Here is a 54934-nt window from a genome sequence, read left to right on the forward strand (position 1 = left end):
CTCAGAGCACGCCTTTCGGACGCCAGGCTAGCAACGAAATTCGCGTCAAATTGTGTTCTCGACGTGCGGAATGTAAGTCACGCTGCCCAACGGCAAGCCGGTGTGGTACCAGCCGGTCGCCGGGGGCGCTGGTTATGTGTTGCCGTTCCGGCCCAGTGCGCCGGACCTGGGCATGCAGTTCCTGCAGGATCTGCCGCACGACTGGAATACCACGCACACGGCGTGGAACGGTGGCCGCTACGATCAATGGGTGCCGAGCAAGGGAGCGACGACGATGGCGTACCTGACACGCCAGGACATCCCGTTCCACTACCAGCTCGCCGACGCATTCACGATCTGCGACGCCTATCATTGTTCCGGGATGACGCCGACGGATCCGAACCGCTATTACATGTGGACCGGCGGGCTCGGCAATGACGGCAGCGGCGGTGGGCCCGTGATCGACAACGCGGAGGCTGGCTACGGCTGGTCGACCTATCCGGAAGTGCTGGAGCGCGCGGGCATCTCGTGGAAGATCTATCAGGACATCGGCACCGGGCTGGACGCCAAGAACTTCTGGGGCTGGACGGACAACGCCTACATCGGCAACTACGGCGATAACGCGCTGCGCTATTTCAACCAGTACCGCAACGCGCAGCCGGGCAGCCCGCTCTATGAAAAGGCTCGTACCGGCACCAACGTCTCGGCAGGCGAGGGCTATTTCGACATCCTGAAGCGCGACGTGCAAAACAACACGTTGCCGCAGGTGTCGTGGATCGTGGCGCCGGAGGCTTACACGGAGCATCCGAACTGGCCGTCCAACTATGGGGCTTGGTACATCGATCAGGTGCTGCAGGTCCTGACGTCGAATCCCGAGGTATGGAGCAAGACCGCGCTCTTGGTCACGTACGACGAGAACGACGGCTTCTTCGATCACGTGGTGCCGCCGTTCGCGCCGGCGTCGAATGCGAACGGCTTGTCGACGGTAGACACGACCGGGGAGATTTACCCGGGGGACGCCAAGAATCTGGCCGGGCCCTATGGTGTCGGGCCGCGTGTGCCGATGATCGTCGTGTCGCCGTGGTCGAAGGGTGGGTGGGTGTGCTCGGAAGTCTTCGATCACACCTCGATCATTCGTTTCATCGAAAAGCGCTTTGGGCGCCATCACGATCTGGCGGAGCCGAACATCACGCGCTGGCGTCGCGCGATTTGCGGGGATCTGACGGCTGCTTTCGATTTTGCCAATCCGAACGACACCATCCCTGCATTGCGGGGCACAAGCGCCTATGCGCCGCGCGACCAGCTACGTCATCCCGACTATGTGCCGCTGCCCCCGGCAGTCCAGGCGGTGCCGAAGCAGGAGCCGGGCATGCGGCCGGCGCGCGCGCTCCCCTATGAGTTATTCGTTCGCGGGCGGCCGGACGAGTCGCTTGGCAAGTTCCAGCTCGCGTTCATCAACACGGGCCGTGCCGGCGCAACGTTCCTGGTCTATGCGGCAAATAGTCTCGAAGCGCCGCGCGCCTACACGGTTGAAGCGGGCAAGCGCCTCGCGGATCGGCTGCTGCCCAGCCCCGGCGGCGTTTATGACTTCACGGTGCACGGGCCCAACGGCTTCGTGCGTCGCTTCGCGGGCCGACTGCCCCTTGCAGGCGCATTGATCAAGGGCGAGCGTCCTATGCCGGAGGTAACGGAGGGATACGACGTGGCCAACGGTAACATCCGGCTGCGTCTGAAAAACCCGGGCGACGTGCGCTGTGAGTTCACCGTGGTCAACGCCTATGACCCGCAGGCCACCATCAAGCAAGCGGTGCCCGCAGGCGACAACTTTGACCTGTACATCGATCTGCGGCGGTTCTACGGCTGGTACGACTTGTCCGTATCGGTCAGTTCAGACGTGGATTTCAGAAGGCGACTGGCTGGGCATGTCGAAACCGGCCGCAGCAGCATGAGCGATCCGGCGCTTGGGGTGTGACACGAAGCGCCATGGCGTTTGATGCGTGGCTGAGGTGGGGGGCGATGGTAGCGCCAGCGCCCCCCCTTGGGTTCGATGACGATGACTGGCCGGGCAGTTTGCGCATTCCCGGCGGTGTTCAGATCGTCGCTGTCGATGCACAAGCCGCCCGTACATCTTTTACCGGATGTTTTTCTTGCACGTGTTGATGTGACGCTGCTTCAGTTTCGCCGGCGACATTTTTGGCATGTCGTACGCAATGTTCGTAGCCTCGGTGGTGGTCGTGAGATAGATCAGGTCGCCCCCGCCGAGCTCGCTCACTCTCTTCAATACATCGTCCCTGGGCACCCCCATGTCGCGTAGTTGCGCGGCCATGAACAGAAGGTCGGCGACGCACTGGCAGACTGACATTTTTTCCGCCTTGCTTGCCTCGCTTTGCCGCTGCTGCATTTGCGCATGGGCTTCGGTAGCGGCAAGCAGGGCGAAGGCTGCAATCACTCCGGCTAGTACAGCTTGGTGTTGCATGCTGTTTTCCCCCCCCTTCTTATGAGGGGTCTGGTCTTGTCAGCCGGATTCCCCCTTGTGACTGTTATCTTTTCTCATGTGCAGGAAGCGATCTGTTTGGAACCGAACATTGGGTGCAGCGGTTTACGCGGAAGCCGAAAAGGCCCGGGAGCACGATCGACGGCGGTCGCTCGCAAGGGTCAGAATCCTCAAGGGGAGATTCGGCTTCCCGCCGACAAAATGACAAGGGATGCCGGCCCGGTCGTCATGGAGATTCGAGTAACCCTAGCGAGCGCAGGCGCGATAGGTGGTAGCCCCGCAAAGCCAACCATTCATCCGCGCCGGAGGAGCCGCGAGTGCGCTGCTTTGACCCAGAGCAGTCTGAGTGTGCCGTAGCGCCGTGCGCCCTTGGTTTTCGAGCGTAGATTTCGCCTGCCGGTGGGGAACGAGTCCGCTTATAGCAGCCTGGGTATGTCATAGACATTGGTGGTTACGTTGCCAACCTCGTCCTCGAACACCTCAAGTGCCTTGTTAACTAGATCAGGGAGTTTCTCGGCCTTATCCATTGCCACCGCGAATAACTTCTGCTGTCGCAGAGGCGTCATCGCTTTCACGGAGTTCAGACACACCAGTCCTGCATGCAATGGCTGCCGCGCGTGGTGACCACCTGGTGGTCCACCGAGCGGCCCGCGAAAATCCGCGGCGTTATGCGTGACGAGCGTGTAATCGTGATCGACCGCGTACCGGATTAACTCATGGTCCTTCATTCCACGCAGGTGGCGATCGCGAACACAGGTCGTGTCCCAGTGGCCTCTTCGAACCGCTTGCTGAACGAGATTTGGCCATAGGCACTCGTCGATCAGGAACCGGTACCTTGCCGTCACCCGTTGTGCCCTCGCGCCGGCCCGCTGGAGGCTTCGGCTGCAAGTCGCAAGTCAGGATGTGCCTCAGTCAAACGCCGCGGCCGTCCGGGGCGCGGATGCGCTTTGAGATAGATCTCCGCGTCCTCGATCAGTCGCTCCGTCAGGAACGGATAGGCGCCTTTCAGTTCCGCGACTGTCATACCGTCACCGCGCGCTGCAAGGATGTTTGCCACCGGGACGCGAGTCCCGGAGAAGCATGGAAGCCCGCCCATGACATCGAGATCTTCGACGACATGGCTCGTTGCTTCATTGGAGCGGACCGAGCGCTCATAGGCTGCGTCCACGAAGGGCGATAGGACTACCGACCAGGATTGCTCTGAAACCTTCCAGTCAAAATCGAGGCTCTTCAGACGTTCGCTGAGGGTCAGAAACTGGTCGAAGTCTGATCGCTTGGCCAGGCGCTCGATGATCGTCGAGATCACTCGAATTCGAGCCGATTTGGTGAGGTCCTCACTTGTCTTGAAGTAGAACGTGGCAAACGGTGCACTGAGAGGTGCCAGGCGCCGGCCAGCACCCCGGACAATCAACACCCTGGGCAGAATGGCCTCGTCAACGAGACGGTTTATGTCCCTGTCTGTCACGTCGGCCATGTACGCGGTTTCCGCCACCGAGATAGAGTTTTCAATGGTCAGCATAAGCCCTCTCCCACAATCGATCCTGCGTATCAGAATATTTCCGAATGGTAGGAAGTAATTATAGGCGGTGTTCAGGGGCCTGAGGAACGGAATTGCATGCCGTTTAGCCTTTGACGCTAGCAAAAGTGCCGCGTAATGTATTTGCGCACCTTGCTCGCATCATGACGTGGGTTGCGTCCGAGGCTAGCGACGAGAAATCTGAAAGTTAGCCTCGGCGCTTCTGCATCTTGGCGTGCCCTGGGGGTGCCTGCTGCAACAACTGGTGACTCTTGTTAGGTGGAAGGAGAATCAAAATGCCTACCTTGTGGCTAACCCAGGGGCGATGGCACGTGATGTGGGCCTGGGGTATCGCGAGGCTCGCCGACTTCTCAATAGTCGGCCACGCAGCCCGTCGCCTTGACGTGCCGCGGGGAGCCTGTTGCAATAGTTGCTTTCAGCTGTCAGGGTAATTGAAATGTCCACCGGTTCCGCCCTCCTCAATGAGGTGGGGACCTTCATCAGTGCACAGCAACGCAATTCGGCGAAACTTGAGGCATTGCATGCCGAGATCGCGTCGGGTATTTCCCGTGGCGAGCCAAAGCCCGCGGCGGAGGTTTTCGCCAGGCTTGTGAGCAAGTACCCTGAAGCGGAGCGGCTCTTTACGAAGCATTTTGTTCTGCCCGACGAGAATGCGAAACGCGAATGAGGTTGTCTGCGTAAGTTCCGCTGAAGCTGGGGCCAGGCGTGCTCAGATTCGGGGCTAGGATTGAGCATCGCAAGTTCGTTTGTGAGAACGCCGGTTTGGACCCAAACCTCGTGGGCGGACACTGCTGTGCCGTTCTGCATCGGCGTCCGCAATTGGTTGGATCCTCGCTTCAGGCGCCCGCATCTAGTCTAGGATTCAGTTGTCAACTGGTGGTTGACGGCTGCCCCTGAGAAGCCGCGCCGGTGCTACCGTATAAATAGATCGATTGAAATGGCTACCAAGAGAACCACGACCACCTGGGTCGATGTCAGAGCAAAACTAGCTGACTTCGACCGTGCGGGCCTGCTGAGCCTGGTGCAAGACAACATGTACGCGGCCAGCACGGACAACCAGGTATTCCTGCACGCCCGCTTCGGGCTCGGCGACGACGTGCTCAAGCCTTACAAGATCATCATCGCTCGTTGGATTTGCCCGGATCCGTCCAAGAATCAGGACATATCGGTTGCCAAGGCGAAGAAGGGGATCTCGGACTACAAGAAGGCAATCGGGCAGCCCGAGGGGCTTGCCGAATTGATGGTGTTCTATTGCGAGCACGGGGCGCGGTTCAGCAGCGAATTCGGTTTGGGCGATGAGGGCTACCTGGACGCGCTGGTGCGTATGTTTGAGAATGCCTTGGTCGCCATTGAAAATCTGCCTGAGGCGCAACGGCAGCCGCTGAGAATGCGCCTTGAAGCTGTAAGCGACCTTTGCCGGGACGTTGGCTACGGCGTGAGCGAGCTCCTTGCGGAATTCGGCGTCAATGGATGAGGGCGATCCCGTAGCGGCGCTTCAGGCTGAAAACGCTCGCCTGATTGCGCTGCTGCAGAAGCACGGCATCGACTGGCGCTTGCCTGCCGTGCCGGTGCAGCCGGTTGCCGAAGCAGAACCCTCACGGCTATCCACCGACGACAAGGTCGCATTGTTTCGCCGCCTGTTCCGCGGACGAACCGATGCTTATCCGATTCGTTGGGAAAGTAAGACCACTGGACGTTCAGGTTACGCGCCGGCCTGCGCCAACGAGTGGCGAACGGGGGTTTGCGACAAACCACGCATCAAGTGTTCGGACTGCGGCAACCGTCTGCTGATCCCGCTATCGGAATCGGTCATTTACGACCACCTGGCTGGCGAGCACACCGTAGGCGTTTATCCGTTGCTGGAGGACGATACTTGCTATTTCCTGGCCGTGGATTTTGACAAGGCCGAATGGCGGGAGGATGCGCGCGCCTTCGTTCAGTCCTGCGACGAGCTGGGTGTACCCGTCGCTCTCGAAATCTCCCGCTCCGGTCAGGGCGCTCACGCCTGGGTGTTCTTCACCCACAAGGTTTCGGCGCGCGATGCCCGTCGTTTGGGTACTGCGGTCATCAGCCACACTTGCGCACGCACGCGGCAACTGAAGCTGGAATCGTATGACCGGCTGTTCCCGAACCAGGACACGATGCCGAAGGGCGGCTTCGGCAACCTGATTGCCTTGCCGTTGCAGAAGAAGCCGCGGGAGAGTGGTTGCAGCGTATTCGTCGATGCAGACTTACATCCCTATGCGGACCAGTGGGCTTTCCTGTCTTCTGTCCGGACGATGGCGCCGCACGACATAGAGCCCACCATCCTGCTGGCCACCGGTGGAGCGCATCCGCTGGATGTGACTTTCATTGACGAGGAGGACTTGGGAACACCGTGGAAATCGGCATCGCCCACGACGAGCAAGCTGACCCTGCCGATGCCGGAGTCCCTCGTCGTGACGCTGGCGAATCTCGTCTACTTTGAGAAGTCGCGGTTGCCGCAGCCGTTGGCGAACCGCCTGATCCGGCTTGCTGCATTCCAGAACCCGGAGTTCTACAAGGCGCAGGCCATGCGGATGTCGGTGTGGGACAAGCCGCGCGTGATCGGCTGCGCGGAGAACTATCCACAGCACATTGCGCTGCCGCGCGGTTGCCTCGACGCTGCGCAAGACCTGCTTCGAGAGAACGGCATCCGCGCCGATCTTCGTGACGAGCGACATGACGGCGAGCCGCTTGAGGTGGAGTTCGCAGGCGTGCTGCGACCGGACCAGGAGACAGCGGTGGCTGCCATGCTGCACCAAGATACCGGCGTTCTGTGCGCGCCGACCGCCTTCGGCAAAACGGTGACGGCCGCCGCGATGATCGCGCGGCGCGGTGTCAATACCCTTGTGCTGGTGCATCGCACCGAGTTGCTCAAGCAGTGGCAGGAGCGTCTTCAGGTCTTCCTCGGTGTCGGCAAGGATGTACTGGGCACTATTGGCGGAGGCAAAGCGAGGCCAACCGGCAGGATCGATATCGCAGTGATGCAATCGCTCTCGCGGCAGCATGAGGTCAATTCGCTAGTCGAGAACTACGGCCACGTTATCGTCGACGAGTGCCACCACGTTGGAGCGGCGTCTATCGACGCTATCCTGCGTAAGGTCAAGGCGAAGTACGTGCTTGGCCTGACCGCTACCCCGATCCGCCGCGATGGCCAGCAGCCCATTATCTTCATGCAATGCGGACCGATCCGGTACACCGCAGCGCGGCCGGCCAGTGCCCCACACGATCTTGAGGTGATACCGAGGTCGCTGAGTATCCCTATCGACCTCCCGCCGGAAGCAGGTATTCAGGATGTGTTCAGGTACCTTGCCCAGACCCAAGCCAGAACGGATGCGATTGCTGCCGAGGCCGAAAGCGCGTTCGCGCAAGGTCGAAAGGTTCTGGTGCTGACCGAACGCACCGAGCATCTCGACGCGATACGGGCGGTGCTCGAGGCGAAGGCGCCAACGCTCTTCGTTTTGCACGGTCGGATGTCGAAGAAGCAACGCGCGGCTGTTGTCGGCGAGTTGGACGCGCTGCCCCCGGATGCTCCGCGCATTCTGTTAGCAACGGGCAAGCTGGTAGGAGAGGGCTTTGACCATCCACCGCTTGACACGCTGGTGCTGGCAATGCCGGTGTCATGGAAGGGAACGCTGCAGCAATACGCTGGCCGATTGCACCGCGAGCATGCTACCAAGACCGACGTGCGCATTTTTGACTTCGTTGATAGCGGGCACACGGCGCTGTTGCGAATGTGGGAAAAGCGTCAGCGGGGATATCGAGCGATGGGCTACCGGATAGCATAGGGGACCAGTCCACGAGAACGACCCGTCCCGGGCGATGCCCCCGCATGCCTTTGCGAGCCCGGGGGGCCTGTGCAAGCGTTCCAGTTTCCGTTATCCCGGGTCTGACAACCTCTCGCCGCCACGGTTGTGGTGCGGCACCGCACCACAACCGTGCCTCCCCCGCGCCATTCCTGCGCGCAACGAGCTTTTCCCCCGCCGACCTGCCCTCCAAATGCCGCCTACGACTGGCACGCTTGTTGCGTCGCAAGATTCAAGTAACTTGAATTTTAAGAAAGGCACATGTAATTTTGCTCGAGTTACTTGAATACCAACCGTTTGTCCACGTGTCGAAGGGGATGAGAGTGCGCAAGAAGAACACCGTAGTTGCCGCAGCCATGTTGCTGGCCTCGGCCGGGTTGGCGGGGATGTCCGCGCCGGCTGCAGCCAAGGACGTCGTCAAGATTGCCTTCGTGGGGCCGCTGACTGGCGGCGTGTCGTCCATTGGCCTGGGCGGGCGCAACTCCGCCGACCTGGCGGTTCGCTTGCGCAATGCTGACCCGAAGTCCAAGTACACCTATGAGCTGGTCACGCAGGACGATGAGTGCCGCCCCAACGTGGGCGTGCAGGTGGCCACCAAGATCGCTGCCGACAAGAGCATCGTGGCGGGCGTGACACACTTCTGCTCGGCCGTGGCGATGGGTACGGTTGGCGTGTACAACCGCTTTGGCATGCCGGCCGTGGTGTGGGGCGCGGTGCTGCCGGATGTCACTTACGGCAATAACTTCAAGGAGATCCATCGCGTCAACGGCACGATGATCAACCAGAGCGAGGTTGCCGCGAAGTTCATGACGGGCCTTGGCTACAAGAAGTGGGCGATCATCCATGACACGACCGATTACGGCAAAGGCCATAACAAGTACTTCAGCGAGTTCCTGAAGAAGGATGGGGGCACCGTGGTGGGTACCTTCGGCGTGACGGCCGACCAGCAGGATTTCACGACGGAGCTGACCAAGATCCGCGAGCTGAAGCCGGACGTTGTCTACTTTGGTGGCCTGACACCGCTGGGCGTGCGCATCCGCACGCAGATGGAGAAGCTGGGCATCAAGGCGCAGTTCGAGGGTACTTCTGGCATCAAGTCCGACGCTTATATCCAGGGCACGGGCAAGGAGCAGGCCGAGGGCTCGCTGGCCTTTATCGAGGGCGCGCCGTGGGAGAAGCTGCCTGGTGGCTTGTTCTTCGCGGGCAAGTATTCCCAGCAGAAGTACAGCGATCCGCCTGAGGCGTATGGTCCGTTTGCGTTTGCCGCGGCCAACCTGATCATGGATGCGGTGGAGAAGGTGGGGCCGGATCGCAAGAAGGTGCGCGATACGCTCAACGCGACCAAGGATGCCGACACCATCATCGGCAAGGTTACGTTCGATGACCATCGCCAGAACATCGTGCCGCTGGTGACCAAGTATGTGGTCGAGGACGGCAAGTGGGTGATCTGGGAGGACAGCACCTACGGCAAGGGCAAGAAGAAGCTCGCCGGCCTGTAGAACACCGAAGCGCTAAACCACTTGAAGCACGATCCCACGGGTCCGCGGCCGCACGGCGCGGCGGCCCGTGGCCGACTGCGCGTGGCGTCTGGCTATTTGCCAGGATGGGGAAGGGGAAGGGGAACTCGATGAGTGTGATTGGCCAATACGTTTTCAACGGTTTGATGCTCGGCATGATCTATGCCATGGTCGCCGTTGGATTTACGCTGTTTTTCGGCGTGCTTGACGTGATCAAGTTCTCGCACGGCGACACGTTGATGGTCGGCGCCTTTGCCGGCCTGGCGGCGTCCACCGGCGTGCTGATGCTGGACATCCAGTCGCCGTGGATCCGCTTGCTGGCGGTGGTGCTGTGCGCGATCTGCGTGACCGGCTTGCTGGGCGCGGCGATCGCTAAATTCCTGATCCTGCCGCTGCGCAAGGCGGCACCGCTCAATACGCTGCTGGCCACGCTGATGCTGGGCACGGTGATGCGCGAATCCGTGCGGCTGTTCTATCCGGATGGCTCCAACCCCAAGCCTTTCCCCGCGCTGCTGCCGACGGCCTCCATTGAGCTGGGCAGCCTGTCGCTGCGTGCCGACAACCTGATCCTGCTGGCCACCGGCATCGCGATCATCGTCGGCGTGCACCTGCTGATTACGCGTACCCGTTTCGGCATGGCGATCCGCGCCGTGGCGCAGGATGGCGAGACGGCGCGGCTGATGGGCATCAACTTCGAGGCGGTGGTGCTGATGACGTTCGCGCTGGGCTCGGGCATGGCCGCGCTGGCGGGCGTGATGAACGGGCTGTACTACAACGAGATCAACTTCAACGTGGGACTGCTGCTTGGCGTGATCGGCTTTGCCGCGGCCATTCTGGGCGGGCTGGGGAACATCTACGGCGCCATCCTCGGCGGCTTCCTGTTTGCCGCGCTGCAGGTGCTTGGCAGCGCCACCTTGCCCGCGTTGATTCCGGATATCCCTAGTGCGTACAAGGACGTCTTCGCTTTTGCCGTCGTGATCGTGCTGATGGCCTGGAAGCCGACCGGCCTGATCGCAGAAAAATCCAGTGAGCGGGTCTGACACCATGAACACCATGAAGCGTCACAAATCAAGCAAGCTTAATCCCGCCGTGGTGCTGGCGCTGGCCGGCATCGCGCTTACCGTCTACATGGGGTTGTTCCTGCATGCGGAGTCGCAACTCAGCGTGGGCATCTTGCTGGCCGTTGCCATCGTGGCCGTCATCGTTGGCCGCAAGCTGGGCGCCAACCGTTCGCTCGAGGAGGCCGGCGCCAGCCGTCCCGGCTTGGCCCGCCTGTGGGCGGTGGGCGGCTCGCTGGCGCTGATCGCTGCGTTTTACGACTCGCACTTCGCGCTGCTGATGATCTGCTCGGTGCTGCTGTACACCACGGCCTGCCTTGGCCTGACGCTGCAGTTCGGTTTCTCGGGGGTGGCCAACTTTGCCGGCGCCGCGTTCTTTGGCATCGGCAGCTATGCCACCGCGGTGATGGCCACGCACACCGGTATCCCGCATTTGCTGATCATCGTGATCTCGGGCGTCATCGCCGCGCTGGTAGGCTCGATGCTGATCACGCCGGTGCTGCGCACGCGCGGCCACTATGCGGCGCTGGTGACCATTGCCTTCGGCATCCTGTTCAAGACCTTCATCGAGGTCAACGACGTGCTGGGCGGGCCGCAGGGCCTGCAGGTGCCGGGCATGACGATCTTTGGCTACGCGCTTAACGACGGCTTTTCCGTGTCTGGTGTCGACGTGTCGTTCTACGTGAGCTACGCCTTGATCAGCCTCGGCATCTGCGCCGGCGTGTTTGCGACGGTGAAGGCGCTGGAGCGTTCGTGGGTGGGACTGAGCATGGACGTGGTGCGCACGGACGAGACGGCTGCCGCCACGTTCGGCCTGCATATCGCGCGCTGGAAGGTGGTGGCCTTCATGCTGGGCAACTTCTTCGCGGGCATCGCGGGCAGCCTGTACGGGATGATCACCGGCTTCGTGGCGCCGAACAACTTCACGTTCTCCGATTCCCTGCTGATGCTGTCGATCGTGATCCTGGGCGGGCTGGGCAATGCGGTGGGCCTGATCCCGGCGGCGATCATCGTGCTGGTGCTGCCGGAGAAGCTGCAGTTCATCCAGGAGTACCGTTTCCTGTTCTATGCGGCGCTGGTGATTGCGATCCTGCTGTTCCGCCCTGACGGGCTGCTGCCGCGCAAGACGCGCTTGTTCTTTGGCCGGGAGACTTCGCGATGAGCGACAAGACCATGATCGAAGTCAGGGACCTGACCATGCGGTTCGGCGGCCTGACGGCGCTGGACAGCCTGAACATGACGATCCGCGAGGGCGAGATCCTCGGGCTGCTGGGCCCTAACGGTTCCGGCAAGACGACCTTCTTCAATGTGCTGACTGGCCTGTACAAGGCGAGCAGCGGCACCATCACCTACAACGGCGAGAACGTCATCGGCAAGACGCCGCAGGACATCTATCGCAGCGGCGTGGCGCGGACCTTCCAGCGCTCGCGCTTGTCGTTGCCGCTCACCGTGTTCGACAACATTGTCATCGGCGACTACCAGCATATGCAGCACGGGCTGGTGTTCAACCTGTTCCGGCGCAAGGCTTTCCGCGCGGAGTACGACGCTTATGTGGAAAAGGTGAAGGCGCTGCTGAATATCTTCAGCCCGCCGCTGGTGGCGCGGCTGTTCGAGCCCGTGGAGACGTTCACCATGATCGACCGCCGCCGCATCGAGGTATGCCGCGCGCTGATGAGCCAGCCGCGCCTGCTGTTGCTCGACGAGCCTTCCGCCGGCATGACCCATGACGAAACGCATGCGCTGATGAGCGACATCCTGGATGTGCGCGGCAAGCTGCCCAACTTGTCGGTGGTGCTGATCGAGCATGAGATGAATGTGATCGAGCGCATTACCGACCGCTGCGTGGTGCTGAACTACGGCAAGAAGATCGCCGAAGGCACCTACACGGAAATCACCGCCGATCCCAATGTGCAGACCGCCTACCTTGGAGAGGAAGCCGCATGAGCACGCTCAATTGCCCCGGCACGCTCAGCGTAAAGGGGCTCACCACCGGGTATGACAAGGTCAACGTGCTGCACGACGTTTCCATCGACGTGGCCCCTGGCAAGATCACTTGCATCCTCGGCGCCAACGGCGCGGGCAAGAGCACGCTGATCCGTGCCATCCTCGGCCTCACGCCGCCGCGCCAGGGCCAGGTCTTGTGGGATGGCAAGGACCTTGCCGGCGAGAAGACGCACAACATCATTGCCACCGGCATTGCCTGCATTCCGGAGGGCCGCAAGATTTTTCCGCGCATGACGGTGGCGGAGAACCTGGCGCTGGGGGCCTACCTGGAGACCGATGCGGCGCGGGTGCGTGAGCGGCTGGCCAAGGTCTACGATATCTTTCCGCGCCTGAAGGAGCGCGCTGCGCAGCTAGCGGGGACGATGTCGGGTGGCGAGCAGGCGATGGTGTCGATTGGCCGGGGCTTGATGGCGGAGCCCAAGCTGCTGGTGATCGATGAGCCGTCGCTCGGGTTGTCGCCGCTGTATGTGAAAGAGAACTTCAAGGTCATCAAGCAGATCAACGCGCTCGGCATCACCGTGCTGCTGGTCGAGCAGAATGCGCGGCAGACGCTGGCGATTTCGCACTACGGCTATGTGTTGTCGCAGGGGCGCGTGGTGGCGCAGGGCACGGCCGAGGCGCTGGCCAGCAACGACGAAGTGCGCTCGGCGTATTTTGGCTGACGGAGAACTGACATGAACGATTTCCTGGCATTGCCTGCGCGCGAGCTGGCGGCGCGCATGGCGCGGCGCGAACTCAGCGTGGAGGCACTGGTACGCGCGTATATCGAGCGCATCGAAGCCGCCGAGGCGGGCATTCTGGCCTGGCAGCATTTCGATGCGGCGCAAGCGTTGGAGCAGGCACGGTGGCTGGATGCCGGGCCTGCGAGGGGCGCGTTGCATGGTTTGCCCATCGGCGTGAAGGACCTGATGGACACCGCCGACATGCCGACCACCTACGGCTCGCCGATCTACGCGGGGCATCGGCCCGGCATGGATGCTGCCTGCGTGGCGATGGCGCGCGCTGCGGGTGCCATGGTGATGGGCAAGACCGTGACCACCGAGTTCGCGACCTTCCAGCCGGGACCGACGCGCAACCCGCGCGCCCCTGCCGATGCGCCGCGCACGCCGGGCGGATCGTCCAGCGGGTCGGCGGCGGCGGTGGCCGCGGGCATGGTGCCCATTGCCTTCGGCACGCAGACCGCCGGGTCCATCATCCGCCCCGCAGCCTATTGCGGCGTGGTGGGCTACAAGCCAACCTACGGCACGCTGCCGTCGGCCGGCATCAAGTCCCTCGCGCCCAGCCTGGATACCGTGGGCGTGCTGGCGCGCTCGGTCGACGATGCGGCGTTCTTTATCGGGGCGTTGGCGCGCTTGCCGCTCACGCCGCAGGAGACCGGGCAGGCGCGGCCATTGCGCGTTGGCATTTGCCGCACGCCGCACTGGGAGCGTGCGGGGGATGACAGCCGGCGCGCGCTCGATGCAGCCGCGCGCTTGCTCGAGGGCCAGGGCGCCGTGTTGAGCGACCTGATGCTACCCGCTGAGTTCGACGAACTGACGCAGGCCCAGATCGACATCATGGCCTACGAAGCCGCCGCCGCCTTCGCGCCGGAAATGCGCGCGCGGCCGGATGGTTTCAGCAGCGGCTTTGCTACGTTGCTGGCGGCAGGCCGGGGCATCGACGGCAGCCGCTTCTTTGCCGCGCAAGCGCTTGCCAGTTCCGCGCGCGGGGCCTTCGAACAGAGGTTCGGCGCCGTCGACATCGTCCTGGCACCAAGCGCGCAGGGCGAGGCCCCCGCCGGCCTGGACGCCACGGGCGATCCCATTTTCAACCGCATGTGGACGCTCCTTGGCAATCCCTGCGTCCATGTGCCCACCGGCACGGGTGCGCATGGCATGCCGGTGGGCGTGACGCTGATCGGCCCGCACCGGGGCGATGCGCGCGTGCTGGCGGCGGCGCATGTCCTTGAGCGCAGCGTGGCTTGATGTGACGCGATGTGACGTGATGTGACAGACCCGAATCCCAGGAGAATCGATTGACTCAACAAGAGCAACTGGCGCAGCACGCGGCAGAACAGGCGCAGGACCATGTCAACAACGGCCGCTTGCAGGCAGCCATCGCAGGGCTGGCTGCTTTCGGCGGACGCGACGATGGCGGCGTCTCGCGTGAAACGCTGACCGATATCGATCTTGCCGCGCGGCGCTACCTGATCGAGCAGGCGCGCGCGCTGGGTTGCGAGGTGAGCACGGACGATTGCGCCAACCTGTTCTTCCGCCGCCCGGGCAAAGCCGATCTTCCGCCCGTGCTGACCGGCAGCCATGCCGACACGCAGCCGGTCGGCGGCAAGCTGGATGGCGCCTACGGCGTGCTGGCCGGCCTGGAAGTCATTGCCGCCCTGAACGACGCCGGTATCGAAACGCTGCGCCCGATCGAAGTGGTGGCATGGACCAACGAGGAAGGCAGCCGATTCGGCCCCGGCGCGATGGGGTCGAGCGCGTTTGTGGATCCGGCCTGCCTGCCGGCGTATCGCGCGTCGGTGGACGGCGCCAACGTCCGCTTTGGCGATGCGCTGGACGCGGCGCTTGCCGCCACGGATGATGTGCCGCGCCGCCCGATGCAACGGCCCATGTCGGCCTGCGTGGAGTTGCACATCGAACAGGGCCCGGTGCTGGAGCGCGCAGCGGTACCGCTGGGCGTGGTCACCGGCATCCAGAGCGTGCGGTGGTACCGCGTGGAATGCACCGGCATGATGGCGCATGCGGGCACCACGCCCATGGACGAGCGTAGCGATGCCATGGCCACCGCGGTCGGCATTGCCCACCCGTTGTACGCCTACGCCTACGCCGCCGCCGAGGCCGCCAGCCAGATGCGCCTGACGCTGGGCCGCTGGCAGGTCGGCCCCAACTCCGTCAACACGATTCCCGGCAAGGTAGAATTCACGATCGATGTGCGCTGCGTGGATGAGGCGGTGCTGGAGCGTTTCGAGGCAAAGCTGGATGCCGTGATCGCGCAGGCTCGGCCGCGCCAGGGCGGTATCACGTACGAATGCTTTTTCCGCCGCCCGCCCACGCACTTCCCCGCAGCCATGCTGAACCTGATCGAGCGGGCTTGTGCGCGGGCCAGCGAGCAGGCATCGCAGGGCAAGCCGCTGCACCTGACGTCCGGCGCGTTCCACGATGCCATGTACCTGGCGCAGCATTGCCCAACGGCCATGATCTTTGTGCCCAGCAAAGGCGGGATCAGCCATAACGCAGCAGAGGAAACCGCGCCGCACGAGCTGTTCCTTGGTGCGCAGGCGCTGGCCTATACGGTGGCCGCGCTCGCAAACCAATAGCCCCCAATGGCCCCAATAGCCCGGGTTCTTCATCTTCAACTTGTCTTGCACGGAACGTGATTTGAAAGCCAAAAGCGCCCTGGCGGTTGACCAGAACGATCCAAAAGATCAAAGCGACCCGAACCTCCAGAACGACAAGAAGACGCCCGCCGCCAGCCTGGGCGTGCGGCTGCGCCATGCGCGCCTGGTGTCCGGCTACACGTTGCTGCAGCTGGCGCAGAAGGCCGGCTGCTCGGAAAGCCTGATCTCCAAGCTGGAGCGCGGCCTCGCCTCCCCGTCGCTCGCCATGCTCCACCGGCTCGCGGTGGCGCTGGACACCAATATCGCCGCGCTGACGAGCGAGGACAACCCAAGCGAAAGCCCGATCAAGCGCCAGGGCGAGCGCCCGGTCATCAAGGCCGGCGGCATCGCGCTGGAGCGCCTGGTGCTGGCCAAGCGCGGCGGCTTGCTGCAGGCCAACATCCACATTGTGTCGCCGGGCGAAGCCAGCGATGGGCAGATCGAGCACGTCGGCGAGGAAGTCGGCTATGTGCTCGAAGGCACGCTTGAGCTGACGCTGGGCGATACGAGCTACACGATTGGCGTGGGCGATGCTTTCACGTTCCCGAGCAGCGTGCCGCACGGCTACCGAAACGTCGGCACGGGCGTGGCGCGGGTGTTGTGGGTCAATTCGCCGGCAACGTTCTGACTGCCTTCGTACAGGTATTTCCTCACGCACACGCCTCAAGCTGGCGAGTCACGTTGACGGCGCCTGCTGAGCCTGCTGTAATAACTGTTGTTAACAGTTAGGAGCGCCAACATGCCAACCAGCGTTGCCCTTGGCAGTCACTTCGAGACCTTCATCCGTGAACAGGTGCAAAGCGGACGCTTCAATAATCTCAGCGAGGTGGTGCGCGCAGGCCTGCGATTGCTTGAGCAGCAGGAACAGCGCAACCAGTTGGAACTGGAAGCGTTGCGGGCGGAGATCGCTGCGGGTAGATCGAGTGGCGCGCCTAAGCCTGCTGAAGAAGTCTTTGCCAGGCTCGAGGCCAAGTATCGGTCCTCTGACAAAAGCAAACATCGCTGATGCGGCTCACGATCACGCCGCTGGCCGAGCAGGATCTGGAAGCCATTGCCGATTACATTGCAGCGGACAACATTGAGCGTGCGCTGACTTTCACCGTGGAGCTGCGCGAGCAATGCCGACGGATCGCCAGCAATGCTCGGGGATATCGCCGCCGCGCCGAGCTGGGTAGTGATATCCGCTCCTGCTCTTACGGCAACTACGTGATCTTTTTCGCGGCCGGCCGTGACGAAGTGACTGTTATCCGTGTCCTGCACGGCGCCCGCGATTTCCCGACAATCTTTGATTCCGGCGAACCAGAGGTGTAGCTTGCCCGGGCCGATCCCGCCCCGCCCCCACCCTTGACACCCCCCAACCCCCCATGTTCCAATCCGCCCACATTCTGATTTGGGTCGACGCCCAAGCCAACCTGCCTTCCCGGGCAAGGTGGATCGCGAAAGCGGATGTGGCTCCTTGCGGAGCAACCAAACGGGCCATGCGTCGACCCTCCTTGCACGGAGGGTTTTTTGTTTTCTGCCTCAGTCACAGTCATTGATCGCGATATCACACGCAGCCGCTTCCAGGGCTGCCTGCTCGGCGGCGCTGTGGGCGACGCACTGGGCGCTCCCGTAGAGTTCCTGTCGCTAGCGGAGATCCGCGAGCGCTTCGGCAAAGACGGCATCACCGGCTACGCCCCCGCCTACGGCGGCATCGGCACCATCACCGATGACACGCAGATGACGCTGTTCACGGCGGAGGGCTTGCTGCGGGCATGGGTGCGCGGCGCAAGCCGGGGCATCGGCAGTGTTCCTTGCGTGGTCTCGCGCGCTTATCTGCGCTGGTTGCTGACGCAGGGGATCCAGCCTGCGTTCCATCGCGACGTGCTGTCGGACAAGCCGGGATGGCTGTACCAGCAGGCGGCGCTGCACAGCCGGCGCGCGCCGGGAAACACTTGTTTGTCGGCGCTGGAGGCCATGCTCAAGCCGGGAGAGCCCGCGCGCAACGACAGCAAGGGCTGCGGCGGCGTGATGCGTGTGGCGCCGGCCGGCCTGTTTGTGTGGCGGCGGCCCGTGCAGCGATCCCCTCAGGATGCCTTTGACCTGGGAGCGGAGCTGGCCGCGCTTACCCATGGACATCCAAGCGGATCGCTGACGGGCGGCGTCCTGGCCGTGTTGATCCGCGAGCTGGCCGACGGTGCGGCGTTGCCCGCTGCTTTGTCGACCGCCAAGGCGTGCCTGTCCGCACAGCCGGATCACGAGGAGACGCTGCTGGCCATCATCCACGCGCAGGCGCTGGCTGTCTCTGGCGTGGCGCATGATGACGCTATTGCGCGGCTGGGTGAGGGGTGGGTGGCGGAGGAGGCGTTGGCGATCTCCGTCTACTGCGCGCTGGTCGCGCGTGATTTCCGTCATGGTGTTGTGCTGGCGGTGAACCATGATGGCGACTCGGATTCGACTGGCGCCATCACGGGCAATCTGCTGGGCACGCTGCTTGGCGTGGAGGCGATCCCGCCGGAGTGGCTGGCGCCTTTGGAGCTGCGTGAAGTGATCACCGAGCTTGCTGACGACCTGAGCGTGTTCCCTGAGTGGGACGTGGGCATCGATTCGGCGGACGGGGAACTGGTTCAGCGGATCTGGACGAAGTATCCTGGGCTTTGAATTATTGGGTGCTTCGGTTTTCTCTTCTCCGATGAAATGGGAGTGGGGCCGGGGGAAAGGGCGGGCGATTGCGCAACGTGATGCGCCTCGCTCTTGCGAATGCCCGCCCTCTCCCCCAACCCCTCTCCCGCACGCGGGAGAGGGGAGCACGACAACGCAGAGCCGACTAGCCCAGCGAGGAATCGACCAACGCCGAAGTCCCATGAACCAACTTTAAATCGCCGATCCCATGAATCATGAAGAAGAACTCAGGGTCGCAAAGCGTAAGGCATTGGCTTTGCTGCTTTTCGCGTTTGCCGTCTTCGTGGCCACCATCCTCCTGCCGCGCGTGCCGCTGACGGATGGCGTGCGGGCGGCGGCGGAGGCGGCGCTGGTTGGCGGGCTGGCGGACTGGTTTGCCGTGGCGGCGCTGTTCCGGCGGATTCCGTTGCCGGGCTTTGCACGCCACACCAACATCATCATCCGCAAGCGGGACGATATTGCGGATGGCCTTGCGGTGTTCGTGAAGGAGAAGTTCCTGGATGTGCAGTCCGTGGTCGCGCTGATCGAGCGGCACAATCCGGCGCTGGTGGTCACCCAGTGGCTGGATTCCGCCGCCAACGCGCGGCAGATCGGCGACATGGTGGTGACGTTCGCAAGCGGCATGCTGGATGTGATGGACGAGCGGAACATCCAGTCGCTGTTGAAGCGGGCGGTGGATACGATGATCGACAAGGTCGATCTGTCGGAGTCCGCGGCGACGATTCTCGATAGCCTGACCAAGAACGATCGGCACCAGGCGCTGCTTGATGAGACCATCGCGCAGTTGATCGCCTTGCTCAACGAGCCTTCCGCGCGCGCCTTTATCTCGGAGCGGATCGTGGAGTGGCTGAAGAGCGATCACCCGATGAAGGAGCGGCTTCTTCCCACCGAGTGGATCGGGAGCAATGGCGCGGACCTGATTTCCGAGGCGCTGAGCCGCGTTCTGACCCAGATTGAAGAGGATGCCAATCATGAACTGCGCAAGCGCTTCGATGCAGCCGTGCAGCGCCTGATCGCGCGGCTGAAGCACGATGCGTCGTTCCACGCCAAGGCCGAGGAACTGAAAGCGCACCTGAAGCAGGATGGGGCGCTGAATGCCTACATCGGCGGGCTTTGGGCCGAGTGGCGCGATTGGCTGAAGCGCGACCTGGCGTGCGAGGATTCCGCCACGCACCGGAAGGTGGTGGCGGCGGGCCAATGGATCGGCGCCGAGCTGGCGCGCAATGAGTCCCTGCGCGCGTCGCTGAACGATCACCTGCGCGAGGCGGCTCGCAACATGGCGCCGGACTTCGCGGAGTTCATCACGCGGCATATCAGCAACACCATCCGCAGCTGGGATGCGCGCGACATGTCGCGGCAGATCGAGCTGAACGTGGGCAAGGACCTGCAGTACATCCGCATGAACGGCACCATCGTGGGCGGGCTGATTGGCGCAGCGCTCTACCTGCTGGCGCAATTTCCCGCCTTCCTGGGGCGTTAGGGAACCCCGGCTCCCGAACGTCATGGTCATGCCGATCGCAGAGCCAAAGCGTGGTTCAATACGCGCAGTACCGATTCCTGCGCTGACCCATCATGACCCTGATCGACATCAAGAACCTCCAGCAAGCCGCCGCCGCATTTGGCGAGGCGCGCGGCTGGGGCAAATATCACAGTCCCAAGAACCTCGCCATGGCCCTCAGCGTGGAAGTGGCCGAGCTGGTCGAGATCTTCCAGTGGAAGACCGAGGGCGAAGCGCGCGAGATCATGTCCACCGACGAGCGCGAGCATGTGGAGCAAGAGCTGGCGGATATCACGATCTACTTGTCACAGTTGCTGAACGCGCTGAATGTGGACCTGGATGCAGCGGTGAAGGCCAAGATGGAAATGAACGCGCTGAAGTATCCGGCGAAGACGGGTGGCGCGGCTTGAGATAGCGAAGCGCCTAAGGCAAGGGCGCCGCCCTTTGGGGCTACGGCGTTTCTTCTGAACGATGGAGGGGGAGGCCAGCGGCTGCTAGCCTCCCCCGCTTCGTTCAGAACGCGTACAGGCGTGCTGGATTTTCCACCAGGACCTGCTGCCTGAACCTAGCCGTGGGAAGCCAGTCCCGGAGGGAACGCGCGAGCGTTCCCTCCGGCAGCGTGCGGTAGGCACTGACATCGTGCGCGGCCTTGCCCGGTTCACGCGCGGTGTGTGGCCAGTCGCTGCCCCACAGCACGTGCCGGGGCGCAGCCCGAAGGAAAGCCGCAGCCCAGGTGCGGGCTGCGTCGTCTCCCTGCATGCCTGCGCAGGCGAGCCGGTACGGTGCGGAAAGCTTGATGTATGCATTGCCGGAGCGCAGCAGCGCCTGCAAGGCGCTCGCGCGCGCGTCGTCATGGGCCAGCGTGGCCGGCACCATGGCGAAATGGTCCAGGCCAGCCTGGTAAGCGTCTCGCTGGTCGAGCCGGAGATTTTTCGCACCATAGGCATAACAAGGCGTCGCGGGCGGCCACTGACTCCGGCCGCGCAAGCCTTCCACGATATATTGGTCGCCTCCCATGGGCAGCCTACCCATCAGGGAGCTCGCAAGAAGAGGGAAGGGGCCACGGGGGCAGGTTTGCAAAAATGACTGCAAATTTATAGAATGCATGCAATGAAAGCATTGCTATGAGGTGAAGTATGCCAGTCATTACCGTTCGCAACGTACCCGACGAAGTGCATCGCGCGCTGCGGGTGCGCGCAGCGATGCATGGACGCAGCACCGAGGCGGAAATCCGTGACATTCTCGAGCAGGCCGTGCATCCAGAGGGGCGCGTCAAGCTGGGTTCGCTACTGGCCGAAATCGGCCGAGAGGTCGGCGGCGTCGATCTCGAGATCGAGCGCGACAAGATCGCGACTGAGCCGCTGAGCTTCGAATGATCCTGCTCGATACCAATGTCGTATCCGAGCCGCTGAGGGCGGTCGGCGATCCGTCGGTGCTAACGTGGATCGATGCGCAGAATATTGAAACGCTCTACCTGGCGGCGATCAGTCTGGCGGAGTTGCGTTTCGGTATCGCCGCGATGCCGGCGGGCAAGCGTAGGGAGATCCTGCAAACGAGCCTGGAACGGCGCGTTTTGCCATTGTTTGCAGGCCGAATCCTGTCATTCGACGCCGCGGCATCGAGTGCCTATGCGGAAATCCGCGCGCGAGCAAGGGCCCAGGGCATGGCGATCGCGACCGCAGACGGGTATATCGCTGCCACGGCTGCCGCCAATGGCCTGACTGTGGCGACGCGGGATACCGCCCCATTTGAGGCGGCTGGCCTTGAGATAATTAATCCCTGGGCCAACGCTTAAGTCCGCAGCAGCCCCCATCCCAATGCTGGCCGGCAATTCCGGCCACTTCCATGCTGGAGCACTCGCACCGCCATGAAGATCCTGATCGCCAGACTGAACCACGAAACCAATACCTTCTCGCCGGTGCCGACGCCGCTGTCGTCGTTCCATCCGCACTATGGGGAGCAGGCGTATCGGGCCAGCAAGAACACGCGCACGGCAATTGGTGCCTTTATCGATCTGGCGGAGGCGGCGGGTGCCGAGTTCGTGGTGCCGGTCTCGGCTGGCGCTAACCCGAGCGGCCGCGTTGCGGCGCAGGCCTATACCGCGCTATGCGATGCCATCGTCGACGCGGCGCCCGGCTGCGACGCGGTGATGCTGGACCTGCACGGCGCCATGGTGGCGGAGAACAGCGACGACGGCGAGGGCGACCTGCTCGAGCGGCTGCGCGCAGTGCTGCCCGACGTGCCGATCGCCATCGCGCTCGACCTGCACGGCAATGTCACGCAGAAGATGATCGAGCATGCCGACATCGCGGTCAGCTTCAAGACCTACCCGCACGTGGACATGTACGAAACCGGCGAGCATGCCGGCCGCCTGCTGATGCGCATGCTCGAGCAAAAGACGCGGCCCGCGCTGGCCTGGCGGCGCCTGCCGATGGTCACGCACACGCTGCGCAGCAATACGGGCGAAGGCGCGATGCAGCGCGCGGTGGCGGCGGCCAGGCAGGCCGAGGCCGATGGCATGCTGGCGGTGTCGGTGCTGGCCGGCTTCGGGCTGGCGGATATCGCGGCGCCCTGCCTGAGCGTGCTGGTGGTGGCCGACGGCGACCAGGCCGCGGCGCAGGCGGCAGCCGACAAGCTTGCCGCGCAGATCTGGGCGGAGCGCGCGGGCTTTGTCTATGAGAGCGAGCCGCTGGCTGAATCGATTGCGCGCGCCGGGCAACTGGCCGCGCAAACCGGCAACGGGCCGGTGCTGCTGCTGGACCATGGCGACAACTGCATGTCGGGCGGCACCTGCGACGATATGCAGGTCCTGCGCGAGGCCTTGCGGCAAGGCTTGGCCGGCATCGCGGTGGGGCCGGTGTGCGACCCGCAGGCCGTGGCTGCGATGATCGAGGCCGGCGTGGATGCCACCGTGACCTTGCCGGTGGGCAACAAGGTGCCGCTGACCCAGCTGGGCATCTACCCCGCGCCGCTGACGCTGACCGGCCGGGTGGCCGCCATCAGCAACGGCGAATACGTGATCAGCGGCCCCACCTACACCGGCGAGCGCATCCGCATGGGCCGCACGGCGCTGCTCGATATCGGCGCGGCGCAGGTGGTGGTGACCGAGACGCCGCAGGAGCACTGGGACCTGGGCATCTTCACGCATATCGGCGTGGATCCGCTGGCGCAGCGCTTCCTGCTGCTGAAGTCGCGCATGTATTGCCGGCCCGTGTTCGTGCCAATCGCGAAAGCGGTGGTGGAGTGCGATGGCGGCGGCGTGACGAGCTCGCGTTATGCGCAGTTCCCGTTTCAGCGATTGGCGCGGCCGGTGTATCCGCTGGAGGCGGACGTTGCCTTGCCCGCGTAGCCAGCTGCCCGACCCGCTCACGCGATATACGAAACCTCGGGCAGCGCGAACGTTTCGCGCACCAGTTCCGCGCGCCGGGTCACTTTCTCGCAGGATAGTTCGAGGTGGTCGCGCAGCAGGTCGGCGGCCTTGCGCGGCGCGCCATCGGCGGCGGCCTGCAGCACGGCGATGTGCTCGGACATGAACGGGTCCGCTTCGGGCATCGGCGTGGAGACGCCCAGCACGTGCTTGCTTAGCGTAAGGATGCAGCGCGTGCGCTGCAGGCTGCTGAGCAATTCCTTGTTGGGGCACTGCGAGAGCAGCTGCACGTGCAGGTCGTGCTCCAGGTTGTCCATGGCGGTGCGGCTGACCTTGGGGTAGACGCGCTGCACCTTGTGCAGGTCGCCGATCATCCGCTCGATCTCGGCCCGGTCGGCGTGGCCGATGGCGGCGCGCAGCGCGGCGGGTTCCACCAATGAGCGCAGTTCGTAGAGATCATGGATGCGCTTGGCGTCCAGCGGCGTGATGACCCAGCGCAGGCGCTCGTCTTTTTCCAGGATGCCCAGGCTTTCCAGGCGCAGCAATACATCGCGCACCACGGTCCGGCCCACGTTGAAGTGGCGGGCCAGTTCGATCTCGTTGACGCGATAGCGGCCGAACACCGACAGGTGCACCAGGTCGCGCTCCACTTCGTCGTAGATCACCTCCCAGCCCAGCGTCTTGCGCGCGACATCCGGCTCGCGGTCCACGCCCAGCATGGCGGGGTCCAGCGGGATGCGCCGGGGCGTGGTGCCCGCGGGCCCGGCCACGAAGCCGCGCCCTTCGAAGCGGCTGACCACGCCATCGGCTTCCAGCTCGCGCAGGGCCTGGCGCACCGGCGAGCGGGTGGAGCGCAGGATCTCGGCCACATGGCCTTCCAGCAATACCGTGCCCTGCTCCAGCGAGCCTTCCACGATGGCCTTGCGCAGCAGCTCGACGATGACGGCGTAGATCGGCGCGTGCCGTTGCGCTTCGTCGGCTTCCTGCATGAGTGCGAAGGGGGCGGTGCGCTTGTCTTGTCGCGCGGCCGTCGATGGACTCGGCACGTTGTCTCCGGATCGGTTGGCGGGTTTGGGTGGTGTTGGGTATTTCGTCAGGTACTTCGTCAGGTACTTCGTCGGGTGCGTCGCTCGTGGCGTCGGCATGGCGCCAAGTATCGGGCGGCGCATGAACGCGTGAACGCATGAACATATGATACACGGGTATCTCCATATATTGACGTTTGTCGGCAATAGTCATATATTTCGATCCATGCCGGCGCAAGGCCGCATCGAGACGAGAACAAAACACCGAGACAGGGTGGCGGCCAAGCCGGCGCTGCCCATAAAAGAGCGATAGGGCGCATCCCCGATGGACTACCAGTTCGATTTCAGCTTCCTGTCCGCCAACTGGCGCGAACTGCTCGACGGGGCATGGCTGACCCTGCGCATGTCTGTTGCGACCATCGTGCTTGGCTTTGTGCTGGGAACGGCGCTGGCGGTGGTGCGCACGCAAGGCCCGGCCTGGGCGCGTCGCTGCGTCACGGGCTATGTGGATGTGATTCGCAATACGCCGCTGGTGATCCAGGCGTTCTGGCTGTTCTTCGGGCTGGCGGCGGTGCATGTGCGCGTGCCGGCGATGGCGGCGGCGGTGCTGGCGCTGGTGGTCAACGTATCGGCCTACACCACGGAGATCGTGCGCGCGGGCATCGAGTCGGTGCCGCGCGGCCAGTTGGAGGCCGCATCGTGCCTGGGGCTGTCGCGCTGGCAGGTGCTGCGCCTGGTGGTGCTGCCGCAGGCGGTGGAGCGCATGTACCCGGCGCTGATCAGCCAGTTCGTGCTGATGATGCTGGCCACTTCCATCATGTCGCAGATCTCGGCGGAAGAGCTCACTGCGGTGGGCTACCGCATCCAGTCGGAGACGTTCCGCGGCTTTGAGATCTACATCGTCATTGCCGTGGTGTACCTGGTGCTGTCGTGGCTGTTGCGGCTGTCGATGGCGGGCGTGGGTGCCATCGCTTTCACGCGCCGCCGGCGCCTGAAGACGGCGCTCTGATTCCGCACGCTTCCTCTTTTCCCTTCTTCTACTTTCCTACTTCCTTTCGACGCGGAGCCAAGCATCATGTCCAGCCTTTCCCTGGATCAAGTCTTGTTCATCCTGCGCGGCGCCGGCTGGACGCTGTTGCTGTCAGCCATGGGCTTTGTCGGCGGCGCGCTGGTGGGCCTGCCGCTGGCACTGGCGCGCAGCCGCGGCGGCCGCGTGCTGCGCATGGTCACCGGCGCCTTCGTGCAGCTGGTGCAGGGCGTGCCGCTGCCGGTGATCATGTTCGTGGTGTATTTCGGCATCAGCGTGGGCGGCTTCGACCTGCCCGCGCTGGTGGCCGCCGGCATCGCCATGACGGCGTATTCCAGCGCCTACCTGGCCGAGATCTGGAAGGGCTGCATCCAGGCCGTGCCGCGCACGCAGTGGGAGGCGGCCGAGTGCCTGGCGCTCACACCGCTGCAGCGCGTGGCGCACGTGATCCTGCCGCAGGCCGCGCGCATCGCGGTGGCGCCCACGGTGAGCTTCCTGGTGCAGATCGTGAAGAACTCCTCGTACGCGGTGGTGATCGGCTTCTTCGACCTGACCTATTCGGCACGGGTGGTGAACAACTCCACCTTTGAGCCCTTCGTGGTGTTTTCCATCGCGGCGGTGCTTTATTTCGCGATCTGCTATCCGCTGTCGACGCTGTCGTACAAGCTGGAGCGCCGCTTCAAGCGGGTTTGAATGCGGGTTTGAATGTGGCTGTGAGAGCGGACCCGAATCAGCGGGAAACACAAGACATCATGGAGACAAGCATGGAAGACATCGTCCGCTTCGACAAGGTGAGCAAATCCTTCGGGCAGGTGGAGATCCTCAAGGGCGTGAGTTTCTCGGTGCGCGCCGGCGAGGTGGTGGCGCTGATCGGCCGCAGCGGCTCGGGCAAGAGCACGGCCCTGCGCTGCATCAACGGCCTGGAGCGCGTGAACGGCGGCGCGTTGCACGTGTGCGGCCGCGCCATGCACGAAGACAACGTGCCGCTGGGCGAGCTGCGCAAGGAAGTGGGCATCGTGTTCCAGAGCTACAACCTGTTCCCGCACCTCACCGTGGAAGAAAACGTCATGCTGGCGCCGCGCAAGGTCAAGGGCGTTGGCAGGAAGGAAGCGCGCGAGCTGGCCATGCACGTGCTCAAGCAGGTTGGCATGGAGGAGCGCGCCGGCTATTACCCGGAGCAATTGTCCGGCGGCCAGCAGCAGCGCGTGGCGATTGCGCGCTCGCTGGCGATGCGGCCGCGCCTGATGCTGTTCGATGAAGTCACCTCGGCGCTGGATCCCGAGCTGACCGGCGAGGTGCTCAAGGTGATCGAGCGGCTGGCCGAAGACGGCATGACCATGGTGCTGGTCACGCACGAGATGGCGTTCGCGCGCTCGGTGGCGGACCAGATCATGTTCATGCACCAGGGCATCGTCTGGGAAGGCGGCAGCGGCAAGCTGCTGGATGAACCTTCGACGCCGGAGCTCAAGCAGTTCGTCGGCAACGGCCTTTGATTTCCCGCTAGCCGGCACGACTCAACCTACACACACACGGAGACACCCCATGCACCTCAACCGCCGCCTGCTCGGCTCGCTCGCCGCCCTGCTGCTCGTTGGCGCATCTGCCAGCGCCTGGTCCGACACGCTCGACACCATCAAGCAACGCAAGAAGATCCTGGTCGCCGTGGATATCGGTGCGCCGCCCTACGGCATGCTCGACAGCCAGGCAAAACAAAGCGGCTCCGATGTGGAGACCGCCCGGCTGCTGGCCAAGGACCTCGGCGTGGAACTGGAGATCGTGCCGGTGACCGGACCGAACCGCGTGCCCTTCCTGCTGACCAAGAAAGCGGACGTGGTGCTGGCCTCGTTCTCGGTCACCGACGAGCGCAAGAACGTGATCGACTTCTCCGATCCCTATGGCGTGATCCCGGTGGTGGTGGGCGGGCCCGCGAAGGCCAGCCTCAAAAGCTTTGCCGATTTGTCCGGCAAGACCATCGCGGTCACGCGCGGCACCACCAGCGACCAGGAACTGAGCCGCGGCGCCAAGGAAGTGCCGGGCGTGAACATCGTGCGCTACGAGGACGACGCCACGACCAACACCGCCGTCTCCACCGGCCAGCAGGACTATCTCGCCGCCGCCATCAGCGTGATTCCCGCGGTGAAGAAGAGCAATCCCACGCGCGACCTGGAAACCAAGTTCGTGATGAAGGCCTATCCCTATGCGATCGGCCTGCGCAAGGGCGACACCGCGCTGAAGGCGTGGCTCGACAACTGGGTCAAGGCCAACCTGAAGAACGGCAAGATCAACAGCATCTACAAGCAGTACTTCGGCATCGCGCTGCCGGACGAAATGATCAAGTAAAGCCCGCACGAACCGGCAGGGCGACCATTCAACCGCGAGAAACCACCCCATGAGCACAGACAGCATTGTCGCCGCCCCCGCGCAGCTTCCCCGCACGCCGCGCACCATCCGGCTGCATCCCGATGACGACGTGGTCATTGCCCGCGACCAGATGGTGGCCGGCACGCCGGTCGCCGACGAAGGCGTGACCGTGATCGGCCTGGTCCCGCCCGGCCACAAGATCGCCACCCGCGCGATCGCCAGTGGCGAAGCGGTGCGGCGCTACGGCCAGATCATCGGCTTTGCCAGCCAGGACATCCGCGCCGGCCAGCACGTGCATACGCACAACCTGGCCATGGGCGATTTCACGCGGGACTATGCGTTCAGCGCAGAGGCCCGCGCGGTGCAACCGGTGGCGCAGCCGGCCACGTTCGATGGCATCAAACGCGCCGACGGCGGCGTGGCCACGCGCAACTACATCGGCATCCTGACCTCGGTGAACTGCTCGGCCACGGTGGCGCGTGCCATCGCGGATTATTTTCGCCGGGACATCCATCCGGAGGCGCTGGCCGCCTATCCCAATGTGGATGGCGTGGTGGCGCTCACGCACGGCGTGGGCTGCGCGGTCGATCCGCAGGGCGAGGGGCTGGCGGTGCTGCAACGCACGCTGGGCGGCTATGCCTGCCATCCCAACTTTGCCAGCGTGCTGGTGATCGGCCTGGGCTGTGAGACCAACCAGATCTCCGCGCTGCTGGCGACACAGGGGCTCACGCACAGCGACCGGCTGCAGACCTTCACCATCCAGGACACCGGCGGTACCACCAAGACCATTGCCCACGGCATCGAGCTGGTCAAGGCGATGCTGCCGAAGGCCAACGCGGTGGAGCGCCAGCCGGTGCCGGCGCACCATCTGGTGGTGGGCCTGCAATGCGGTGGCTCGGATGGCTACTCGGGCATTTCGGCCAACCCGGTGCTGGGCGCGGCGGTGGATTTGCTGGTGCGCAATGGCGGCACCGCGATCCTCTCCGAGACGCCGGAGATCTACGGCGCCGAGCACTTGCTGACGCGCCGCGCGCAAACACCGGAAATCGGCCAGAAGCTGGTGGCGCGCATCCGCTGGTGGGAGGCCTATTGCGAGCGCCACGGCGCCAGCATGGACAACAACCCCTCCGCCGGCAACAAGGCGGGCGGCCTGACCACGGTGCTGGAAAAATCGCTGGGCGGCATCGCCAAAGGCGGCTCCACCAATCTCGCCGAAGTGTACGAGTACGCGCAGCCGGTGCGCGTGCGCGGCCTGGTCTTCATGGATACGCCGGGCTACGACCCGATCTCCGCCACCGGCCAGGTGGCGGGCGGCGCCAACCTGATCTGCTTCACCACCGGGCGCGGCTCGGCCTACGGCTGCGCGCCCTCGCCCTCGGTCAAGCTCGCCACCAACACGGCGCTATGGCAGCGCCAGTCGGACGACATGGACCTGAACTGCGGCACGGTACTGGACGGCAGCGCCACCATCGCCGAACTGGGTGCGGCGTTGTTCCAGCTGATGCTGGACACGGCCTCCGGCAAACGCTCGCGCAGCGAGCTCCATGGCTACGGGCAGAATGAGTTCGTGCCCTGGCAGCTGGGGGCGATTACCTGAACGTGGATGGTTGCCCGGGCGTGCCCCGGGCAACAGCCGGCGCGCCGTGCGATCCCGGTTGCCGGCGTGGCGGACCGGCTCGGTCGCCATGTGCCTGGCCTGCTCAGACCGTTCTACGCCCGCCGTTTGCGGCCGCGCGCCGCGCGGTCTTCGAGGCCGGCTTGCCCGCGTCGGGCACCGGCTCATCAAACGCATCGGCCGCCAGCAGCACGCCGGCTGAGACGATGTACTCCGCCGCGCTTTCGATATCTCCCTGCAGCGCGGCCCGTGCCGCAACGCCATCCCTGCGCTTGAGCGCCGCAACCAGCCGCGCGTGATGATTGACCGCTACCTGCTCGCCCACGCGGCGGGAGCCGGAGCGCAGATCGTGATTCAGGATCGGGCCGATACGCAGCCACAGCGCTTCAATCATCTGCAGCAGGATCGGCATGCCGGCGCTCTTGTAGACGGCGAAATGCAGTTCCTTGTTGACGGAGATCAGCTTTGAGCTGTCCGGCCTGGACCGTGCCATCTCTTCCGCGAAGCGGTCATGGAGGGCGGTGACCTGCACGATCGCGGCGTCGCTCAGGTGCTCGGCCGCCTGCTCTGTCGCCAGTCCTTCCAGATTGACCCGGATACTTGTGATCTCCCGGAACTGGCTCACGCTCATGATCGGCACGCGCAACGCGCGGTTCGGCGTCAGTTCCAGTGCCTGCTCCGCCACCAGGCGATGCACCGCTTCGCGCACCGGCATCACGCTCACACCCAGCGCAGCGGCAGTGCTGCGCAGCGAGATTTGTTCGCCGGGCATCATGTGGCCGCTGATCAACAATTCGCGCAATTGCGCATAGACGTCTCCACTCAACGTCTGGCGCTTCAAAGGGGTCACAAGTTCGGGTAGGGACATGCGGAAATCATAGCACTTCATAGCACATAGGGTATTCCCTATTTGAGATCTGTGATCACAGATATAACATGGCGGCCATGGAGGCAAATCGCCTCATGCATGGAGCTGACCAATATGTGGAATGACAACTCTCTCGCGGGCAAGCGAGTCCTGGTGACCGCTGGCGCCGACGGCATTGGCCTGGAAATCACCCGCGCCTTTGCGCAGGCGGGCGCCAACGTGCTTGTGTGCGATGTCCAGGGCGCCAGCCTGGAGCGCCTCGCGGCCGAGCTGCCGGCGGTGCATGGATGCCGGGCTGATGTGTCAAGCGAGGCCGACGTGGCCGCCATGTTCGAGACCGTCGATCGCACGCTCGGCGGCCTCGACATCCTCGTGAACAACGCCGGCGTGGCGGGCCCCACTGGTGGCGTCGAGACCCTGGCCCTGGCCGATTGGGAGCGCACCCTCGCGGTCAATATCACCGGTCAGTTCCTGTGCGCCCGCCTGGCCGTGCCGCGCCTGCGCCAGGGAAAGAGCCCCGCCATCGTCAACCTGTCATCGGCTGCCGGCCACCTCGGCATGCCCGGGCGTTCGGTCTACTCGGCGTCCAAATGGGCGGTCATCGGATTCACCAAATCGCTGGCACTGGAACTCGGCGCCGACGGCATCCGCGTGAATGCCATCCTGCCCGGCGCGGTCGATGGCCCGCGCATCCGCGCGGTCATCGCGGCAAAAGCCGAGGCGCTGGGCAAGCCCCTGGAAGACGTCACGCGGGCCTACACGTCGCAAGCCGCGCTCGGGCGCATGGTGACGGCGCGCGACATCGCCAACATGGTGCTGTTCGCGTCCAGCGACCTGGCCGCCAACGTCACCGGCCAGGAGCTGGCGGTCGATGGCCTGACGCAAGCGCTTAGCTGACCTCACCTCCACCAACCGATTTCACACGGAGCCCGCCATGGCCGCCCGATCCAAAGCCATCATCACCTGCGCCCCCACCGGCGCGATCCACACCCCCAGCATGTCGCCGCACCTGCCGGTGACCGCCGACGAAATCGCCACCGCCGCCATCGATGCGGCCAAGGCCGGCGCGGCCATCCTGCACCTGCACGCGCGCGATCCGAAGGACGGCCGGCCGTCGCAGGACCCGGCGCTGTTCCGGCCGTTCCTGTCGAAGATCAAGGCGGCCACGAATGCCGTGATCAACATCACCACCGGCGGCAGTCCGCACATGACCGTGGAGGAGCGCATGCTCCCCGCCACGACGTTCAAGCCGGAACTGGCCTCGCTGAACATGGGCTCGATGAACTTCGGCCTGTTCCCGATGCTGGATCGCTTCAAGGAGTTCGCGCACGAGTGGGAGCGCGAGCATCTGGAGAACAGCCGCAACCTGATCTTCAAGAATACCTTCAGCGATATCGAGAACATCTTGAAGATCGGCAACGCCAACGGCACGCGCTTCGAGTTCGAGTGCTACGACATCAGCCACCTGAACAACCTGAAGCATTTCCTGGACCGAGGCCTGGTCAAGGCGCCGGTGTTCGTGCAGTCGGTCTTCGGCATCCTGGGCGGCATCGGTGGCGATCCGGAAGACCTGATGCATATGCATCGGACCGCGAACCGGCTGTTCGGCGACCAGTACCGCTGGTCGATCCTCGGCGCCGGCCGCAACCAGATCCCGCTGGCCACCATCGGCGCGGCGATGGGCGCCAACGTGCGCGTCGGCCTGGAGGATTCGCTGTGGATCGGCCCGGGCCGGCTGGCGGCATCGAGCGCCGAGCAAGTGCTGCGTATCCGCAGCGTGCTTGAGGCGTTGAACATCGATGTCGCGACGCCCGACGAGGCTCGCGAGATCCTCGGTCTGAAGGGCGCGGCGAACGTGGCCTTTTAAAGGCCCGCGCTGCGAGCGCAGGCACGCAAGACAACATGCGCACGCCGGAGGCCTTGATGCCTCCGGAACATAAAACAGATACCGCCGACAGGAGATCCAGGCCATGTCCACCACTTATGTGCAAACCGCGCGAGAAGCGCCGCTAGCCGATCAGCGCTCGTTGAATGCGCTGTTGTTCAGGAAGCTGATGCCGCTCCTGGTGATGGCCTACGTGATCAGCTTTCTCGATCGCACCAATATCGCGCTGGCAAAGAGCCATATCGCGGTCGACCTGGGCATCTCCGCGGCGGCCTATGGACTGGGTGCGGGCCTGTTCTTTCTCAGCTACGCGCTGCTGGAGGTCCCCAGCAACCTGATCATGCACAAGGTGGGGGCGCGCTTCTGGATCACGCGCATCATGATCACCTGGGGCTTGCTGTCCGCGGGCATGGCCTTTGTCAGCGGCGAGACCTCGTTCTATGTCATGCGCCTGTTGCTGGGCGCGGCGGAAGCGGGACTGTTCCCCGGTGTGATGCTTTACCTGACCTACTGGTTCGGCCGCAAGGAGCGGGCGCGCGCGACGGGATACTTCCTGCTGGGCGTGTGTATTGCCAACATCCTTAGCGGGCCGCTCGGCGGCGCGCTGCTGCAGATGGACGGCGTGCTGGGATGGCGGGGCTGGCAATGGATGTTCGTGCTGGAAGGCCTGCCGGCGGTGGCGTTTGCCTTCGTCGTGTGGAAGAAGTTGCCGGACGGCCCCGCCAGCGCATCCTGGCTGTCGCCAGAGGAAGCCCGCGAGGTGGAGCGCCGGCTGGCGGCGGAGCAAGCCGAGGAAGCGGCTGCCGGACACGTCGGCCACTCGTTCCGGGGCTGCCTGGCCGATCGCCAGATCTGGCTCGCGATCTTTGTGTACTTCTGCCACCAGATCAGCATTTACACAGTCATCTTCTTCCTGCCGGGCATCATCGGCACCTATGGCAAGCTGTCGCCGCTGCAAATCGGCCTGCTCAACTCCCTGCCATGGATCGCGGCGGCCATCGGCGCCGCGGCGCTCCCGCGCTTCGCCAGCAACCCGCAGCGTTGCCGCCGCATGCTGATTGCGGGGCTTGCCGTGATGTCGGCCGGCCTGCTGCTCGCGGCCTATGCCGGCCCGGTGGTCGCCATGGTGGGCTTCAGCCTGACGGCATCGATGTTCTTCGTGGTGCAGTCGGTCATCTTCCTTTTTCCGTCGTCGCGTCTTGCTGGCGTGGCGCTGGCGGGCGGGCTCGCGCTGGTCAACACCTGTGGGCTGGTCGGCGGATTTATCGGCCCGTCGGTGATGGGCGTGATCGAGCAGACCACGGGCAGTACGAAGAATGGCCTGCTGATCATTGCGGGGATGCTGGTCCTTGCCGCGCTCGCAAGTACTCGGCTGCGCCAAGGGCAGGAAGGGAAATCCGCCTGACCGGTGGCAAGCGATGCTGCCACGGGCCATGCCTCGGCGCAGCATCGCTGCCCGCTTGCCACAACAGCGGCTGATGGCGCATGTCAGCGCTGCGCCCGCCTTGGTGACGATCAGCGAGTCGTCCCAATATCGCCGCCCAGCCATAGCCTTCCCGCACATCCGCCGCCCGATCTTTCATTATTCCGGCATGTCCAGCCTCCCTACGCTGGGCTCCAGCAAACACTGACCTGGCACCCCGCCGGCGTCCAGAAATAAAACAGGAGACGGGGCTAGCCGGCAGGTGCATTCGTGCGACGCAACCGTATGGATACGCCGAGCCTGCCTCGCCGCGAGGAGCGCATGCCATGTCCGACGCATCGACGCTGGATGTCGAACGCTATATCGACGAAGCCGGTTTTACCCCCTTCCACTAGCTGCTGCTGTTGCTGTGCTTCCTGGTGATTCTTCTCGATGGCTACGACATGGCGGCGATTGCTTATGTGGCGCCGGCGCTGCTCGAAGAATGGAGGCTGCAGAAGGCGCAGCTCGGGCCGGCCATGAGCGCGGCGCTGTTCGGGCTGGCTTTTGGCGCATTGCTGGCGGGGCCGCTGGCCGACCGGATCGGGCGCAAGCCGGCAGTGGTGGTGTCGGCGCTGTTCTTTGGCGCGGGCAGCCTGGCGACGGCGTGGGCGTTTTCCATCGGCTCGCTGACGGCGCTGCGTTTCGCCACCGGGCTGGGCCTGGACGCGGCGATGTCGAACGCGATTACCTTGCTCGCCGAATATTGCCCCAGCCAGCGCCGCACCATGGCGGTGAGCGCGATGCTGTGCGGCTTTCCGCTAGGCGCGGGTGCGGGCGGGTTCTGCGCGGGCTTTCTGATTCCGGAGTTTGGCTGGCGCTCGGTGCTGCTGGCGGGCGGCGTGGCGCCGCTGCTGCTGTGTGTGCTGCTGGCGTGGCTGATGCCGGAATCGGTGCGCTACATGGTGCTCAAGGGGCAGTCCAGCGAGCGCGTGTGCGCGGTGCTGGCGCGTATCCGGCGCGAGCCGCTGGGGCACGTGCAGCGTTTTGTGATTGGCGAGAAGGCTGCGGGCGGGCGCTCCGCCGTGATGGCGATCGTGACCCGCCCTTACCGGCTCGGCACGCTGTTGCTGTGGTTTTGCTGCTTCATGAGCATGCTGGTGTTCTACATGATCGTGAACTGGATGCCCTTGCTGCTGAAGGAAGCGGGCGACGCGCGCCGCCTGCACGTTTGCGGGAGTTCGGCCGGCGCACCTGGCCGCCATGCTGCTGGCGGACGGCTGGCAGCATGCGTTGGCGTTGCCGCGCGACGTCATCAAGGGCATGGTGGGGCTGAGCGGTCTCTACGATATTCGGCCTTTGTGCGCAACGGATGTGAATGACTGGCTGCGGCTGGACGAGACGCAGGCTGCCGCGCTGAACCCTGCTTTATTGCTGCCGCAAACTGGCCCGCAGCTGCTGTTGGCGGTGGGCGAACTGGAGACGCAGGCCTTCGTCCACCAGACGTTGCATTGCCACGCCGCGTGCGCGGCGCGCGAGCTGCCGGTCCGGCTGGTGCCGGCGCCAGGCTTGAGCCACTTCAATATCGTCAACGAACTGGCCCGCGCCCACAGCCTGCTCTTTCGCGAGACGCTGGCGCAGATATTGTCCTGAAGGAAAATGGCCGGGTTCTCCACGCCGTAGCGCATCCGTCCTGGTCAAAACACACAAGCGTACGCCTACTACCCGCAATATTTCCTGCATCGTGCTCCAGGCGGAGCAGCCAATAAAAAAGCGGTCGCTCCTGCACATCAGGATCGCCCGCTTTTTGTCACGCCAAAACCCAGTCAATCAGCAGCCCTTGCTCAACTCCGCATCGATCGCCTCGAGCAGGCGCGGATCGTTCGCGGCCACGTCCGGCGCGAAGCGCGCCACTACCTTGCCTTCCCGGTCGACCAGGAACTTCTCGAAGTTCCACAGCACATCGGTGGCGTTTTCCGGGTTCACGCCGTAGCCCTTCAACCGCTCACGGAAAGGGCCGTCGCCGATGGCGGCAGGCTGGGCTTCGGTCAATGCCGCGTACAGCGGATGCTGGTCCGCCCCAAGCACCGAGACCTTCGAGAACATCGGGAAGTGCACGTCGTACGTCAGCTTGCAGAACTCCTGGATCTGCGCCTCGTCGCCCGGCTCCTGCCCCTTGAAATTGTTGGCCGGGAATCCCAGCACCTCGAGGCCCTCGGCGCGCTTGGCCTGGTACAACGATTCGAGCCCTTCGTACTGGGGCGTCAGGCCGCACTTCGATGCCACGTTCACAACCAGCAGCACGCGCCCGCGGAAATCCGCGAGCCGGCTGTCGGCGCCGTCGATGCGTTTCAGGGGGATGTCGTACAAGGTGCTTGCCATCTTTCGTCCTTACGGGAGCGCTACGGATTGCATGGAGCCGACAGTATGCCGGCCTTGGGTGATTCTTGCCGGCGGGCGTCCAGGTCTCCCAGGCATGCTGCATTGCAGCGTGAATGTGTTCTGTCCGCCCCCTGCGCCACTGAGTGCAACCGCACACCCATTTCCCCGTGGTATTTCCTAAACTGCAAGACACTCGCCAACTCCGCCGGTCCCCCCGCCGGCCGTCCCGCCATGCCGCGCCTTGTCTTTGCCTCTGCAATCCAGCGCCATATCCCGAGCCCGGAGCGGGAAGTGCCCGCGGCTACCGTCTGCGCCGCGCTGGAGGTGGCGTTTCAGGCGCAACCGGAGTTGCGCGGTTATATCCTGGATGACCAGGGCCAACTGCGCCGGCACCTCGCGGTGTTTGTCGATGGCTCGGCTATTCTCGACCGCCGGCGCATGAGCGATCGCGTGGGTGCCAGCAGCCAGATCTTTGTGGTGCAGGCGTTGTCCGGTGGTTGACGACGGCAGGCCGTTGAAGGCACGGGGCTGAAGCGAGGAGTCCTGCATGAACAATCAGCTTCTCATTGGCACGCGCAAGGGCTTGTTGATGTTGCAGCGCGATAGCGCGGGCGCGTGGAACCAGGAATCCGTGCATTTCCTGGGCGAGCCCGTCAGCATGGTGCTGGCCGATCCGCGTGACGGTGCCTTGTATGCGGCACTTAATCTTGGCCATTTTGGCGTCAAGCTATGGCGGCGCAGGGCGCGCAACGTGGAGTGGGAGGCTTGCGCGGTACCGGTATATCCACCCCAGCCGCAGCCGGATCCGGCACAGGAACAGGCCGTGCCAGGCGTACCCATCCCTGCGCAGACAGGCGATCCCGTGGCCTCCGTGCCACCGGTGCCATGGTCCTTGCAGCAGATCTGGTCGATGGAAACCGGCGGGACGGATGAGCCTGGCGTGCTGTGGGCCGGCACCTTGCCGGGCGGCTTGTTCCGCTCCGGCGACGGCGGCGCCAGCTGGGCGCTGAACCGGCCGCTGTGGGACCGCCCCGAGCGCAGCGAGTGGTTTGGCGGCGGCTACGACGTGCCCGGCATCCACTCCATCTGCGTGGATCCGCACGATAGCCGCCACGTCACCGTGGCCGTGTCGTGCGGCGGTGTGTGGCAGACGCGGGACGGCGGCAGGAACTGGGCCTGCACGTCGAGCGGCATGGTGGCCGACTACATGCCGCCGGAGCGGCGCGAAGATGGCAGTATCCAGGATCCGCACCGGCTGGCGCAATGTGCCGGCCATCCGCATGCGATGTGGGTGCAGCACCACGGCGGGATCTTTCGTTCCGGCGATGCCGGCATGCACTGGCAGCGCCTGCATGCCAAGCCGTCGAGCTTTGGCTTTGCGGTGGCGGCGCATCCGCGCCGGCCCAATACCGCGTGGTTCGTGCCGGCGGTGAAGGATGAATGCCGGGTGCCGGTGGACGGCAAGCTGGTGGTCACCCGCACGCGCGACGGCGGGGTGAGTTTTGAGGCATTCTCCGAGGGGTTGCCCGCGGCGCCGTCCTATGACCTGATCTACCGGCACGGGCTGGCGGTGGACCATACCGGCGAGCGGCTCGCCATGGGCTCCACCACCGGCGGCTTGTGGATATCGGAGAATGGCGGGGAGCGCTGGAAGCTGTTCTCGGCGCATCTGCCACCGATTTACTGCGTGCGCTTTGCTTGAGATGCCGGTGCGCGCTCAGGGCCCATCGATTACCTGAACAGGACGCGAACGCATGGCTGAAGCAAGCGCTAAGAAGACAACCAATGCCACCAAGGCCACCAAGGCCCCCACTGCTACCAAGGCCCCCACTGCCACCAAGACCACCATCGCCCGCGTCGGCATAGGCGGATGGAATTTCGCCCCCTGGCGCGACAACTTCTATCCCGCCAGCCTGACGCAGAGCCGGGAGCTGGAATACGCCAGCCGCCAGCTCACCGCCATCGAGATCAACAGCACCTACCACGGCACCCAGAAGCGTACCTCGTTCGCCAAATGGCGCGACGCGACGCCGGATGGCTTCGTGTTCTCGCTCAAGGCGTCACGCTTTGCCACCAACCGCCGCGTGCTGGCCGAATCCGGCGAGTCCATCGAGCGCTTTGTCGACAGCGGCATCGCCGAGCTGGGCGACAAGCTCGGGCCCATCGTCTGGCAGTTCGCGCCCACCAAGCAGTTCGACCCGGAAGATTTCGAGGCCTTCCTGGCGCTGCTGCCGGCATCGGTCGAAGGCCGCACGCTGCGCCATGTGCTCGAGGTGCGCAACGAGAGCTTCATGACGCCGGACTATCTCAAGCTCGCGCGCAAGTACAAGGCCGCCACCGTCTTCACGGACTCGGACAAATTTCCGTCCTTCGCGGATCTCACCGCGGATTTTGTCTATGCGCGGCTGATGCGCAGCGCGCAGACGCTGAAGACCGGCTATGCACCGACGGCGCTCGATGCGTGGGGCGAGCGGGTGAAGACGTGGGCGGCGGGCGGCATGCCCGAGGACCTGCCGCAGGTGGATGACAAGGCCGCGGCCAAGCGTAAGCGCGAGGTGTTCGTATTCTTTATCAATGGCGCCAAGGAGCGCGCGCCGGCGGCGGCGCAGGCGCTGCTGGAACGACTGGGGTGGGCGCCGGGCTGAGGCGCGCGCCCGATCCGTGCGGGCCTTGTGCGCGGCCAAGCCACGCGCGGCCCGGCTCAGGCCACGCTGGCGCTGCGCATCTGCGTTGGGGTCATGGCAAAGCGCGCGCGGAACACGCGCGCGAAATGGGCCTGACTGGCGAAGCCGCGGCGATAGGCGATCTCCGCCACGCTGTAGCGCCGCAGCGCGGGGGCACGCAGGTCGGTGGCAGCGCGTTCCAGCCGACGCTCCAGGATGACCTGGGAAACGGTGAGTCCGTCGGCGGCAAAGAGGCGGTTGAGGTGGCGCAGCGATACGCCCGCGGCTTGCGCCACTTGCTCTGCGCACAGCGCGGCATCGTGCAGATGGTCGTCGATGAAGCTGCGCGCCACCAGCATGTGCGAGGCACGCAAGGCGCTTACGCGTGCACCGCCGATCTGGTCGAGCAGCATGGCGCGCAGCAATTCGCAGGCTTCCTCCGGCACGCTCGCCGCGTCGGCGGCGGCGGGGCGACGCATGACCCCGGCCAGCAGCTTGCGCAGGGCGACGCTTAGCACGCGGCCCGAGCCGGTGCCGGCGTGGATCTTGACCGGACGTGCCGGCGTGTCCCGCACGCAATGCGTGTGGAACCAGGCGCTCGGCATGTCGAGCAGCAACAGGCGCATATTGCCGGTGAAGCCGAACAGGTAGGCGTGGCGGGTGTCATAGACGAGCAGCTCGCCGGGCTCGACCTGCTCGCAGGCCTTGCCCTGGTAGAAGAAGGCGCTGCTCTCCAGCACCAGCGAGGCGAACACCGAATCCTTCGGGTGCATGCGCGCCAGATGCGGCGTGCGTTCGATCACGTGCTCGTTGCCGCGGATCTCGGCCAGCCGGACCACGCCGAGATCGACATTGCTTTGCGTCGCGCGCAGCCCGCCTTCGGCGAACGAGGAGCATTTCAGGCCGACCAGCACGGAGGCGTTGTAGGCCTCCCAGTAGTCCAGCCGCTGGCTGGGCGGGACGGCATCGGTCGAGATCTGCAAAAACGGGGGAGGGCGTTGAGTTGGCACGGGTGTCTCCTTCTTCCGGCCGGCCGGCCGGCTGGCGTCATTCTTCTGCGCCTTGGCCGTCCACGCAGTATAGAGAAGTCGCGCGCCGCGCCAGCTTGAGGAAATCCCGGATGCCGTGCATACGCTCGGCCAGGCATCTCAGCCGAGCATGAAGTCCGCGCAGCGTTCGGCGATCATGACAGTGGGGGCGTTGGTGTTGCCCGAGACCAGCTTCGGCATCACCGAGGCATCGCACACCCGCAGGCGCCGCAGGCCACGCACGCGCAGTTGCGGATCGACCACGGCGCGATGGTCGCTTCCCATGCGGCAGGTGCCGCTAGGGTGGTACACGGTCTTGGCGCGCTCGCGCACGTAGTTCTCCAGCTCGGCTTGCGGCAGCTCGGTATCCGCGCCCGGCAGCAGTTCGCCCTCGACCACCCTCGCCAGCGATGGCATGCGCAGGATGGTGCGCGCGAGCCGCACGCCGCGAACCAGGGTGGCAACATCGTCCTCGTGGCTCAGGTAGCCCGCATCGAAGCGGATCGGCGAGGCCGGGTCCGCGTCGCGCAGGCGGATGGCGCCGCGCGAGCGCGGTCGGAGGAAGCTCGGGTTGACCGAGATGCCATGCCCCGGCAGGGGCTCGCGGCCCACATCACCCACCAGCACTGGCAGTACGTGGAACTGCACGTCGGCCCGGCCGCTGCCGCTGGTATCGAAGAAGCCGCCGCTTTCGACCACGTTGGAGGTCAGCAGCCCCGTCCTGAACAGCGAATACGCAAGCTCATGCCTCAGCGCCTTCAGGCCGCGGTCGTTGCCGAGCATGCTGATGGGCTCGCGCGCGCGGCCGTAGACGGAGACTTCGAGGTGATCCTGGAAATGCTGGCCGACATCGGGCGCATCGTGGGTGATGTCAATGCCGAGCGAGCTGAGGTGGGCGGCCGGCCCGATGCCGGATAGCATCAGCAGCTTGGGGCTGGCCAGCGCGCCGGCGGCCAGGACGACTTCGAGGCGGGCGCTGGCCGTGGCCTGCGTGCCGTCCGGGCGGCGGTAGGCCACGCCCGCGGCCGCGCCGTTCTCGAACAGGATGCGGGTGACGTGGCATCCCGTGGCCACGGGATGCCCCGGATACCTGCGCGCCGCCGCCAGGTAGGTCGAGGCAGTGCTGCCGCGCTGGCCGTCGAGCGTGGTGGTCTGGTAGAAGCCCACGCCGTGTTGGCGGTTGCCGTTGAAGTCGTGGTTGTAGGGGATGCCCATTTCCTGGGCTGCCTTGACGAAGGCCAGGCTGAGCGGATGGCGGTAGCGTGTGTCGCTGACCGGCAGCATGCCATCGGTGCCGTGTTGGTCGCCGGCAAGGCGTTCGTTGCGTTCTGCCCGGCGAAACACCGGCAGCACGTCATCCCAGCCCCAGCCGTCGCAGCCGGCGTCGCGCCAGTCGTCATAGTCGGCCGCTGCGCCCCAGATGTAGATCATGGCGTTGACCGAGCTGCCGCCGCCGAGCGTGCGCCCCTGCGGCACATGCATGGTCCGCCCGGCCGCCGCGGCCTGCGGCTCGGTCTCGTAGAGCCAGGTGCGCTCGGTACCGATGACCCGGACGAACGTTGCCGGCATCCGCACGAAGCGGCTGTCGTCGGCGGGTCCGGCTTCGAGCAGGAGCACGCTGTATCCGGCCGCCGCCAGGCGGTATGTCACGACGCAGCCCGCCGAGCCGCCGCCGACCACCACATAGTCGAATGCCTCGTCCTCGCCACGGTGCCTTTGCATGGATTGTCTCCTCGTTCCTGGTCGCCTTCCGTTTTCGCTTTCGTTTTCGTTTCCGTTTCCGTTCGCTCACAGGCGGGCATCGGTGGCACCATGAGCGCGGTGATGAGCTGCCTTGGCGTGGCCTGGGTGGTGTGGGGATTCGCCGTACCCGCGATCTCGGACCGCGTCGGGCGGCGTCCAGCCATGGTGGGCTTCTCCCTGCTGGCAGCGCTTTGCCCGTTGGCGTTTATCTACGTCGATTCGCCAGTGGCGCTGGGCGCGGCGGTGCTGCTCAGCTACACCGGCCTGGGATGCTTCACGCTGTTCATGGCGACCATCCCGGCCGAGACCGTTTCGCGCGGTGCCATGGCCACCGCGCTAGGGTTGATCATGGGCGTGGGAGAACTGGTGGGCGGCTTCGTTTCGCCGACCGTGGCCGGCTTTGCGGCGGATCGCTTCGGGCTGCCGGTGGCGATGTGGATGTCGGCCATCGGCGCGCTCGCGGCCGGCGTGCTGTCGCTCGGGCTGGTGGAAACCGCGCCCGCGCGCACCAGGGCACCGGATATCGGTGTTGACATCCCCAGCCCGTTATAATCCGGCATGACCTCAAGCCCTACCCAATCCGCAGCGCCCGCCGCTGCCGGCGCCTCTTTCTCCAAACTGCCTCTTTCGCCTGCCACGCTGGCGACGCTGGAGCAGCTCGGCTACCAGACCATGACCCCGATCCAGGCGGCCAGCCTGCCGATCGCGCTGGCCGGCCAGGACCTGATCGCGCAGGCCAAGACCGGCAGCGGCAAGACCGCCGCCTTCGCGCTGGCGTTGCTCAACCGGCTGGATGCGCGCCGTTTCGACGTGCAGGCGCTGGTGCTGTGCCCCACGCGCGAGCTGGCCGAGCAGGTCACGCAGGAAATCCGCCGCCTGGCGCGCGCGGAAGAAAACATCAAGATCCTGACGCTGTGCGGCGGCTCGCCGATGCGTCCCCAGGCCGACAGCCTGGCGCATGGCGCACATATCGCCGTGGGCACGCCCGGCCGCATCATGGATCACCTGGAGCGCGGCACGCTGAACCTGGAGGCGCTCAACACGCTGGTGCTGGACGAAGCCGACCGCATGCTCGACATGGGCTTCTTCGACGACATCGTCTATGTGGCGAGCCACTGCCCCAAGGAACGCCAGACGCTGCTGTTCTCGGCCACCTATCCGGAAGGCATCGCCAAGCTCAGCCAGCAGTTCCTGCGCAAGCCGCGCGAGGTCAAGCTGGAAGAGCAGCACGATGACAGCAAGATCCGCCAGCGTTTCTTCGAGGTGGACGACAGCGACCGCCTGAACGCCGTGGGCCTGCTGCTGAATCATTTCCGCCCGGTCAGCTCGCTGGCCTTCTGCAACACCAAGGCGCGTTGCCGCGACCTGGTCGACCTGCTGCGCGCGCAAGGCTTCGAAGCCCTGGCGCTGCACGGCGAGCTGGACCAGCGCGAGCGCGACCAGGTGCTGGTGCAGTTCGCCAACCGCAGCTGCTCGGTGCTGGTTGCCACCGACGTGGCCGCCCGCGGGCTGGACATCGCCCAGCTCGAAGCGGTGATCAACGTCGACGTCACGCCGGACCCCGAGGTCTACGTCCACCGCATCGGCCGCACCGGCCGCGCGGACGAGGACGGCTGGGCGCTTAGCCTGGCGAGCATGAACGAGATGGGCCGCGTGGGCAATATCGAGCAGGCCATGGGCGCCGAGATGGAATGGCAGCCCCTGGCCGACCTGACGCCCGCCAGCAACGAGCGCCTGCTGCCCCCCATGGTCACGCTGCAGATCCTTGGCGGGCGCAAGGAAAAGATGCGCCCGGGCGATGTCCTCGGCGCGCTGACCGGCGACGCGGGCTACGCCAAGCACCAGATCGGCAAGATCAACGTGATGGACATGTCCACCTACGTGGCGGTCGAGCGCTCCATCGGCCGCGAGGCAATGCGCAAGCTGAACGACGGAACGGTGAAGGGCAAGCGCGTGAAAGTGCGCATGCTGACGGAATAACGGTGGCCGCGACGCTGTTGTACCCGCGCGGGCTGCGCCTGCCGGGCTTGCCTGGCCTGTGCCGATGAAAACGCCGAAGCGGCTGCAGCCGCTGGTAGAAGACGGCCTGGTCGATGAAGTGCTGCGCCAGCTGATGAGCGGCAAGGAAGCCACGGTCTACGTTGTGCGCTGCGGTGGCGAGATCCGTTGCGCCAAGGTCTACAAGGATGCCGCGCAACGCAGCTTCCGCCAGGCCTCGACCTACCAGGAAGGGCGCAAGGTCAAGAACAGCCGGCAGGCGCGCGCCATGGAAAAGGGCACGCGCTACGGGCGCAAGGTGGCGGAAGAGGCCTGGCACAACGCGGAGGTGGATGCGTTGTACCGCCTTGCCGCCGCGGGCGTGCGGGTGCCCACGCCGCATCTGTGCTTCGAGGGCGTGCTGCTGATGGAGCTGGTGGTGGATGCCGAGGGCAATGCCGCCCCGCGCCTGAACGACGTGGCGCTGAGCCCGGAGCAGGCGGTGGCATTCCACGACGCGCTGATCGAGCAGGTGATCCTGATGCTGTGTGCCGGCGTGGTGCACGGCGACCTGTCCGAATTCAACATCCTGGTGGATGCCGACGGTCCGGTCATCATCGACCTGCCGCAGGCGGTGGATGCCGCCGGCAACAGCGAAGCCAGCGGCATGCTGGAGCGCGATGTGGATAACCTCGCGTTCTACTTCGGCCAGTTTGAGCCGGCGCTTAACGGTACGCAGTACGGCAAGGAAATCTGGGCGCTGTACCAGGCCGGCTTGCTGCATCCCGGCGTGAAGCTGACCGGCCAGGTTGCCGTGGACGACACCCCGGTGGATGTGGAAGCCGTGCTGGCGGAGGTGGAAGACGTGCGCCTGGAGGAAGAGGCGCGCCAGCGCTACCTGCAAAGCGCGGAGTGACCGGATCGTCCGGTCATCCGGGCATCCGGGCATGGTCATCCGGTCGCCAGCTTCAACCGAGCCGTACGACATACCCCGCCTTCGGCTCGCTCCCACCTGCCACCAGGCTCGCAATCCTCTCCTGCGCCGCGCCGAAGCCCTGCTCTTCGATCAGCGTCAGCCAGCCGTTCGCCGGCTCCTTCACGTAATCGATAAATGCGCGCTGCGCGGCGTTGAAGCGCTGGTTCACGCCTTCGGGCCCCCAGTCGGCGTTGCGCTTGCGGATCTGCACCGGCGCGAAATAGAACTCGGGCTTAGGCCCGGGCAGGCCGGTGTCGCGCAAAAAGCTCGTGTTCTGCGCCGAGCCGGCAAAGCAGTCGTACACCAGCGCGCTGCCAAAGTGATGGTGCACGCGTGCGCGCAGCGCTTCGTCGCCGGAGAAGTCCACGTAGAGCGTGGGCACGTCGGTGGCGAGCGTTTCCAGCCCGTCGTAGCTGACCACTTCCTCGTAGCAGCCAAGGCCTTCGACAAAGGCGCGGTTGCGCTCCGAGGTGATGGCGGCCAGCGAGATGCCGGGGATGTCGCGCAGGCAGAAGGCGGTGCCATAGGCGGTCTTGCTGGAGGCGCTGGACACCACCAGCCGCGTGGCGCTGAAAAAGCGGTTGTCCTCGAGGAAGTCGGCCAGCATGTATGACGTGATGAACAGCGGCCGGTACAGCATCTGGTAGTTCTCCAGCGCGGGCGCGTAGGCGGCGTCATGGGTCACGCGGGAGTACTGGTTGTAGGCGGAGGTCATGGCCCGGCGGTGCTCGAGGGCATCGTAGAAGCCGCGCTCGGTCACGCGCTCGGGCTGCATGCGGATATGGCTGGCGATGGGAAAGTAGCCGTAGAAGCGCTCGCCTGCCGCCACGCCGGGCACCTTGGAGTCCACCACATCGGCAAAGCCCCACACCGGCATATGGCCCCATTCCTGTTGCCCGGTGGGAAAGAACTGCCAGTAGTTCATGGCGTCGCCAAAGGCGGCGTAGGTGATGTTGTTGGTGGTGAGCGCGAAGCGGTCGAGCTTGAGCAGGACTTCGCCCGGGGCGGCGTCGGTGCGTTCCTGGCGCGCTTCCAGCCGGCTTTCGTTTAGGGCATGCTTGCGTGTCAGCAGGCGGGTGACCGTGAGCGCTTGTTCGGCGCTATCGTTGTGAGCGCCGTGGTTGCTGTGCTTCGTCTGATCCATCGTCTGTCCCATCTTCTGTCCTTTTTTTCACCGTCGAGGTCGATGCCACCAATGTATCGCCGCAAGCCGGCCGCCGGGTTCGGAAACGCGGGTGCCGCGGCCGAGCCCGCGCGGGCGCCTGCCAGGCCGCTGAAACGCCCGTCGCAGCAGCGCGCGCGCTTTACCGTGGACGCCATTTACGAGGCTTTTGTTCGGATATGGCGGGCGCGCGGCTGGGACGGCGTGACCACGCGGGCTGTGGCGCTGGAGGCCGGCTGCTCCGTGGGCACCTTGTACGAATACTTCCCCAACAAGGAGGCGCTGCTCTCCGGCTATGTGCGCCACACCATCGAGCTGCTGCTGGCGCGCATCGAGGCCGAGGTGGCGCTCGCGCCCGGGCTGGACTGGCGCACGCGCGTCCAGCGCCTGGTACGGCTGACCTGCGGCGCCGACGATGCCACGCTGGAGGGTTTCGAACACGAGATGCTCATGCTGGAAGCGCGCATCGCTGAGACCAAGCATCATCGCCGTGTGTTCGATGAGTTGTACGCGGCCTGGCAGCGCGCGCTGGCGGCGTGCCCGGATCTGCCGGGCGCGCCGGACACCGCCGCGGTGCGAAGCCTGCTGGAGGCGGTCTGGGGCGCGCGCCGGTATCGCCTGCTGCTGCAGGCTGCCGAACCCTCGCGGGCGGCATGGGTGGCGCAGATGGAGCGGCTCTGCCTGCTGGCGCTGGGCGCGGCGCCGTTGTCTTTGGATCCTACGGATCCTGCGGATCGCTCCTGAACCCCACCTTCTTGTGCGTGCCGTCGCAGAACGGCTTGTTGCCCGACTGGCCGCAGCGGCAAAACCAGGCCTCGGTCATCCGGGTGATGGTCCTGCCGGTGCCGCTGATCACTTCAAGATTGCCTTTGACGCGCAGCGGTCCGTTGGGGATGGGATGGATATCGAGGGGCCCGTCGCGCTGCGCCAGGGGTTCCGATGCCACGGTGGCGGCCTCGCCGCTGGCGACGAAACCCGTGCTGGCGTGGCTGCTGTCGCACAGGGGCTTGTTGCGCGAAGCGCCGCAGCGGCACAGTGTCAGGCGAAAGCCTGCGGGCTGGCCATCGATGGTGATGGCGGCGCGCAGCGCCAGCGGGCCGTTCTCGAGCACGCGTACCACATTGACCAGGGGCGCCGCCTCGCCGGGGGAGCCGTCGATGTTCTGGTAGGAGATGGCGCCCGATGGACAGTTGTGCGCAATCTCCGCGATTTCCTCGGCGGTGGCGTTGTCGGGGTGGATCCACTCGCCCTGTACCCCGGGCTCGAACACGTCCGGGCGGTCCAGCACGCAGTGGCGCGAATGGATGCAACGGCTGTCGTCGAAGAGCACGATGACGCGCTTGCCGGCAACGGACTCGGTGGCCATGGCTGGCCCTCCTGCGCAGTGCGGCGCGCCGGGCGGCGCGCTCCCTTCCCTTTATAGCGCTTGCCGGCGCGTTTGCGCAGTGCTTTTCAGCGGCTTTGTCTTTTTACAAAGATTCGTGTGCGTCACCCTGTAAGGCATGCGCGCGTGGTGCTAATCTGAAAGCTATTGGCAGCGGCGCGGTGCGCAGGTGCCCTGCCAGGCGCTCCCGCCAGTGCGCGCGGGTCGTGTTGCAATCCGTTGGGATCGAACAAGGAGTGGGTGATGAAAACTGCACGGCAGGTTCTTGAGTCCAAACCGACCCAGGCTATCTACAGCATTCCCCCTGGTGCCACCGTTTATGCTGCGCTGCAACTGATGGCGGAGAAAGGCATTGGCGCGCTATTGGTGATCGAGCGCGGCGATATCGTTGGTATTTTGAGCGAGCGGGATTATGCGCGGAAGGTGATCCTGATGCAGCGGACTTCCCGGGAGACCTTTGTTCGCGACATCATGACGTCGGCGGTGATTTATGTGCGGGGGGATCAGAGTACCGATGAGTGCATGGCGTTGATGACGCAGCATCGGTTGAGGCACTTGCCGGTGATGGACGGGGACACCCTGGTGGGGATGTTGTCGATTGGGGACCTGGTCAAGGATATTATTTCCGAGCAGAAGTTCATTATTGAACAGTTGGAGCATTACATCAGCGGGACGCCTCATGCCAAGGTCTGATCTCCTTGCCCGGGGATTGCTGATTGATGGCAACTGATTCAAATTCCGGATCAAGGGCTTAGAGTCAAAAGCTTGAAGTCACCACCCCCTGCGGGGCGCGTTCATTTCATCGTTTTTGTCTTGCCAGAGAAGTAGGCAAAAAAAGCGCCCCAACCTCCTTGGCACACCTTCACGGTTCGCTTCGCTTCGCCTCGTGTGACGGGTGGCCCCTCGGGGCCCACTCCACCTGGCCCCGCTGTATTGGGTACGCTCGCGTTCCTGCCTGCAACAAAAAAACACAAGATTCCGTTTTTTCGCTTCGTGTCGGCTTGCTGGCAGATGGCTGCTCGTACTGGGCAGAAGTACGCACGTTCGGGCAAAAGGCGCGTCTGCGCCGCATCACAAACCAACTTGGCGCCGCACTCCATATTTGGTATCCGCATATAATTATGCGTTCACTGAATTAGGCCCGCCCGGGCCGTGCCGGCGGCTTCTGCCATCTCGTGGCAGTTCTCGAATTGCGCAGTACTGGGTACGCGTCCAATCGGTTGATTTTAATTTTGTGGCCATGTTCCCCGATGTAGCCTGACAAACGAGGTGGTTTGTTGGTGGTTGGGCGCAACGTTGGTTGCTCATGACTACGCGCCCTGCTGCCTCCGATGTCTTCCTCCGCTTCTGCTTCTGCTTCTGCTTCGTCCGCTGTTGCCACCCCTGCCCTGAGCCACCAGGCCATCATGCGAGTGATCGGCGGGATCATCCTTTGCATCTTGCTGGCCGCGCTGGACCAGACCGTGGTGATTCCGGCGGTGCCGGCGATTGCCAATGACCTGAACGGCTTTGGCCATTTGTCGTGGATCGTGACGGCTTACCTGATCACTTCCACCGTTTCCACGCCCTTGTACGGCAAGTTGTCGGATACCTATGGGCGGCGCCGGCTGTTGATGCTGGCGATCGGGCTGTTCATCCTGGCTTCGGTGGCGTGCGCGATGGCGGCTACGCTGGAGCAGCTGATCCTGTTCCGTGCGCTGCAAGGCATTGGCGGTGGCGGCTTGATGGCGCTGGCGCAGGCCGCGATCGCGGATGTGGTGGCGCCTCGCCAGCGTGGCCGTTACCAGGGTTACCTGGCGACCGTGTGGGCGGTGGCTTCCATTGCCGGCCCGCTGGTGGGCGGCTGGACCTCGGATCACCTGTCGTGGCGCTGGCTGTTCTGGATCAATGTGCCGCTGGGGCTGCTGGCCATGTTCATGTGCCATCGCGGGCTGAGCCAGTTGCAGGTGCGTGGCGGCTCGGCGCGGGTGGACTGGGGCGGCGCGTTGCTGCTGACCGTCTCCATCGTGGCGTTCCTGTTGGCGATGAGCTGGGGGGGCGATGTCTATGATTGGATCTCGCCGGAAATCGCTGGCCTGGCGCTGCTGGCCTTGGTGGCGGTGGCCGCGCTGGTCTGGCAGGAGCGCCGCGCGGGCGACCCGATGCTGCCGCCGCGGCTGTTCCGCAACCGCGCCTATGTGCTGGGCGTGGCGGCGTCCGCGATGGCGGCGCTGAATATCTTCTTGTGCATCTTCGCGCTGCCGCTGCATTTCCAGCTGGTGCGCGGCGCAGATGCGTCGGAATCCGGCTTGCTGGTGGTGCCGTTCCTGCTTTCCACGGTGGCGGGCAACTTTATCGTGGCCGGGCTGGCGCCGCGCCTGGGGCGGATGCGCGGCATCCTGACCGGCGGCTTCATTGCGGCGGCGCTGGGCCTGGCGGCGCTGGTGGCGGTTGCGCCGTCCACGCCGCTGGCGCTGGTGCTGCTGGCAATGATGGTGGCCGGCGTGGGGCTGGGCATGACCATGGTCGGCACCTTGATGACCGTGCAGAACGTGCTGGAGCCCCGCGATACCGGCGCCGGCACCGGCGCGCTGCTGGTGCTGCGCTCGCTCGGCAGCGCCTTTGGCGGCGCGCTGGCCGGCACCTTGCTGACGCTGGAGTTCCGCAATGCCCTGCATGCTTCCGGCGTGAAGCAGGCGCTGGACCTGGGCGCGCTGCGCCACGGCAGCGAGGCGCTGGCCCATCTCTCTCCCGCGGTGCGGGACGTGCTGACGGGCGGCGTGGAGTCGGGCTTCCGGCTGATCTTTGCCGTGGGCGCCGTCGCGGCCTTGCTGGCGCTGGCGATCGTGCGCCGCATGCCCGACGTGGAGCTGCGCAGCAGCGTGACCGAGCACGCGGCGACGCTGGCGATGGAGTAAGCGCCTCCCCGCATCCATCTAGCCAACGGCGTAAACTACGGACAGACCATTTCCGGAGTTTCCTTCATGCGCAGCCTTCCCGAACAGCGCTCACGCGCCTTGCAACGCATCGCCTTGTCGGGTGCGTTGGTCCTGGCCGCTGCCGCCGCTGTCGTCGCCACCCCGCGTCTTGCGCAAGCCGCCGATGCCCCCGCAGCGACAGTAGCCGCGGCCGCCAAGCCGGCCGGCGCCTGCCCGGCTTCGCTCAACTTCAAGTTCCCCCGCCTGCAGGACGAAGCGCCGCAAAACCTCTGCCAGTACGCCGGCAAGGTCGTGGTGGTGGTCAATACCGCCAGCTATTGCGGCTTTACCCCGCAGTACGAAGGGCTGGAGGCGCTGTACGCCAAGTACCGCGAACGCGGGCTGGTGGTGCTGGGCTTCCCCTCGAACGACTTCTCGCAGGAGCCCGGGTCTTCCAAGGAGATCGCGGACTTTTGCTACAACACCTACGGCGTGAAATTCCCCATGCTGGGCAAGTCGCATGTGCGCGGCAGCGATGCCAATCCCATGTATGCGCTGCTGGCCAAGCAGTCCGGCACCACGCCCAAGTGGAATTTCTACAAGTACGTGATCGACCGCAACGGCCAGGTGGTGGGCAGCTATAACAGCATGACCAAGCCCGACGACAAGCAGTTCGTCAGCAAGATCGAGCAACTGCTGGACGGCGCACGCTAAGCCGCTAAGCGACAATCCCCGCCGTACGGCTTCGCATCATGAAGCCGTGCGCCACCAGGTTGAGCGCGGCAAAGGCGATCCCGGCCAGGCACACCGCCTGCCAGCCGCCAACCGCCCAGGCGGCGCCACCCGCCAGCGCGCCCAAAGCGCCGCCCACAAAGAAGATCCCCACGAACAAGCCGTTGAGCCGGCCGCGCGCGGCCGCGTCCAGCAGGTTGATCTCGCGCCGGCCAAAGGTCTGGTCGGCGGTGACGCCAGCGTCCAGCACGATGGCGGCCACCACCAGCAGGCCAAGCGCCAGCGCCCGGTGCGCCTCGACCGCGAAGCCGAACCAGCCACCGGCCGCCGCCCCCGCCAGCAGCAACGCGGCCAGTACGGCCAGCTGCGACACCACCGTGCCGGCCCGGCCATGGCCATGATCGCCCAGGCGGCCGGCCACCGGCGCCGCCACCGCGCCTGCCGCGCCGGCCAGCGCGAACAGCGCCAAGCCATGGCTGCCTAGCGCAAACGGCGGCTGCGCCAGCCGCAGGGCCACTGCGGTCCAGAACGCGCTGAAGGCCGCCATCAACAGCGCCGCGGTCAGTGCGTGCTGGCGCAGCACTGGCTGGCTGCGCAGCAACTGCCACATCGAGGCAATCAGGCTGGCGTAGCGATGGCCGCTGGCCGGCCTGCGGCTTGGCAGCCAGCGCAGCAGCACGGCTGCCAGCAAGGCATCGAGCCCCGCCAGCATGGCGTAGCAGGCACGCCATCCGCCCGCGCCGGCCAGCAGGCTGGCCAGCGGGCGTGACAGCAGGATGCCCAGCATCAGTCCGCTCATCACATTGCCCACCGCACGCCCGCGCCGCGCAGGCGGCGCCATCAGCGCGGCCTGCGGCACCAGCATCTGGATGGCGCAGGAGCCCGCGCCGGCGGCAAATACCGCCAGGAAGAACACCGCGCCCGACCACGCCATCGCCGCCAGCGCGAGCATGGCCGCGCACATCAGCAGCGTGCCGGCCACCAGTCGGCGGTTCTCCAGCAGGTCGGCCAGCGGCACCAGCAACAGCAAGCCAGTGGCATAGCCAAGCTGCGGCAGCGTCGCCACCAGCCCGCGCCAGGCGGGCGGCAGGCCAAGCGCGGCGCTGACGGGCCCGGTCAGGGGCTGGGCGGCGAACAGGTTGATCACCATCACACCGACGGCGGCGGCGAAGAACAGCGTCAGCGCGCCGGTCAGCTCGGGCGTGCCGGGCGCGATGCCCGGCGGCGCCGTGTTCAGGGTGGAAGCGGGGCAAGACATGTGGGCTCCTGTTGCGCCGGGCCGGCGGGGCATCACGTTGCCGCGCCGGCGGGCAAGGTTGAGTCGCCAATGCTAGGATTGCGCTGTCTATGCGGCAATTGAAAGATTGGGATAATCTTTATGCGAGTTTGTTTGCATCATTCGCGGCTGCCCGCTCAGCCTGCCTGATAAAGAACCAAAGAACTAAAAGAACCCGCCATGAACACCCGCGACATCGAAGCCTTTATCGCCGTAGTGGAAGCCGGCTCGATGGTGCGCGCCGCCACCCGCCTGCACCTGACCCAGCCCGGCCTGACCCGCCACGTGCAAAGCCTGGAAGCGCTCATCGGCGTGGCCTTGCTGGACCGCCAGGCCAAGCCGCTGCGCCCGACCGCCGCCGGGCAGGAGGTCTACGAGCTTGGCAAGCGCGTGCTGCACGCCACCGACGACCTGATGTCGCGCGCGGCGCGCGGCGCGCAGGTGGTGGGCGAGTTGCGCCTAGACGTGCCGCCGTTCCTGTCCGAGATGGCGCTGGACCGCCCCATCGACCTGCTGCGCGAGCAGTTCCCCACGCTGACCGTGCGCGTGCGGGCAGGCTGGACGCCGGGTTTGCTCGATCAAGCGGAAAGCGGCAAGGTCGATGTAGCTGCCGTGCTGCTGCCCGATGGCGTGGCGCCGCCGGCCGCGCTCACCGCGCGCGAGCTGGGCCGCTACACCACGCTGATAGTGGCCGGGCGCGGGCTGGCGTTCCCGCCCAAGGGCGTGAGCCTGCGCGACCTGGCGGCGTACCCTTGGGTGCTCAACCAGGACGGCTGCGGCATGCGCTCGGCGCTGCGCCACGCGCTCGATGCCGCGCACCTGCCGTTCAACGTGGCCGTGGAGGCCTTCGGCGCTGAGTTGCAGTTGTCGCTGGTGGCGCGGGGCATCGGCATCGGCGCGGTCACGCCGGAAGTGCTGGCGGGCAGCGCGCACCGCGATGCGGTGCAGGTGGTGCCGGTGCGGGATTTTCGTGCGGGGCTCACCGCCTGGCTGCTGCACGCGCCGCTGCCGCGCAGGCTGGGTGCGCCGCTCGAGTTGCTGTTCAACGCGCTGCGCGAAGAAATCGCCTCGACGGCGATCCCGTCAGGCCTCGCGGCACCTGTCGCATCTGGGCACGACTGAGCACGATTCGATCGCGGCTTGACCGGCGTCAAGCCGCCGGGGCGCCGCCATCACTACTTTCGCCGATCAATCGCGCGCCAGCCCTTCGGCCACCAGCGCTTCGTGCACCTTGGGCCGCGCGGCCACGCGCGACAGGTAGGCCTGCAGCGCGGGGTAAGGGTTGAGAGGCATGTTCAGGAAATTGGCCCAGTTGGCCACAGCGAAGCAGTAGGCGTCGGCCACGGTGAACTGCTTGCCGCACAGGTAATCGCGGGAGGCCAGGTGCCGGTCCAGTTCGGCGAAGCGCAGGGCCACCTTGGCCTTGCAATCCTCGCGCGTGCTTTCCGCGGTTTCCTTGTGCCAAAGCCACGGGCTGAAGACCTTGTGCAGCTCGGTTGAGACCAGCGTCAGCCAGCCCACCGCTTCCAGGCGTTCCCGGGTGCCGGCCACCGGCAGCAGCGCCTTGCCCGGGGCGAGGTCCGCCACGTATTGCAGCAGCGACGCGGCTTCGGTATGGCGCGCGCCATCGTCCAGTTGCAGCAGCGGCACATAGCCGCGCGGGCTCAGCTTGTAGAAGTCATCGTTGCCGTGTTCCGGCTCGGCCAGCTTGTGCTGTGCCAGGTCGACCTTGGCGAGCGTGAATGGCAGGCCGGCTTCGCGCAATGCGATATGGACGGCCAGGGAGCAAGCGCCAGGGGAGTAGTAGAGCTTCATCGGGTTGTTCTCGCTGTTTTGGGTTCGGAGTTTCGGGGTTTGCCGCCACGGCTTGTGGTGGCCGTGCAGGCAGTCTAGGATTGCGACAGTGCAATCGCAATGCGCGCTGGCGCAAGTCATGACTGCAAATCTGCAATGAATATCCCCTACCAACTCTCTTCCCCCGATCTCGACGTGGTGCTGGCACTGGTGCGCGGCGCCACGCTGGCCGAAGCCGGGCGCCGGCTCGGGCTCGATGCCTCCACCGTGTTCCGCGCGCTGCAGCGCATCGAGAAAGGGCTGGGGCGGCGCTTGTTCGAGCGCAGCCGCGCGGGCTACCTGCCGACCGAACTCGCACAGCAGTTCGCGCAGCATGCCGAACGCATCGAGGCCGAGCTGGAGGCGGCGCGCGCGCATGCTTCGGTATCCGCGGGCACGGTGTCGGGGCTGGTGCGCATCACCACGACCGATACCGTGCTGCATGGCATGGTGCTGCCGGCGCTGGCGCCGCTCGGGCGCCAGCATCCCGGGCTGAGCTTCGAGCTGATCGCCACCAATGAGCTGGTCAGCCTGACCCGGCGCGACGCCGACATCGCCGTGCGCGCCACGCGGCATCCGCCCGACCACCTGATCGGCAAGTGCCTCGGCCCCCTGCGCGTGGCGGTGTTCGCGGCGCGGGAGCTGGTGGCGGCGGCGGGCATCGCGCTGCCCAAGCCCGGCGGCTGCGTCGACCTTGCCGCGCTAGCGGCCCTGCCCTGGATCGCGCCGGACGAGGCCATGCCCGATCACCCGTCAGTGCGCTGGCGCCGCAAGCACCTGCCGCGCGTGGCGCCGCAGTACCGCGTCAACAGCATCGCCGGCGTGCTGGAAGGCGTCGAGGCAGGGCTCGGCGCCGGCATTGTCTCGCTGATGATCGGGCGGCGCAGCGGCAAGCTGGTGGCGCTCACCGGCACGCTGGACGAGTGCGACACCGACCTGTGGCTGCTGACGCATCCCGAGTCCCGGCATTTGCGGCGCATCGCCACCGTGGTCAGTCATCTGGCGGAGCATGTCAGGCTGGATGAGTAGGGCGGTGAGAACGTATGCTCACGGCGCTGCCAGCGCGGCGGGAATGGCGCTGGCCAAAAAATCGTAGACCGCGCGGATGCGCGCGCTGCCGCGGATTTCCCTGTGCACGGTGAGCCAGACCGGCAGCGGCGGAATGGACAGCGCCGGCAGCACGGTGCGCACGCGCGCATCGCCGGCGGCGATATAGCGCGCCGCAAAGCCCACGCCCAGGCCGGCGCGGATCGACTGCCACAGCACGATATCGTCATCGCTGCGCACCGTAAACGCCTCGCGGGCGACCTCCACGCCCATGGCGCGAAAGCCGCGCAGGATCGTGTCGTCGTGGTCATAGCCGATCAGGTCAAAGCGCAACAG

54 protein-coding genes, 2 pseudogenes and 1 riboswitch (1 of these 57 cut by a window edge) are annotated in these 54934 nt (G+C 65.2%); of the genes and pseudogenes, 42 read left to right on the forward strand and 14 right to left on the reverse strand.

The genetic code is table 11. The features are described 5' to 3' along the window. Positions 1-76 precede the first annotated feature (76 nt). Positions 77-1951 (forward strand): annotated as a pseudogene (locus ACGLHR_RS16220) (phosphocholine-specific phospholipase C); the annotation flags it as partial. A 159-nt stretch (positions 1952-2110) separates the two neighbouring features. On the opposite strand, the gene ACGLHR_RS16225 reads toward ACGLHR_RS16220, so the two are convergent. The 3 genes from ACGLHR_RS16225 to ACGLHR_RS16235 all read right to left on the reverse strand — a co-directional run bounded on the left by ACGLHR_RS16225 (position 2111) and on the right by ACGLHR_RS16235 (position 3992). Further along, positions 2111-2455, reverse strand: coding sequence for a hypothetical protein (locus tag ACGLHR_RS16225; protein WP_400095162.1), 345 nt, complete (start codon positions 2453-2455; stop codon positions 2111-2113). 434 nt (positions 2456-2889) lie between these two features. Further along, entirely contained in the window at positions 2890-3318 is a 429-nt protein-coding gene (locus ACGLHR_RS16230) for a DUF5615 family PIN-like protein (RefSeq protein WP_400095164.1), read from the reverse strand. Further along, a complete protein-coding gene (locus tag ACGLHR_RS16235; protein ID WP_400095165.1) occupies positions 3315-3992 on the reverse strand; it encodes a DUF433 domain-containing protein in 678 nt (225 codons plus the stop codon). The genes ACGLHR_RS16230 and ACGLHR_RS16235 overlap by 4 nt, the downstream gene beginning before the upstream one ends. Before the next feature lie 454 nt (positions 3993-4446). Here ACGLHR_RS16235 and ACGLHR_RS16240 point away from each other — a divergent pair, with 454 nt between their 5' ends. The 16 genes from ACGLHR_RS16240 to ACGLHR_RS16315 all read left to right on the forward strand — a co-directional run bounded on the left by ACGLHR_RS16240 (position 4447) and on the right by ACGLHR_RS16315 (position 20358). Beyond that, positions 4447-4677: a hypothetical protein gene (locus tag ACGLHR_RS16240; protein WP_400095166.1), complete on the forward strand. Its 231-nt coding sequence runs from the start codon at positions 4447-4449 to the stop codon at positions 4675-4677. Positions 4678-4947: 270 nt separating this feature from the next. Beyond that, a complete protein-coding gene (locus tag ACGLHR_RS16245) occupies positions 4948-5484 on the forward strand; it encodes a hypothetical protein (RefSeq protein WP_400095167.1) in 537 nt (178 codons plus the stop codon). After that, on the forward strand, positions 5477-7819 hold the full coding sequence (locus ACGLHR_RS16250; RefSeq protein ID WP_400095168.1) for a TOTE conflict system archaeo-eukaryotic primase domain-containing protein: 2343 nt from the start codon (positions 5477-5479) through the stop codon (positions 7817-7819). The genes ACGLHR_RS16245 and ACGLHR_RS16250 overlap by 8 nt, the downstream gene beginning before the upstream one ends. Before the next feature lie 341 nt (positions 7820-8160). Then, a complete protein-coding gene (locus ACGLHR_RS16255; protein ID WP_318231296.1) occupies positions 8161-9336 on the forward strand; it encodes a branched-chain amino acid ABC transporter substrate-binding protein in 1176 nt (391 codons plus the stop codon). Between the two features lie 128 nt (positions 9337-9464). Continuing rightward, positions 9465-10394, forward strand: a complete 930-nt coding sequence (locus ACGLHR_RS16260; RefSeq protein ID WP_400095170.1) for a branched-chain amino acid ABC transporter permease — start codon at positions 9465-9467, stop codon at positions 10392-10394. 13 nt (positions 10395-10407) lie between these two features. Next, positions 10408-11574, forward strand: a complete 1167-nt coding sequence (locus ACGLHR_RS16265) for a branched-chain amino acid ABC transporter permease (RefSeq protein WP_400095172.1) — start codon at positions 10408-10410, stop codon at positions 11572-11574. Continuing rightward, positions 11571-12356, forward strand: a complete 786-nt coding sequence (locus tag ACGLHR_RS16270; protein ID WP_267604944.1) for an ABC transporter ATP-binding protein — start codon at positions 11571-11573, stop codon at positions 12354-12356. The genes ACGLHR_RS16265 and ACGLHR_RS16270 overlap by 4 nt, the downstream gene beginning before the upstream one ends. After that, positions 12353-13078 carry an ABC transporter ATP-binding protein gene (locus tag ACGLHR_RS16275; RefSeq protein ID WP_400095173.1) on the forward strand — a complete coding sequence of 242 codons (726 nt, stop codon included), beginning with the start codon at positions 12353-12355 and terminating at the stop codon, positions 13076-13078. The genes ACGLHR_RS16270 and ACGLHR_RS16275 overlap by 4 nt, the downstream gene beginning before the upstream one ends. Before the next feature lie 12 nt (positions 13079-13090). Further along, a complete protein-coding gene (locus tag ACGLHR_RS16280) occupies positions 13091-14380 on the forward strand; it encodes an amidase (protein ID WP_400095174.1) in 1290 nt (429 codons plus the stop codon). 50 nt (positions 14381-14430) lie between these two features. Continuing rightward, positions 14431-15729, forward strand: a complete 1299-nt coding sequence (locus tag ACGLHR_RS16285; protein ID WP_400095176.1) for a M20 family metallo-hydrolase — start codon at positions 14431-14433, stop codon at positions 15727-15729. A gap of 157 nt (positions 15730-15886) precedes the next feature. Beyond that, positions 15887-16417 (forward strand): helix-turn-helix domain-containing protein, encoded by a 531-nt coding sequence (locus ACGLHR_RS16290; protein WP_267606546.1) that lies wholly within the window; start codon positions 15887-15889, stop codon positions 16415-16417. A gap of 111 nt (positions 16418-16528) precedes the next feature. Then, positions 16529-16795: a type II toxin-antitoxin system ParD family antitoxin gene (locus ACGLHR_RS16295; RefSeq protein WP_400095177.1), complete on the forward strand. Its 267-nt coding sequence runs from the start codon at positions 16529-16531 to the stop codon at positions 16793-16795. Continuing rightward, a complete protein-coding gene (locus ACGLHR_RS16300) occupies positions 16795-17100 on the forward strand; it encodes a type II toxin-antitoxin system RelE/ParE family toxin (RefSeq protein WP_400095178.1) in 306 nt (101 codons plus the stop codon). Before ACGLHR_RS16295 ends, ACGLHR_RS16300 begins: the two co-directional genes overlap by 1 nt. 64 nt (positions 17101-17164) lie before the next feature. Beyond that, positions 17165-17270, forward strand: a riboswitch (SAM-I-IV-variant riboswitch). Positions 17271-17298: 28 nt separating this feature from the next. Continuing rightward, positions 17299-18429 carry an ADP-ribosylglycohydrolase family protein gene (locus ACGLHR_RS16305; protein WP_400095179.1) on the forward strand — a complete coding sequence of 377 codons (1131 nt, stop codon included), beginning with the start codon at positions 17299-17301 and terminating at the stop codon, positions 18427-18429. A 229-nt stretch (positions 18430-18658) separates the two neighbouring features. Further along, a complete protein-coding gene (locus ACGLHR_RS16310; protein WP_400095180.1) occupies positions 18659-19930 on the forward strand; it encodes a DUF445 domain-containing protein in 1272 nt (423 codons plus the stop codon). A 92-nt stretch (positions 19931-20022) separates the two neighbouring features. Beyond that, positions 20023-20358, forward strand: coding sequence for a nucleotide pyrophosphohydrolase (locus tag ACGLHR_RS16315; RefSeq protein WP_318231287.1), 336 nt, complete (start codon positions 20023-20025; stop codon positions 20356-20358). Between the two features lie 103 nt (positions 20359-20461). Here the strand turns inward: ACGLHR_RS16315 and ACGLHR_RS16320 are convergent, their stop codons facing one another. After that, complete coding sequence (locus ACGLHR_RS16320) at positions 20462-20965, reverse strand: amidohydrolase family protein (protein ID WP_400095181.1); 504 nt, start codon at positions 20963-20965, stop codon at positions 20462-20464. Between the two features lie 119 nt (positions 20966-21084). Between ACGLHR_RS16320 and ACGLHR_RS16325 the strand changes: the two genes are divergently transcribed. The 3 genes from ACGLHR_RS16325 to ACGLHR_RS16335 all read left to right on the forward strand — a co-directional run bounded on the left by ACGLHR_RS16325 (position 21085) and on the right by ACGLHR_RS16335 (position 23297). Continuing rightward, a complete protein-coding gene (locus ACGLHR_RS16325) occupies positions 21085-21324 on the forward strand; it encodes a FitA-like ribbon-helix-helix domain-containing protein (RefSeq protein WP_267604950.1) in 240 nt (79 codons plus the stop codon). Further along, positions 21321-21743: a type II toxin-antitoxin system VapC family toxin gene (locus ACGLHR_RS16330; protein ID WP_400095183.1), complete on the forward strand. Its 423-nt coding sequence runs from the start codon at positions 21321-21323 to the stop codon at positions 21741-21743. The genes ACGLHR_RS16325 and ACGLHR_RS16330 overlap by 4 nt, the downstream gene beginning before the upstream one ends. A 72-nt stretch (positions 21744-21815) precedes the next feature. After that, a complete protein-coding gene (locus tag ACGLHR_RS16335; protein ID WP_400095185.1) occupies positions 21816-23297 on the forward strand; it encodes a M81 family metallopeptidase in 1482 nt (493 codons plus the stop codon). A gap of 17 nt (positions 23298-23314) precedes the next feature. Here the strand turns inward: ACGLHR_RS16335 and ACGLHR_RS16340 are convergent, their stop codons facing one another. After that, the gene (locus ACGLHR_RS16340) at positions 23315-24361 is read right to left on the reverse strand and encodes a GntR family transcriptional regulator (RefSeq protein ID WP_400095187.1); all 1047 of its coding nucleotides are present in this window, start codon (positions 24359-24361) and stop codon (positions 23315-23317) included. A 304-nt stretch (positions 24362-24665) separates the two neighbouring features. Between ACGLHR_RS16340 and ACGLHR_RS16345 the strand changes: the two genes are divergently transcribed. The 5 genes from ACGLHR_RS16345 (at position 24666) to ACGLHR_RS16365 (ending at position 29325) form a co-directional block, all read left to right on the forward strand. Beyond that, a complete protein-coding gene (locus ACGLHR_RS16345) occupies positions 24666-25349 on the forward strand; it encodes an amino acid ABC transporter permease (protein ID WP_267604954.1) in 684 nt (227 codons plus the stop codon). Positions 25350-25415: 66 nt separating this feature from the next. Beyond that, positions 25416-26060, forward strand: a complete 645-nt coding sequence (locus tag ACGLHR_RS16350; RefSeq protein ID WP_400095189.1) for an amino acid ABC transporter permease — start codon at positions 25416-25418, stop codon at positions 26058-26060. A gap of 71 nt (positions 26061-26131) precedes the next feature. Further along, the gene (locus tag ACGLHR_RS16355) at positions 26132-26860 is read left to right on the forward strand and encodes an amino acid ABC transporter ATP-binding protein (RefSeq protein WP_400095190.1); all 729 of its coding nucleotides are present in this window, start codon (positions 26132-26134) and stop codon (positions 26858-26860) included. Positions 26861-26909: 49 nt separating this feature from the next. Next, the gene (locus ACGLHR_RS16360; RefSeq protein ID WP_400095192.1) at positions 26910-27707 is read left to right on the forward strand and encodes a transporter substrate-binding domain-containing protein; all 798 of its coding nucleotides are present in this window, start codon (positions 26910-26912) and stop codon (positions 27705-27707) included. A 49-nt stretch (positions 27708-27756) separates the two neighbouring features. Continuing rightward, positions 27757-29325 carry a UxaA family hydrolase gene (locus ACGLHR_RS16365; protein WP_400095194.1) on the forward strand — a complete coding sequence of 523 codons (1569 nt, stop codon included), beginning with the start codon at positions 27757-27759 and terminating at the stop codon, positions 29323-29325. A 103-nt stretch (positions 29326-29428) separates the two neighbouring features. Here ACGLHR_RS16365 and ACGLHR_RS16370 read toward each other — a convergent pair whose 3' ends face one another. Beyond that, positions 29429-30211, reverse strand: coding sequence for a GntR family transcriptional regulator (locus ACGLHR_RS16370; RefSeq protein ID WP_400095196.1), 783 nt, complete (start codon positions 30209-30211; stop codon positions 29429-29431). Between the two features lie 114 nt (positions 30212-30325). Between ACGLHR_RS16370 and ACGLHR_RS16375 the strand changes: the two genes are divergently transcribed. The 5 genes from ACGLHR_RS16375 (at position 30326) to ACGLHR_RS16395 (ending at position 35151) form a co-directional block, all read left to right on the forward strand. Further along, positions 30326-31108, forward strand: coding sequence for an SDR family oxidoreductase (locus ACGLHR_RS16375; RefSeq protein WP_400095197.1), 783 nt, complete (start codon positions 30326-30328; stop codon positions 31106-31108). Positions 31109-31145: 37 nt separating this feature from the next. Next, entirely contained in the window at positions 31146-32078 is a 933-nt protein-coding gene (locus ACGLHR_RS16380; RefSeq protein WP_400095199.1) for a 3-keto-5-aminohexanoate cleavage protein, read from the forward strand. A gap of 103 nt (positions 32079-32181) precedes the next feature. Continuing rightward, positions 32182-33501: an MFS transporter gene (locus ACGLHR_RS16385; protein ID WP_400095201.1), complete on the forward strand. Its 1320-nt coding sequence runs from the start codon at positions 32182-32184 to the stop codon at positions 33499-33501. Positions 33502-33923: 422 nt separating this feature from the next. Next, positions 33924-34880, forward strand: a complete 957-nt coding sequence (locus ACGLHR_RS16390; RefSeq protein ID WP_400095202.1) for an MFS transporter — start codon at positions 33924-33926, stop codon at positions 34878-34880. Next, positions 34873-35151, forward strand: coding sequence for a hypothetical protein (locus ACGLHR_RS16395; protein ID WP_400095204.1), 279 nt, complete (start codon positions 34873-34875; stop codon positions 35149-35151). The genes ACGLHR_RS16390 and ACGLHR_RS16395 overlap by 8 nt, the downstream gene beginning before the upstream one ends. 177 nt (positions 35152-35328) lie before the next feature. Here the strand turns inward: ACGLHR_RS16395 and ACGLHR_RS16400 are convergent, their stop codons facing one another. After that, positions 35329-35880, reverse strand: a complete 552-nt coding sequence (locus ACGLHR_RS16400; RefSeq protein ID WP_400095206.1) for a glutathione peroxidase — start codon at positions 35878-35880, stop codon at positions 35329-35331. 231 nt (positions 35881-36111) lie between these two features. On the opposite strand from ACGLHR_RS16400, the gene ACGLHR_RS16405 reads away from it, so the two are divergent. The 3 genes from ACGLHR_RS16405 to ACGLHR_RS16415 are packed head-to-tail and all read left to right on the forward strand — an operon-like array spanning position 36112 to position 38525. Beyond that, a complete protein-coding gene (locus tag ACGLHR_RS16405) occupies positions 36112-36381 on the forward strand; it encodes a MoaD/ThiS family protein (protein WP_400095208.1) in 270 nt (89 codons plus the stop codon). 46 nt (positions 36382-36427) lie between these two features. Then, positions 36428-37582 (forward strand): WD40/YVTN/BNR-like repeat-containing protein, encoded by a 1155-nt coding sequence (locus ACGLHR_RS16410; RefSeq protein WP_400095210.1) that lies wholly within the window; start codon positions 36428-36430, stop codon positions 37580-37582. A gap of 52 nt (positions 37583-37634) precedes the next feature. Then, positions 37635-38525, forward strand: coding sequence for a DUF72 domain-containing protein (locus tag ACGLHR_RS16415; RefSeq protein ID WP_400095212.1), 891 nt, complete (start codon positions 37635-37637; stop codon positions 38523-38525). 56 nt (positions 38526-38581) lie between these two features. Here the strand turns inward: ACGLHR_RS16415 and ACGLHR_RS16420 are convergent, their stop codons facing one another. Further along, complete coding sequence (locus tag ACGLHR_RS16420; RefSeq protein WP_400095213.1) at positions 38582-39553, reverse strand: helix-turn-helix domain-containing protein; 972 nt, start codon at positions 39551-39553, stop codon at positions 38582-38584. A gap of 138 nt (positions 39554-39691) precedes the next feature. Then, complete coding sequence (locus tag ACGLHR_RS16425; protein WP_400095214.1) at positions 39692-41293, reverse strand: GMC family oxidoreductase; 1602 nt, start codon at positions 41291-41293, stop codon at positions 39692-39694. Between the two features lie 90 nt (positions 41294-41383). On the opposite strand from ACGLHR_RS16425, the pseudogene ACGLHR_RS16430 reads away from it, so the two are divergent. From ACGLHR_RS16430 to ACGLHR_RS16440, 3 genes and pseudogenes are all read left to right on the forward strand, one after another. Continuing rightward, positions 41384-41866, forward strand: a pseudogene (locus tag ACGLHR_RS16430) (MFS transporter); the annotation flags it as partial. Positions 41867-41872: 6 nt separating this feature from the next. Then, positions 41873-43294, forward strand: a complete 1422-nt coding sequence (gene dbpA / locus ACGLHR_RS16435) for an ATP-dependent RNA helicase DbpA (RefSeq protein WP_400095216.1) — start codon at positions 41873-41875, stop codon at positions 43292-43294. 64 nt (positions 43295-43358) lie between these two features. Then, the gene (locus tag ACGLHR_RS16440; protein ID WP_400095218.1) at positions 43359-44207 is read left to right on the forward strand and encodes a PA4780 family RIO1-like protein kinase; all 849 of its coding nucleotides are present in this window, start codon (positions 43359-43361) and stop codon (positions 44205-44207) included. Between the two features lie 52 nt (positions 44208-44259). Here the strand turns inward: ACGLHR_RS16440 and ACGLHR_RS16445 are convergent, their stop codons facing one another. Continuing rightward, entirely contained in the window at positions 44260-45411 is a 1152-nt protein-coding gene (locus ACGLHR_RS16445; protein WP_400095219.1) for a DUF2855 family protein, read from the reverse strand. 51 nt (positions 45412-45462) lie between these two features. On the opposite strand from ACGLHR_RS16445, the gene ACGLHR_RS16450 reads away from it, so the two are divergent. Further along, positions 45463-46173 carry a TetR/AcrR family transcriptional regulator gene (locus tag ACGLHR_RS16450; RefSeq protein ID WP_400095221.1) on the forward strand — a complete coding sequence of 237 codons (711 nt, stop codon included), beginning with the start codon at positions 45463-45465 and terminating at the stop codon, positions 46171-46173. Here ACGLHR_RS16450 and ACGLHR_RS16455 read toward each other — a convergent pair. Continuing rightward, the gene (locus ACGLHR_RS16455; protein ID WP_318231258.1) at positions 46148-46795 is read right to left on the reverse strand and encodes a CDGSH iron-sulfur domain-containing protein; all 648 of its coding nucleotides are present in this window, start codon (positions 46793-46795) and stop codon (positions 46148-46150) included. The genes ACGLHR_RS16450 and ACGLHR_RS16455 overlap by 26 nt on opposite strands. A gap of 261 nt (positions 46796-47056) precedes the next feature. Between ACGLHR_RS16455 and ACGLHR_RS16460 the strand changes: the two genes are divergently transcribed. The 3 genes from ACGLHR_RS16460 to ACGLHR_RS16470 all read left to right on the forward strand — a co-directional run bounded on the left by ACGLHR_RS16460 (position 47057) and on the right by ACGLHR_RS16470 (position 50424). Continuing rightward, complete coding sequence (locus ACGLHR_RS16460; protein WP_318231257.1) at positions 47057-47506, forward strand: CBS domain-containing protein; 450 nt, start codon at positions 47057-47059, stop codon at positions 47504-47506. Between the two features lie 713 nt (positions 47507-48219). After that, positions 48220-49710 (forward strand): MDR family MFS transporter, encoded by a 1491-nt coding sequence (locus ACGLHR_RS16465; protein ID WP_400095222.1) that lies wholly within the window; start codon positions 48220-48222, stop codon positions 49708-49710. Positions 49711-49776: 66 nt separating this feature from the next. Continuing rightward, positions 49777-50424: a glutathione peroxidase gene (locus tag ACGLHR_RS16470; protein ID WP_400095223.1), complete on the forward strand. Its 648-nt coding sequence runs from the start codon at positions 49777-49779 to the stop codon at positions 50422-50424. A gap of 4 nt (positions 50425-50428) precedes the next feature. Here the strand turns inward: ACGLHR_RS16470 and ACGLHR_RS16475 are convergent, their stop codons facing one another. Beyond that, entirely contained in the window at positions 50429-51700 is a 1272-nt protein-coding gene (locus tag ACGLHR_RS16475) for an MFS transporter (protein WP_400095225.1), read from the reverse strand. A 198-nt stretch (positions 51701-51898) separates the two neighbouring features. Here ACGLHR_RS16475 and ACGLHR_RS16480 point away from each other — a divergent pair, with 198 nt between their 5' ends. Beyond that, positions 51899-52840 (forward strand): LysR family transcriptional regulator, encoded by a 942-nt coding sequence (locus tag ACGLHR_RS16480; protein WP_400095226.1) that lies wholly within the window; start codon positions 51899-51901, stop codon positions 52838-52840. Positions 52841-52906: 66 nt separating this feature from the next. Here ACGLHR_RS16480 and gstA read toward each other — a convergent pair whose 3' ends face one another. Further along, positions 52907-53533, reverse strand: coding sequence for a glutathione transferase GstA (gene gstA, locus ACGLHR_RS16485; protein ID WP_400095227.1), 627 nt, complete (start codon positions 53531-53533; stop codon positions 52907-52909). A gap of 135 nt (positions 53534-53668) precedes the next feature. Between gstA and ACGLHR_RS16490 the strand changes: the two genes are divergently transcribed. Next, positions 53669-54580 (forward strand): LysR family transcriptional regulator, encoded by a 912-nt coding sequence (locus ACGLHR_RS16490; RefSeq protein WP_400095228.1) that lies wholly within the window; start codon positions 53669-53671, stop codon positions 54578-54580. A gap of 18 nt (positions 54581-54598) precedes the next feature. Here ACGLHR_RS16490 and ACGLHR_RS16495 read toward each other — a convergent pair whose 3' ends face one another. Next, on the reverse strand, positions 54599-54934 hold the end of the coding sequence (locus ACGLHR_RS16495) for a LysR family transcriptional regulator (RefSeq protein ID WP_400095230.1). Its footprint extends 558 nt past the window's final position; the window shows 336 of its 894 coding nt (coding positions 559-894); its start codon lies beyond the right edge, outside the window; the stop codon is at positions 54599-54601.

The sequence above is a fragment of the Cupriavidus sp. CuC1 genome, from assembly GCF_044627735.1.
Classification (GTDB): Bacteria; Pseudomonadota; Gammaproteobacteria; order Burkholderiales; family Burkholderiaceae; genus Cupriavidus; species Cupriavidus ulmosensis.

What these genes read in the sequence shown, in the direction of transcription:
- ACGLHR_RS16225 (WP_400095162.1), bottom strand. Translation starts at nt 2,455, where the DNA reads ATGCAACACCAAGCTGTACTAGCCGGAGTGATTGCAGCCTTCGCCCTG.
- ACGLHR_RS16235 (WP_400095165.1), bottom strand. Translation starts at nt 3,992, where the DNA reads ATGCTGACCATTGAAAACTCTATCTCGGTGGCGGAAACCGCGTACATG.
- ACGLHR_RS16240 (WP_400095166.1), top strand. Translation starts at nt 4,447, where the DNA reads ATGTCCACCGGTTCCGCCCTCCTCAATGAGGTGGGGACCTTCATCAGT.
- ACGLHR_RS16245 (WP_400095167.1), top strand. Translation starts at nt 4,948, where the DNA reads ATGGCTACCAAGAGAACCACGACCACCTGGGTCGATGTCAGAGCAAAA.
- ACGLHR_RS16250 (WP_400095168.1), top strand. Translation starts at nt 5,477, where the DNA reads ATGGATGAGGGCGATCCCGTAGCGGCGCTTCAGGCTGAAAACGCTCGC.
- ACGLHR_RS16260 (WP_400095170.1), top strand. Translation starts at nt 9,465, where the DNA reads ATGAGTGTGATTGGCCAATACGTTTTCAACGGTTTGATGCTCGGCATG.
- ACGLHR_RS16265 (WP_400095172.1), top strand. Translation starts at nt 10,408, where the DNA reads ATGAAGCGTCACAAATCAAGCAAGCTTAATCCCGCCGTGGTGCTGGCG.
- ACGLHR_RS16270 (WP_267604944.1), top strand. Translation starts at nt 11,571, where the DNA reads ATGAGCGACAAGACCATGATCGAAGTCAGGGACCTGACCATGCGGTTC.
- ACGLHR_RS16275 (WP_400095173.1), top strand. Translation starts at nt 12,353, where the DNA reads ATGAGCACGCTCAATTGCCCCGGCACGCTCAGCGTAAAGGGGCTCACC.
- ACGLHR_RS16280 (WP_400095174.1), top strand. Translation starts at nt 13,091, where the DNA reads ATGAACGATTTCCTGGCATTGCCTGCGCGCGAGCTGGCGGCGCGCATG.
- ACGLHR_RS16295 (WP_400095177.1), top strand. Translation starts at nt 16,529, where the DNA reads ATGCCAACCAGCGTTGCCCTTGGCAGTCACTTCGAGACCTTCATCCGT.
- ACGLHR_RS16300 (WP_400095178.1), top strand. Translation starts at nt 16,795, where the DNA reads ATGCGGCTCACGATCACGCCGCTGGCCGAGCAGGATCTGGAAGCCATT.
- ACGLHR_RS16310 (WP_400095180.1), top strand. Translation starts at nt 18,659, where the DNA reads ATGAATCATGAAGAAGAACTCAGGGTCGCAAAGCGTAAGGCATTGGCT.
- ACGLHR_RS16315 (WP_318231287.1), top strand. Translation starts at nt 20,023, where the DNA reads ATGACCCTGATCGACATCAAGAACCTCCAGCAAGCCGCCGCCGCATTT.
- ACGLHR_RS16320 (WP_400095181.1), bottom strand. Translation starts at nt 20,965, where the DNA reads ATGGGAGGCGACCAATATATCGTGGAAGGCTTGCGCGGCCGGAGTCAG.
- ACGLHR_RS16325 (WP_267604950.1), top strand. Translation starts at nt 21,085, where the DNA reads ATGCCAGTCATTACCGTTCGCAACGTACCCGACGAAGTGCATCGCGCG.
- ACGLHR_RS16330 (WP_400095183.1), top strand. Translation starts at nt 21,321, where the DNA reads ATGATCCTGCTCGATACCAATGTCGTATCCGAGCCGCTGAGGGCGGTC.
- ACGLHR_RS16335 (WP_400095185.1), top strand. Translation starts at nt 21,816, where the DNA reads ATGAAGATCCTGATCGCCAGACTGAACCACGAAACCAATACCTTCTCG.
- ACGLHR_RS16345 (WP_267604954.1), top strand. Translation starts at nt 24,666, where the DNA reads ATGGACTACCAGTTCGATTTCAGCTTCCTGTCCGCCAACTGGCGCGAA.
- ACGLHR_RS16350 (WP_400095189.1), top strand. Translation starts at nt 25,416, where the DNA reads ATGTCCAGCCTTTCCCTGGATCAAGTCTTGTTCATCCTGCGCGGCGCC.
- ACGLHR_RS16355 (WP_400095190.1), top strand. Translation starts at nt 26,132, where the DNA reads ATGGAAGACATCGTCCGCTTCGACAAGGTGAGCAAATCCTTCGGGCAG.
- ACGLHR_RS16360 (WP_400095192.1), top strand. Translation starts at nt 26,910, where the DNA reads ATGCACCTCAACCGCCGCCTGCTCGGCTCGCTCGCCGCCCTGCTGCTC.
- ACGLHR_RS16365 (WP_400095194.1), top strand. Translation starts at nt 27,757, where the DNA reads ATGAGCACAGACAGCATTGTCGCCGCCCCCGCGCAGCTTCCCCGCACG.
- ACGLHR_RS16370 (WP_400095196.1), bottom strand. Translation starts at nt 30,211, where the DNA reads ATGTCCCTACCCGAACTTGTGACCCCTTTGAAGCGCCAGACGTTGAGT.
- ACGLHR_RS16375 (WP_400095197.1), top strand. Translation starts at nt 30,326, where the DNA reads ATGTGGAATGACAACTCTCTCGCGGGCAAGCGAGTCCTGGTGACCGCT.
- ACGLHR_RS16380 (WP_400095199.1), top strand. Translation starts at nt 31,146, where the DNA reads ATGGCCGCCCGATCCAAAGCCATCATCACCTGCGCCCCCACCGGCGCG.
- ACGLHR_RS16385 (WP_400095201.1), top strand. Translation starts at nt 32,182, where the DNA reads ATGTCCACCACTTATGTGCAAACCGCGCGAGAAGCGCCGCTAGCCGAT.
- ACGLHR_RS16400 (WP_400095206.1), bottom strand. Translation starts at nt 35,880, where the DNA reads ATGGCAAGCACCTTGTACGACATCCCCCTGAAACGCATCGACGGCGCC.
- ACGLHR_RS16405 (WP_400095208.1), top strand. Translation starts at nt 36,112, where the DNA reads ATGCCGCGCCTTGTCTTTGCCTCTGCAATCCAGCGCCATATCCCGAGC.
- ACGLHR_RS16410 (WP_400095210.1), top strand. Translation starts at nt 36,428, where the DNA reads ATGAACAATCAGCTTCTCATTGGCACGCGCAAGGGCTTGTTGATGTTG.
- ACGLHR_RS16415 (WP_400095212.1), top strand. Translation starts at nt 37,635, where the DNA reads ATGGCTGAAGCAAGCGCTAAGAAGACAACCAATGCCACCAAGGCCACC.
- ACGLHR_RS16425 (WP_400095214.1), bottom strand. Translation starts at nt 41,293, where the DNA reads ATGCAAAGGCACCGTGGCGAGGACGAGGCATTCGACTATGTGGTGGTC.
- dbpA (WP_400095216.1), top strand. Translation starts at nt 41,873, where the DNA reads ATGACCTCAAGCCCTACCCAATCCGCAGCGCCCGCCGCTGCCGGCGCC.
- ACGLHR_RS16440 (WP_400095218.1), top strand. Translation starts at nt 43,359, where the DNA reads ATGAAAACGCCGAAGCGGCTGCAGCCGCTGGTAGAAGACGGCCTGGTC.
- ACGLHR_RS16445 (WP_400095219.1), bottom strand. Translation starts at nt 45,411, where the DNA reads ATGGATCAGACGAAGCACAGCAACCACGGCGCTCACAACGATAGCGCC.
- ACGLHR_RS16450 (WP_400095221.1), top strand. Translation starts at nt 45,463, where the DNA reads ATGTATCGCCGCAAGCCGGCCGCCGGGTTCGGAAACGCGGGTGCCGCG.
- ACGLHR_RS16455 (WP_318231258.1), bottom strand. Translation starts at nt 46,795, where the DNA reads ATGGCCACCGAGTCCGTTGCCGGCAAGCGCGTCATCGTGCTCTTCGAC.
- ACGLHR_RS16460 (WP_318231257.1), top strand. Translation starts at nt 47,057, where the DNA reads ATGAAAACTGCACGGCAGGTTCTTGAGTCCAAACCGACCCAGGCTATC.
- ACGLHR_RS16465 (WP_400095222.1), top strand. Translation starts at nt 48,220, where the DNA reads ATGCGAGTGATCGGCGGGATCATCCTTTGCATCTTGCTGGCCGCGCTG.
- ACGLHR_RS16470 (WP_400095223.1), top strand. Translation starts at nt 49,777, where the DNA reads ATGCGCAGCCTTCCCGAACAGCGCTCACGCGCCTTGCAACGCATCGCC.
- ACGLHR_RS16475 (WP_400095225.1), bottom strand. Translation starts at nt 51,700, where the DNA reads ATGTCTTGCCCCGCTTCCACCCTGAACACGGCGCCGCCGGGCATCGCG.
- ACGLHR_RS16480 (WP_400095226.1), top strand. Translation starts at nt 51,899, where the DNA reads ATGAACACCCGCGACATCGAAGCCTTTATCGCCGTAGTGGAAGCCGGC.
- gstA (WP_400095227.1), bottom strand. Translation starts at nt 53,533, where the DNA reads ATGAAGCTCTACTACTCCCCTGGCGCTTGCTCCCTGGCCGTCCATATC.
- ACGLHR_RS16490 (WP_400095228.1), top strand. Translation starts at nt 53,669, where the DNA reads ATGAATATCCCCTACCAACTCTCTTCCCCCGATCTCGACGTGGTGCTG.